General features: G+C 38.3%; 67 protein-coding genes and 2 pseudogenes. 40 read left to right on the top strand and 29 right to left on the bottom strand.

What is annotated here, in order from left to right; genetic code table 11:
* Positions 1-61: 61 nt before the first annotated feature.
* The gene (locus tag WKH56_RS21880) at positions 62-784 is read left to right on the top strand and encodes a GDSL-type esterase/lipase family protein (protein WP_221832589.1); all 723 of its coding nucleotides are present in this window, start codon (positions 62-64) and stop codon (positions 782-784) included.
* A gap of 28 nt (positions 785-812) precedes the next feature.
* Here the strand turns inward: WKH56_RS21880 and WKH56_RS21875 are convergent.
* Together WKH56_RS21875 and WKH56_RS21870 are read right to left on the bottom strand one after the other, a co-directional pair.
* Positions 813-1853: pseudogene (locus WKH56_RS21875) on the bottom strand (alkene reductase); the annotation flags it as partial.
* Between the two features lie 173 nt (positions 1854-2026).
* A complete protein-coding gene (locus tag WKH56_RS21870) occupies positions 2027-2146 on the bottom strand; it encodes a DUF4023 domain-containing protein (protein WP_080754499.1) in 120 nt (39 codons plus the stop codon).
* Between the two features lie 206 nt (positions 2147-2352).
* Here WKH56_RS21870 and WKH56_RS21865 point away from each other — a divergent pair, with 206 nt between their 5' ends.
* Positions 2353-2670: a hypothetical protein gene (locus WKH56_RS21865; protein WP_028414413.1), complete on the top strand. Its 318-nt coding sequence runs from the start codon at positions 2353-2355 to the stop codon at positions 2668-2670.
* A gap of 295 nt (positions 2671-2965) precedes the next feature.
* On the opposite strand, the gene WKH56_RS21860 is transcribed toward WKH56_RS21865, so the two are convergent.
* Entirely contained in the window at positions 2966-4153 is a 1188-nt protein-coding gene (locus WKH56_RS21860) for a macrolide family glycosyltransferase (RefSeq protein WP_310883936.1), read from the bottom strand.
* A 219-nt stretch (positions 4154-4372) separates the two neighbouring features.
* Here WKH56_RS21860 and WKH56_RS21855 point away from each other — a divergent pair, with 219 nt between their 5' ends.
* On the top strand, positions 4373-5089 hold the full coding sequence (locus WKH56_RS21855) for a CPBP family intramembrane glutamic endopeptidase (RefSeq protein WP_033580570.1): 717 nt from the start codon (positions 4373-4375) through the stop codon (positions 5087-5089).
* 149 nt (positions 5090-5238) lie between these two features.
* Here the strand turns inward: WKH56_RS21855 and WKH56_RS21850 are convergent, their stop codons facing one another.
* Positions 5239-6348 carry a GerAB/ArcD/ProY family transporter gene (locus tag WKH56_RS21850; protein ID WP_048018956.1) on the bottom strand — a complete coding sequence of 370 codons (1110 nt, stop codon included), beginning with the start codon at positions 6346-6348 and terminating at the stop codon, positions 5239-5241.
* Positions 6349-6363: 15 nt separating this feature from the next.
* Positions 6364-6597 (bottom strand): hypothetical protein, encoded by a 234-nt coding sequence (locus WKH56_RS21845; protein WP_048018957.1) that lies wholly within the window; start codon positions 6595-6597, stop codon positions 6364-6366.
* Positions 6598-6819: 222 nt separating this feature from the next.
* Here WKH56_RS21845 and WKH56_RS21840 point away from each other — a divergent pair, with 222 nt between their 5' ends.
* From WKH56_RS21840 to WKH56_RS21825, 4 genes are all read left to right on the top strand, one after another.
* Positions 6820-7092 (top strand): hypothetical protein, encoded by a 273-nt coding sequence (locus WKH56_RS21840; RefSeq protein ID WP_028414407.1) that lies wholly within the window; start codon positions 6820-6822, stop codon positions 7090-7092.
* An 84-nt stretch (positions 7093-7176) separates the two neighbouring features.
* The gene (locus tag WKH56_RS21835; RefSeq protein ID WP_014459359.1) at positions 7177-7368 is read left to right on the top strand and encodes a hypothetical protein; all 192 of its coding nucleotides are present in this window, start codon (positions 7177-7179) and stop codon (positions 7366-7368) included.
* A gap of 42 nt (positions 7369-7410) precedes the next feature.
* Entirely contained in the window at positions 7411-7782 is a 372-nt protein-coding gene (locus WKH56_RS21830; RefSeq protein ID WP_013083874.1) for a hypothetical protein, read from the top strand.
* A gap of 44 nt (positions 7783-7826) precedes the next feature.
* Positions 7827-8360: a GNAT family N-acetyltransferase gene (locus WKH56_RS21825; RefSeq protein WP_048018958.1), complete on the top strand. Its 534-nt coding sequence runs from the start codon at positions 7827-7829 to the stop codon at positions 8358-8360.
* 128 nt (positions 8361-8488) lie between these two features.
* On the opposite strand, the gene WKH56_RS21820 is transcribed toward WKH56_RS21825, so the two are convergent.
* Complete coding sequence (locus tag WKH56_RS21820) at positions 8489-9238, bottom strand: MerR family transcriptional regulator (protein WP_048018959.1); 750 nt, start codon at positions 9236-9238, stop codon at positions 8489-8491.
* Between the two features lie 158 nt (positions 9239-9396).
* On the opposite strand from WKH56_RS21820, the gene WKH56_RS21815 reads away from it, so the two are divergent.
* Both WKH56_RS21815 and WKH56_RS21810 read left to right on the top strand, forming a co-directional pair.
* On the top strand, positions 9397-9849 hold the full coding sequence (locus tag WKH56_RS21815) for a MarR family winged helix-turn-helix transcriptional regulator (RefSeq protein ID WP_048018960.1): 453 nt from the start codon (positions 9397-9399) through the stop codon (positions 9847-9849).
* A gap of 22 nt (positions 9850-9871) precedes the next feature.
* On the top strand, positions 9872-11479 hold the full coding sequence (locus WKH56_RS21810) for an MDR family MFS transporter (RefSeq protein ID WP_221832593.1): 1608 nt from the start codon (positions 9872-9874) through the stop codon (positions 11477-11479).
* A gap of 35 nt (positions 11480-11514) precedes the next feature.
* On the opposite strand, the gene WKH56_RS21805 is transcribed toward WKH56_RS21810, so the two are convergent.
* Together WKH56_RS21805 and WKH56_RS21800 are read right to left on the bottom strand one after the other, a co-directional pair.
* Complete coding sequence (locus WKH56_RS21805; protein ID WP_310883935.1) at positions 11515-11667, bottom strand: hypothetical protein; 153 nt, start codon at positions 11665-11667, stop codon at positions 11515-11517.
* 25 nt (positions 11668-11692) lie between these two features.
* On the bottom strand, positions 11693-11875 hold the full coding sequence (locus WKH56_RS21800; RefSeq protein ID WP_013083869.1) for a YolD-like family protein: 183 nt from the start codon (positions 11873-11875) through the stop codon (positions 11693-11695).
* A gap of 613 nt (positions 11876-12488) precedes the next feature.
* Here WKH56_RS21800 and WKH56_RS21795 point away from each other — a divergent pair.
* Together WKH56_RS21795 and cysI are read left to right on the top strand one after the other, a co-directional pair.
* Complete coding sequence (locus WKH56_RS21795) at positions 12489-14297, top strand: assimilatory sulfite reductase (NADPH) flavoprotein subunit (RefSeq protein ID WP_047750521.1); 1809 nt, start codon at positions 12489-12491, stop codon at positions 14295-14297.
* 22 nt (positions 14298-14319) lie between these two features.
* Positions 14320-16041 carry an assimilatory sulfite reductase (NADPH) hemoprotein subunit gene (gene cysI / locus WKH56_RS21790; protein ID WP_048018962.1) on the top strand — a complete coding sequence of 574 codons (1722 nt, stop codon included), beginning with the start codon at positions 14320-14322 and terminating at the stop codon, positions 16039-16041.
* Between the two features lie 49 nt (positions 16042-16090).
* Here cysI and WKH56_RS21785 read toward each other — a convergent pair whose 3' ends face one another.
* Positions 16091-16357, bottom strand: coding sequence for a hypothetical protein (locus WKH56_RS21785; RefSeq protein ID WP_033580575.1), 267 nt, complete (start codon positions 16355-16357; stop codon positions 16091-16093).
* A gap of 198 nt (positions 16358-16555) precedes the next feature.
* Here WKH56_RS21785 and WKH56_RS21780 point away from each other — a divergent pair, with 198 nt between their 5' ends.
* Entirely contained in the window at positions 16556-17305 is a 750-nt protein-coding gene (locus tag WKH56_RS21780; RefSeq protein WP_034270246.1) for an SDR family NAD(P)-dependent oxidoreductase, read from the top strand.
* 38 nt (positions 17306-17343) lie between these two features.
* Here the strand turns inward: WKH56_RS21780 and WKH56_RS21775 are convergent, their stop codons facing one another.
* Both WKH56_RS21775 and WKH56_RS21770 read right to left on the bottom strand, forming a co-directional pair.
* Complete coding sequence (locus WKH56_RS21775) at positions 17344-17877, bottom strand: GNAT family N-acetyltransferase (RefSeq protein WP_221832596.1); 534 nt, start codon at positions 17875-17877, stop codon at positions 17344-17346.
* A 236-nt stretch (positions 17878-18113) separates the two neighbouring features.
* Complete coding sequence (locus WKH56_RS21770; protein ID WP_045293334.1) at positions 18114-19118, bottom strand: DUF3231 family protein; 1005 nt, start codon at positions 19116-19118, stop codon at positions 18114-18116.
* 317 nt (positions 19119-19435) lie between these two features.
* Here WKH56_RS21770 and WKH56_RS21765 point away from each other — a divergent pair, with 317 nt between their 5' ends.
* The 6 genes from WKH56_RS21765 to WKH56_RS21740 all read left to right on the top strand — a co-directional run bounded on the left by WKH56_RS21765 (position 19436) and on the right by WKH56_RS21740 (position 23924).
* Positions 19436-20230: an AAC(3) family N-acetyltransferase gene (locus WKH56_RS21765; RefSeq protein WP_221832600.1), complete on the top strand. Its 795-nt coding sequence runs from the start codon at positions 19436-19438 to the stop codon at positions 20228-20230.
* Between the two features lie 270 nt (positions 20231-20500).
* Positions 20501-21733 carry an NADP-dependent malic enzyme gene (ystJ, locus tag WKH56_RS21760; protein WP_033580580.1) on the top strand — a complete coding sequence of 411 codons (1233 nt, stop codon included), beginning with the start codon at positions 20501-20503 and terminating at the stop codon, positions 21731-21733.
* A gap of 169 nt (positions 21734-21902) precedes the next feature.
* On the top strand, positions 21903-22208 hold the full coding sequence (locus WKH56_RS21755) for an antibiotic biosynthesis monooxygenase family protein (protein ID WP_013057785.1): 306 nt from the start codon (positions 21903-21905) through the stop codon (positions 22206-22208).
* Complete coding sequence (locus tag WKH56_RS21750; RefSeq protein ID WP_025751140.1) at positions 22205-22570, top strand: hypothetical protein; 366 nt, start codon at positions 22205-22207, stop codon at positions 22568-22570. Before WKH56_RS21755 ends, WKH56_RS21750 begins: the two co-directional genes overlap by 4 nt.
* Positions 22571-22760: 190 nt before the next feature.
* Positions 22761-23405, top strand: coding sequence for a hypothetical protein (locus WKH56_RS21745; protein ID WP_033580581.1), 645 nt, complete (start codon positions 22761-22763; stop codon positions 23403-23405).
* A 99-nt stretch (positions 23406-23504) separates the two neighbouring features.
* Entirely contained in the window at positions 23505-23924 is a 420-nt protein-coding gene (locus tag WKH56_RS21740; RefSeq protein ID WP_028414393.1) for an Rrf2 family transcriptional regulator, read from the top strand.
* A 30-nt stretch (positions 23925-23954) separates the two neighbouring features.
* On the opposite strand, the gene WKH56_RS21735 is transcribed toward WKH56_RS21740, so the two are convergent.
* From WKH56_RS21735 to WKH56_RS21715, 5 genes are all read right to left on the bottom strand, one after another.
* Positions 23955-25577, bottom strand: a complete 1623-nt coding sequence (locus WKH56_RS21735; RefSeq protein WP_168760991.1) for an APC family permease — start codon at positions 25575-25577, stop codon at positions 23955-23957.
* Positions 25578-25978: 401 nt separating this feature from the next.
* Complete coding sequence (locus tag WKH56_RS21730) at positions 25979-26434, bottom strand: hypothetical protein (RefSeq protein WP_028414391.1); 456 nt, start codon at positions 26432-26434, stop codon at positions 25979-25981.
* A gap of 238 nt (positions 26435-26672) precedes the next feature.
* Positions 26673-27125 (bottom strand): DMT family transporter, encoded by a 453-nt coding sequence (locus WKH56_RS21725; protein WP_013057779.1) that lies wholly within the window; start codon positions 27123-27125, stop codon positions 26673-26675.
* 12 nt (positions 27126-27137) lie between these two features.
* Complete coding sequence (locus WKH56_RS21720; RefSeq protein WP_028409192.1) at positions 27138-27566, bottom strand: DMT family transporter; 429 nt, start codon at positions 27564-27566, stop codon at positions 27138-27140.
* 70 nt (positions 27567-27636) lie between these two features.
* Positions 27637-27951 carry an ArsR/SmtB family transcription factor gene (locus WKH56_RS21715; RefSeq protein ID WP_013083854.1) on the bottom strand — a complete coding sequence of 105 codons (315 nt, stop codon included), beginning with the start codon at positions 27949-27951 and terminating at the stop codon, positions 27637-27639.
* Positions 27952-28246: 295 nt separating this feature from the next.
* Between WKH56_RS21715 and WKH56_RS21710 the strand changes: the two genes are divergently transcribed.
* The 3 genes from WKH56_RS21710 (at position 28247) to WKH56_RS21700 (ending at position 30733) form a co-directional block, all read left to right on the top strand.
* Complete coding sequence (locus WKH56_RS21710) at positions 28247-29737, top strand: MFS transporter (RefSeq protein ID WP_310883933.1); 1491 nt, start codon at positions 28247-28249, stop codon at positions 29735-29737.
* A gap of 286 nt (positions 29738-30023) precedes the next feature.
* A complete protein-coding gene (locus WKH56_RS21705) occupies positions 30024-30194 on the top strand; it encodes a hypothetical protein (protein ID WP_013083852.1) in 171 nt (56 codons plus the stop codon).
* Between the two features lie 146 nt (positions 30195-30340).
* Positions 30341-30733, top strand: a complete 393-nt coding sequence (locus WKH56_RS21700; RefSeq protein WP_310883932.1) for a hypothetical protein — start codon at positions 30341-30343, stop codon at positions 30731-30733.
* 23 nt (positions 30734-30756) lie between these two features.
* On the opposite strand, the gene WKH56_RS21695 is transcribed toward WKH56_RS21700, so the two are convergent.
* Complete coding sequence (locus WKH56_RS21695) at positions 30757-31113, bottom strand: helix-turn-helix domain-containing protein (RefSeq protein ID WP_028414387.1); 357 nt, start codon at positions 31111-31113, stop codon at positions 30757-30759.
* A gap of 267 nt (positions 31114-31380) precedes the next feature.
* Here WKH56_RS21695 and WKH56_RS21690 point away from each other — a divergent pair, with 267 nt between their 5' ends.
* Positions 31381-32364, top strand: a complete 984-nt coding sequence (locus tag WKH56_RS21690) for an asparaginase (RefSeq protein ID WP_033580584.1) — start codon at positions 31381-31383, stop codon at positions 32362-32364.
* A gap of 20 nt (positions 32365-32384) precedes the next feature.
* A complete protein-coding gene (gene aspA / locus WKH56_RS21685) occupies positions 32385-33815 on the top strand; it encodes an aspartate ammonia-lyase (RefSeq protein ID WP_014459383.1) in 1431 nt (476 codons plus the stop codon).
* Positions 33816-33847: 32 nt separating this feature from the next.
* Here the strand turns inward: aspA and WKH56_RS21680 are convergent, their stop codons facing one another.
* Positions 33848-34273, bottom strand: coding sequence for an HIT family protein (locus WKH56_RS21680; protein ID WP_034270219.1), 426 nt, complete (start codon positions 34271-34273; stop codon positions 33848-33850).
* Between the two features lie 271 nt (positions 34274-34544).
* On the opposite strand from WKH56_RS21680, the gene WKH56_RS21675 reads away from it, so the two are divergent.
* The 4 genes from WKH56_RS21675 (at position 34545) to WKH56_RS21660 (ending at position 36731) form a co-directional block, all read left to right on the top strand.
* Positions 34545-34967, top strand: coding sequence for a MerR family transcriptional regulator (locus WKH56_RS21675; protein WP_034270210.1), 423 nt, complete (start codon positions 34545-34547; stop codon positions 34965-34967).
* 427 nt (positions 34968-35394) lie between these two features.
* Positions 35395-35976, top strand: a complete 582-nt coding sequence (gene clpP, locus WKH56_RS21670) for an ATP-dependent Clp endopeptidase proteolytic subunit ClpP (protein WP_028414383.1) — start codon at positions 35395-35397, stop codon at positions 35974-35976.
* 12 nt (positions 35977-35988) lie between these two features.
* A complete protein-coding gene (locus WKH56_RS21665; protein WP_165573521.1) occupies positions 35989-36153 on the top strand; it encodes a hypothetical protein in 165 nt (54 codons plus the stop codon).
* 161 nt (positions 36154-36314) lie between these two features.
* On the top strand, positions 36315-36731 hold the full coding sequence (locus WKH56_RS21660) for a YhfM domain-containing protein (protein WP_028414382.1): 417 nt from the start codon (positions 36315-36317) through the stop codon (positions 36729-36731).
* Positions 36732-37011: 280 nt separating this feature from the next.
* Here WKH56_RS21660 and WKH56_RS21655 read toward each other — a convergent pair whose 3' ends face one another.
* A complete protein-coding gene (locus WKH56_RS21655) occupies positions 37012-37281 on the bottom strand; it encodes a GlsB/YeaQ/YmgE family stress response membrane protein (protein WP_043981471.1) in 270 nt (89 codons plus the stop codon).
* Positions 37282-37631: 350 nt separating this feature from the next.
* Between WKH56_RS21655 and WKH56_RS21650 the strand changes: the two genes are divergently transcribed.
* Complete coding sequence (locus tag WKH56_RS21650; RefSeq protein ID WP_047750531.1) at positions 37632-38447, top strand: STAS domain-containing protein; 816 nt, start codon at positions 37632-37634, stop codon at positions 38445-38447.
* Between the two features lie 43 nt (positions 38448-38490).
* Here the strand turns inward: WKH56_RS21650 and WKH56_RS21645 are convergent, their stop codons facing one another.
* Both WKH56_RS21645 and WKH56_RS21640 read right to left on the bottom strand, forming a co-directional pair.
* Entirely contained in the window at positions 38491-38676 is a 186-nt protein-coding gene (locus WKH56_RS21645; RefSeq protein WP_028414380.1) for an aspartyl-phosphate phosphatase Spo0E family protein, read from the bottom strand.
* A 157-nt stretch (positions 38677-38833) separates the two neighbouring features.
* Entirely contained in the window at positions 38834-39097 is a 264-nt protein-coding gene (locus WKH56_RS21640) for a GlsB/YeaQ/YmgE family stress response membrane protein (RefSeq protein WP_013083841.1), read from the bottom strand.
* A gap of 198 nt (positions 39098-39295) precedes the next feature.
* Here WKH56_RS21640 and WKH56_RS21635 point away from each other — a divergent pair, with 198 nt between their 5' ends.
* The 3 genes from WKH56_RS21635 (at position 39296) to WKH56_RS21625 (ending at position 41300) form a co-directional block, all read left to right on the top strand.
* Positions 39296-40060, top strand: coding sequence for a GNAT family N-acetyltransferase (locus tag WKH56_RS21635; RefSeq protein WP_063247313.1), 765 nt, complete (start codon positions 39296-39298; stop codon positions 40058-40060).
* 142 nt (positions 40061-40202) lie between these two features.
* Positions 40203-40679: a hypothetical protein gene (locus tag WKH56_RS21630; RefSeq protein WP_221832622.1), complete on the top strand. Its 477-nt coding sequence runs from the start codon at positions 40203-40205 to the stop codon at positions 40677-40679.
* A gap of 138 nt (positions 40680-40817) precedes the next feature.
* On the top strand, positions 40818-41300 hold the full coding sequence (locus tag WKH56_RS21625; RefSeq protein ID WP_048018974.1) for a hypothetical protein: 483 nt from the start codon (positions 40818-40820) through the stop codon (positions 41298-41300).
* Between the two features lie 36 nt (positions 41301-41336).
* Here the strand turns inward: WKH56_RS21625 and WKH56_RS21620 are convergent, their stop codons facing one another.
* Together WKH56_RS21620 and ytvA are read right to left on the bottom strand one after the other, a co-directional pair.
* Positions 41337-42170, bottom strand: a complete 834-nt coding sequence (locus WKH56_RS21620; protein ID WP_048018975.1) for an STAS domain-containing protein — start codon at positions 42168-42170, stop codon at positions 41337-41339.
* A gap of 238 nt (positions 42171-42408) precedes the next feature.
* Positions 42409-43191 (bottom strand): YtvA family blue-light photoreceptor, encoded by a 783-nt coding sequence (gene ytvA / locus WKH56_RS21615; protein ID WP_048018976.1) that lies wholly within the window; start codon positions 43189-43191, stop codon positions 42409-42411.
* Between the two features lie 153 nt (positions 43192-43344).
* Between ytvA and WKH56_RS21610 the strand changes: the two genes are divergently transcribed.
* From WKH56_RS21610 to WKH56_RS21595, 4 genes and pseudogenes are all read left to right on the top strand, one after another.
* A complete protein-coding gene (locus WKH56_RS21610) occupies positions 43345-43608 on the top strand; it encodes a hypothetical protein (RefSeq protein ID WP_080754501.1) in 264 nt (87 codons plus the stop codon).
* A 352-nt stretch (positions 43609-43960) separates the two neighbouring features.
* Positions 43961-44626 carry a cobalamin B12-binding domain-containing protein gene (locus WKH56_RS21605; protein WP_048018977.1) on the top strand — a complete coding sequence of 222 codons (666 nt, stop codon included), beginning with the start codon at positions 43961-43963 and terminating at the stop codon, positions 44624-44626.
* The gene (locus WKH56_RS21600) at positions 44613-45437 is read left to right on the top strand and encodes an STAS domain-containing protein (RefSeq protein ID WP_029714452.1); all 825 of its coding nucleotides are present in this window, start codon (positions 44613-44615) and stop codon (positions 45435-45437) included. Before WKH56_RS21605 ends, WKH56_RS21600 begins: the two co-directional genes overlap by 14 nt.
* A gap of 138 nt (positions 45438-45575) precedes the next feature.
* Positions 45576-45956, top strand: a pseudogene (locus tag WKH56_RS21595) (EamA family transporter); the annotation flags it as partial.
* 113 nt (positions 45957-46069) lie between these two features.
* Here WKH56_RS21595 and WKH56_RS21590 read toward each other — a convergent pair.
* Positions 46070-46984 (bottom strand): LysR family transcriptional regulator, encoded by a 915-nt coding sequence (locus WKH56_RS21590; RefSeq protein ID WP_013083830.1) that lies wholly within the window; start codon positions 46982-46984, stop codon positions 46070-46072.
* 409 nt (positions 46985-47393) lie between these two features.
* Between WKH56_RS21590 and WKH56_RS21585 the strand changes: the two genes are divergently transcribed.
* Positions 47394-48497: a citrate synthase/methylcitrate synthase gene (locus WKH56_RS21585; protein ID WP_255901469.1), complete on the top strand. Its 1104-nt coding sequence runs from the start codon at positions 47394-47396 to the stop codon at positions 48495-48497.
* Between the two features lie 54 nt (positions 48498-48551).
* On the opposite strand, the gene WKH56_RS21580 is transcribed toward WKH56_RS21585, so the two are convergent.
* Entirely contained in the window at positions 48552-49016 is a 465-nt protein-coding gene (locus tag WKH56_RS21580; RefSeq protein WP_223260182.1) for a DUF4306 domain-containing protein, read from the bottom strand.
* A 188-nt stretch (positions 49017-49204) separates the two neighbouring features.
* On the opposite strand from WKH56_RS21580, the gene WKH56_RS21575 reads away from it, so the two are divergent.
* Positions 49205-50089 (top strand): diacylglycerol/lipid kinase family protein, encoded by an 885-nt coding sequence (locus WKH56_RS21575; RefSeq protein ID WP_048018979.1) that lies wholly within the window; start codon positions 49205-49207, stop codon positions 50087-50089.
* Positions 50090-50118: 29 nt separating this feature from the next.
* On the opposite strand, the gene WKH56_RS21570 is transcribed toward WKH56_RS21575, so the two are convergent.
* Positions 50119-50682 carry a YitT family protein gene (locus WKH56_RS21570; RefSeq protein ID WP_033580595.1) on the bottom strand — a complete coding sequence of 188 codons (564 nt, stop codon included), beginning with the start codon at positions 50680-50682 and terminating at the stop codon, positions 50119-50121.
* Between the two features lie 154 nt (positions 50683-50836).
* Positions 50837-51019 (bottom strand): hypothetical protein, encoded by a 183-nt coding sequence (locus WKH56_RS21565; RefSeq protein ID WP_155404585.1) that lies wholly within the window; start codon positions 51017-51019, stop codon positions 50837-50839.
* A 23-nt stretch (positions 51020-51042) separates the two neighbouring features.
* On the opposite strand from WKH56_RS21565, the gene WKH56_RS21560 reads away from it, so the two are divergent.
* Both WKH56_RS21560 and WKH56_RS21555 read left to right on the top strand, forming a co-directional pair.
* Complete coding sequence (locus WKH56_RS21560) at positions 51043-52212, top strand: MFS transporter (protein ID WP_310883931.1); 1170 nt, start codon at positions 51043-51045, stop codon at positions 52210-52212.
* 185 nt (positions 52213-52397) lie between these two features.
* The gene (locus WKH56_RS21555; protein WP_033580597.1) at positions 52398-52844 is read left to right on the top strand and encodes a GNAT family N-acetyltransferase; all 447 of its coding nucleotides are present in this window, start codon (positions 52398-52400) and stop codon (positions 52842-52844) included.
* 328 nt (positions 52845-53172) lie between these two features.
* Here the strand turns inward: WKH56_RS21555 and WKH56_RS21550 are convergent, their stop codons facing one another.
* A complete protein-coding gene (locus WKH56_RS21550) occupies positions 53173-53529 on the bottom strand; it encodes a hypothetical protein (protein WP_033580598.1) in 357 nt (118 codons plus the stop codon).
* A 66-nt stretch (positions 53530-53595) separates the two neighbouring features.
* Positions 53596-54462, bottom strand: a complete 867-nt coding sequence (locus WKH56_RS21545; RefSeq protein ID WP_033580599.1) for a YitT family protein — start codon at positions 54460-54462, stop codon at positions 53596-53598.
* 162 nt (positions 54463-54624) lie between these two features.
* Between WKH56_RS21545 and cobT the strand changes: the two genes are divergently transcribed.
* Positions 54625-55662, top strand: a complete 1038-nt coding sequence (cobT, locus tag WKH56_RS21540) for a nicotinate-nucleotide--dimethylbenzimidazole phosphoribosyltransferase (RefSeq protein ID WP_033580600.1) — start codon at positions 54625-54627, stop codon at positions 55660-55662.
* Positions 55663-55777: the final 115 nt, after the last annotated feature.

Genomic DNA, 55777 nt, shown 5'->3' with positions numbered 1-55777 from the left:
GCTTTACTATATCATCGTAGAGTTATCTAAAAACCATACAAAGTACAGGAGTGTCGTTTTCGTGAGTTCAACAAAGAAAGCTGTATTTATCAGTTCCATTATTTTAAATGTCCTTTTCATAGGTGTTTTTGCTTTTTATGCAACAAGCAGCAGCGCGATGAAAAATCCGCTGTCATCTAAGGGTTCGTCTAAGCAAAGCTATAGAGACAATCCTTATTACATTGAACGGACTACTTTGTTCAAGCAATTAAGTATTCCTAAAGAGTCCATCGTATTTCTCGGTGATAGCATTACCCAGCGCTCTGAGTGGAGCGAACTTTTTCATAATAAGCAGATTGTCAATCGAGGCGTAGCCGATGATACAACTGAAGGGGTATTGCATCGTTTAAAAAGCATTACAGATGCTAAGCCAAAAAAGATTTTCTTAATGATTGGCATTAACGATTTAAATGAGCAAAAATCTGTAAAACAAACCAAAGCCAATTACGCTGAAATTCTTGAGCGTATTCATAAAGAATCACCGAATACAAAAGTTTATATTCAAAGTGTACTGCCCGTGAACAATAAAAAATGCGGCGACGCAGTGGACAATAAAGATGTGATAGCATTAAATAACTATTTAGAGCGTCTAGCTAAGAAACACAGTGATTCTTACATTGACCTGTATTCGAAAGTATCCAAAAACAATCAGTTAAAAAGTAGTTTCACGGTGGACGGTCTTCATTTAAAAGGCCAAGGCTATGCTGTTTGGAAACAAGAAGTTCAGTCATACGTAAACCAATAAAAAAGGCGCTCCGGAAGGAGCGCTTTTTTTAGATAAGCTCTGGTAAATGTTTTTTAGCATCGTATTCGACAAGAGCATCATCGTTTTTAATGCGGTGTAAATAATCAGGATTTGAAATTAGCGGGCGGCCAATAGCAGCTACGTCGATCCAGCCGGCTTGAAGCGCTTTTTCAGCTGATTCAGGCGTTAAATCACCCACGCCGATAATTGGTCCATCCCAGTACTTACGCGTGATTTCATAAAGGTTTTGGCCGTTTTGGACATCTTCGTAAAAATCAAGCATAGACGGGTGAATAATCTCAATGCCTGTTTCTTTAAAAGCTTTTGTATACGTTTGAATGGCTTTTTCGGTATCATCCCAGCGATAGTCTGGTTTATCAAGCTTATGAGGAGAGAAGCGAATCACAACGCGTTCTTTTCCGATAGCGTCAATAACAGCAGAAATCACTTCTTTCATAAACGTTAATCGCTGTGCAAGGTCGCCTCCGTATTCATCGGTGCGTTTGTTAGACCAGTCTGAATTAAATTGATCAATTAAATAGCCGTGAGCACCGTGAATTTCAACGCCGTCAAAGCCTGCTTCAATGGCATTTTTAGCTGCTTGAGCGTACTGTCCTACAACTTCTTTAATATCTTCTTTTGACATTTCTTCAGGCTCTTCGTACGGCTTGCGGAAACGAGGCACTTGACCTTGTGCTGCAATAGCAGAAGGGGCCTGAGGTTTATGCCCATTGATTAACCCGGAATGACTCAAGCGGCCAACGTGCCAAATTTGAGCGATAATCGTGCCGCCTTCTTCATGAACAGCTTCTGTTACAGGCTTCCATGAATCAATTTGTTCTTGTGTATAGATACCGGGAACGCCAGGATTTCCTTTTGCGCGTTCGCTGATAACAATTCCTTCACTAATAATTAAGCCAATACCATCCTTTGCGCGGCGGCGGTAGTAGTCTACAACGTCTTGACCGACTACGCCTGTCTCTGGATCAGCAAAGCATCGTGTCATCGGTGCCATTGCTGTACGAGTGTGTAAATCAAATGCTTCAATGTTTGTTGGTTGGAATAATTTTTCAAATTTACTCATTTTATGTTCAGCTCCTTAAGAGGAAAGTATAGCTGCGAACGTTTTTGCAGCGGATTCAGTTTATTGTAACAGGGGATTTGTTTTATCTTCAAACATTTCGACTTCCAAAAAATGATCACAAAAAAAGCCGGCTGTTTTGACAGCCAGCTTTTACAATATTAATGCTGTTTGTTAGGAAGTTTTTTCTCCGGGTGGCCAGTAGCTTGACCCTGCTTATTTTTACGCTGCTTTTCTTGATTGTCGTTCAGCTTTTGAACAAATTGATTTGTGTTTTCCATTATCCATACCTCCTTTATGAGCTTTCCCTGTTACTATAACCCATTGCACTCAAAAACATGACGCCAATCCGCTAAAAGCAGCTCCGTATATACACCGGTATATAGAAATTAACAGGAAAATCGTGTATACTGTTGTAAAAATAACGTTAATGTTTCGTGAGTTTATAATTTCTTATTCATTCATGAACAAGAAAAGGTGTTACGCAATGAGTGATTTTTTTAGCGGGAAAGAAATGTCGTTTATTTTAATTTTGACATTCAGCGTGTACATATTTGTCTGGAATGTGCCCCTTCAGGCGACCAATGCCATGATGATTTACTTTATCCTGCTGTTTTTGTATACAGTCAGTAAGCTGCTTTTTTCTCCTCAGTTCCGACAATTTCCGCTTGTTAAGGTGCTATTGGCCATTTTATTTGTTCTTATGCTAGCTGAAATAATCGTTGCTTACAGCACTCATAGCATAAAGATTACAGATTTACATCATATTTTCGATTATTTCAGTCATATGGATTTGTATTCATAATTTTTTTGAATAGCTTTGTTAACATGCTTTCGCAAACTATGGGTCTCTTATTTTTGAACATACAAGACGGTGAAAAAGCAGGGCATATTGTATATAAAGCTTAAGAAACGCCTCTATTCTTCATCTTTTTCTCTTTTAAAGGAGTAGGAGGTCTTTGTTCATGACCGTGCTCTTTCAAAAATTAACTATCGTTCATTGTACGCTTAGTAAGATGAGTATACTAATCATTGGCGTATATACCGTTTGTACATGGCTGTTTTAATGCGAAAAAGGTGCACATCAGTGCACCTTTTCTTTATGAATGTTGCTTCACTACGTGATTGATAATTTGCTCGGCTGCTGCAGCCGGTCCAGATGCCTGCTGGAAACTTGCGTTGATTTCTTTAATTCCTTTTTTATAGGAGTCGTCGCGGACAACTTCGTCAACGGCACTTCTTAAAAGAGAGGCGTTTACCGTTTCTTTTGCTAAGCGATACCCGGCGTTTAGTTCCACGAGCCTTTGAGCAACGATCGGCTGATCTTTGCCATGAGGTAAAACGACTAACGGTACGTTAAAATGAATAGCTTCGTTTACGCTGTTCATGCCTCCGTGCGTGATAAAAACGTCCGCTTCTTTTAACACGTCAAGCTGAGGAACATAGGGCAAAATAATAAAATGCTCTGGCGCTTTTTTAATTCTTTTAAAATCGGCCCGGTCTCCTGCTGCAATCACAACTTTTCCATCAAAATCGCTAAATGCGTCGATGCAAAGGTTGAAAAAGCCTTCTACGTCATGAAGTACCGTTCCCATTGAAATATAAAGAACTTTTTCGTCTTTCAGCTTTTCTAACTTAAAATCATGAGAGCGGTGACGCTTTGGAAAGCTTGGCCCAATAAATAAACACGAGTCATCAAAATGTTCATGAAGAGGCTGGAAAAAGCGGCTTGTGTACACGACCGTTAATTCGCCTTCATTGTTCATAAATTGAAGCAGATTTTTAGGTTCTACGCCAAACTGATTTTTAAGCAGGCTGAGCCCGTACTGAGCTTGTTCATCCGGCTTAAATGGAACGCCTGAATCAGGATGAAGAGGCATCATTGCTAAGCGGTCTTTCGGCATTAAAAAAGAAGCAGATGATACAATGCCAGGGATCCGCAAATAATCACGCACTAATTCGCCTGCTCCAAACTTGTCGTAAAACACAAAATCAAATTCAATTTTTTTTGATAATATATGAACAAGCTTCAGCGTATCTAAAGACGTTTGGATGTGGATGTTTAAAAAAGCGTTGATTCCTTGAGGAGTTTCAGGCTTGATGGATACACCGCTTAATAAGTCTGGGTGAATGTGTACGATAGCCCCGGCGTTTTCAAGGCGCTCTTTAAAACGCTCGGCCGTAATGTAATGAACTGTATCACCTCGGTCTGAAAAAGCTTTTACCATTCCAAGCGTTGGGTTTACGTGACCTTCAGCGGGAAAGTTGATCATTAAAATGTTTGCCATTTTTTCACTTCACTTTCGGTAAGATTTCTTCAAGCGTAATCAAATATAAGGAAGTTGACAACTAATTTGGTTAGCGCATTTATTTTTTGAAGCCCTGCCTTTGTGTATAAAATGTGAAAAAATATAACTTTTTTCCTAAAAAATAACATAATTAAACTGAGTTTATGATAGAATTTTGAGAGCACTAGAGAGAAAGAATCATTTTTGGAGGTTGCTATTTTGAGTACGTTATCAACAAATTCAGAACCGGTTTTAAAGCCTAAAAAGAAAAAAGAGTTTACTTACTTCACATTGCTTCTATTTATCGTGTTGGGCTTTGGACTGCAAATCATAGCCGGAATTGGAGTAGCTATTTACGATGAAGTTATGGGTTCAAATATGACAGGAATTTTATTAGAAGGCCCATATGCTCTGCTTGTAGACGCGGCATTTTTTCTAGGGGTTGCGGTGCTTTATAGACCTGTGCGCAGATTTTTAAAACCTATGTGGAACGTCTCGGTATTAAAAGAAGGGAAAACGTATGTATATATTGTGGTAGGCTTTTTAATTGTAGCCGCGGTGCAGTACGTGATGCTTTCATTTTTAAACGTAGAAAGCGCAGATCAGCAGCAAAAAGATTTAAATCAAGGCAGTTTTAATCAAACGCAGCTTTCAAGCTGGATATTTTTTATAAGTGTAGCAGTTATCACGCCTATTAAAGAAGAGCTGCTTTATAGAGGTGTTTTATGTGGTTTCTTAACCAAACGCCATCACGTGCTTGTGGGCATTTTCGTTTCCGCTCTTGTATTCGGTCTTTTACATATTGGCTTTCCGATTACAGCTACCGTCATGGGACTTGTTTTCGCCATTATTTATTATCGAACAAAATCTATTTTCCCATCTATGATTTTACATATGCTGTGGAATGGATTAGTGAGTATAACCGTGTTCTTTTAAAAGAGGGTAAAACAAAGTAGTTTCGTTGAGGGAAAATCCGAACAATTCATCGTTCGGATTTTTTTATTGGTAGGATGAATCTAAGTTTCATGCATGTAGCTTCCTTCTAGCTGTTGATTGGATGGATTTCGTTATGTCTCAATTTCTTTTTATTTCGATAAAGACGCCGAATGCTTTACGCGAATTTTCCCAACTATTAATAACCCAAGAGGGTAAAATAGTCCAAATAACAGACTGTACGGAATCCACGTATCTCTGTCCCACGTTTGTTCATAGGGAATGCTTGGATACACGATAAGTGAAAATGTAACGGCAATAATGCCTAGCGGAAGAGTTAAAATTCGGTAGTTTTTTAATTCAAGAATTTGAGCGAGTCCGGAAACGGTCGCATAATAGTAGAGAGACGTTTTGAAATAAAGAGATAAAAACCACATAATGGCCATGATTACTTCAATATTTTTCAGAAAATCGGCAACTTCGATACGCCTTGCAAGCTCATAGCTCGGATATAAAGCGATACGTGTATACGTATTTCCAAGTACAAGAATGCCAAGTAATAAAATAATAATCATAATGCCTCCGCCGATTAAGCTTCCTGTAAAAAAAGCGCGGTTTCGCTGATCAGGTTCCCCTACGTGAGCAGGGAAAACGGTCAGCAATACAATAAAAGTGAGAGACGTAATACTTGTAAAGACCAGAATAGATCTAATAATAGGCTTAACGCCTACCTCTAACAAAGGCTGCAAATTCTCATAATGAATTTGAGGGAAGATCGAAAAAACTAAGATTAAAAACGGAATAACAAACCAAGGAAAGAGAATTTCAGCACAGCGGGCAATCGTTTCAATGCCAAGACGAACGCCGACAATCACAATTCCCATAAACAAAATATGAACAGCAAGCATAGGCGTTTGAATAATAATGCGAGTCGTTAGAAATGAGCCCACGTAAAACAAAACTTGACTGCAAAAAAGAAGAGTAGAAGCGACAAATAAAAGAGAGAAAAACTTTCCTAGCCACTTGCCTAAAATGGCTTCGTTTAGTTCTACAAGGGTTTTATTCGGATAAAGGCTAGAAAGTTTGATATACATCCATACAAGAAAAACGCCTACACCTACGCCCAAAATGGCTGGAATCCATGCCTCTTGTTTAGAATCAGCCGTTAAGCTTCCAGGTACGACTAAAATAGTGTCGCCTAAACTATAAAAAATCACGAGTATTCGAAACTGTGCTGCGGATAATTTTATCTGACTATGCACGTTGTTCACTTCCTTTTACTTCAACAGACTGAACAAAAAATCACTAAAAGGTTTTAATAAAAAAGCAATGCCGTCTCCAGGGTTAGGGATTTCCACACCGCCATATTTTAAACTAACAATTAAAATACTTACTATGAACAAACTCCAAAAAATTCGCTTTTCTCTTTGACTGTTCACTTTTTTTAAATAAGGTATTTCTACTAAACAAACAGCTGCACAAAGTAAAAAAATCCCTAAAAATATAAGCATGTATCAACCTCAATTAGTAACCCTTCAAAAATAATGAAGGGATGTTAAAGACGCCTGTGTTTCAAAAATAGTATCACCCAAAATGGCTTCATTTATGAAAAGTAAGACTAAAGGCAGTGCAAAACCGTGTTATAATGACCAAGTTGAGCGTTATAATAGAGAAAAAACAGCATGATTACAAACAAGTAGATACATAACAAGGTAAGGATGGGAGAGAGATAGATGGCAGACGAATTCAAAAAAATGCTAGATGACAAAGAAAAGGTACAGCTTATGATCGCCGCCGTTGTCATGCTCGGAGGCCTGGTCGTTTTGTTAAAAAGCGTTGCAACGGGTCAGGCAATGGGCCAAAAATGGCTAGAAAGTAAAGGGAATGTAGACACAGATCTGTATGTTGAAACGGTAAAAAGCTACATACACCTGTATCAAATTGTGGGTGGCGTGATGTTTGGAGGAGGCCTTCTCACGTTACTTCGTGCTAAACTAAAGAAATAAAGCGGCAGCAAAATAAAAGATCATAGTCCAAAAGAAGTGTCATATCTTTTTAATAACTTAAAAAATAGTGAAAAGGAGTTATGTATGAATAATGAAGAAAATACACCGGCTTATCATCTGTTTATGATGATAGGAGCGCTTGCTATGCTGATTTTTGGTGTTGTCGGTTTCTTTATTCAGTATCCTGCTACGTTAAGTTTTGTGATGTGCATTGGCGGAAGCATCATATTTTTGCTGCATTTATTTGAATATATGAAACCTAAAAATGAACTATAGCATCTTCAAACGAGGAAATCTAGAAGCAAAGGAAGATGAGAAATGCAGAAACATCGTACGTACGAAACGCTAGTTGATCTTTATCAAAAAAGCGCAAAAATTCATTATGAAATCGATTATCGAGATAAAAAATCTGTAAAAAAAGGAAACCGAGCTGCAGAAGATATGAAAAAAATTGCGCAGCTCATTCATTTATACTATCCAGGCATGCTCTTTGAATTTTCAACACTGCTGACGAATCCTACTTATCGAATTGACCTATGGGCTGCACATCATATTTTAGAAATTATGAGCTATTCACCAATGCTTGAGGACAACGCGCTTTCCGTCATTGAACGCTACGCCGACGAAAATGATTTTACGGCTTTAGGGAATCGCATGTGGTTAGGTCAGTGGAGAGAAAAACAGCGCTAAAACCCATATAGGCAAACAAGAATAACTAAAAGGAAGATAGATATATGAGTTTACGTACATTAAAGAATGGTATAGGCGTCACCATTCGAGAAGCAGAATCAAAAGACGCAGAGAAAATGATTGCTTTTTACAATCGAGTGGGAGGAGAAAGTGATTTTCTTTCATTTGGAGAAGGGGAGTTTCTTAGACCAGTTTCAGAGTATGAAGTGTTTTTAGCTTCTGTAAAACAAGAGCAAAACTCTCTTATAGTCGTGACTGAAAAAGAAGAGAAAATCATTAGTATTGCATCCATCACCTCGTCTCAAAACCCGCGTAATAAGCATGTGGGTACCCTTGGTATCGTGGTAGAGAATGCTTATAGCGGGCTAGGGCTAGGAAGACAGCTAATGATTGAGCTGATTGAATGGGCACGTATGAATAAACAAACAAAAAAAATCGAACTTGTGACGCGAGAAGATAATCAAAGAGCTATTTCTTTATACAAACAGCTAGGGTTTCAAACAGAAGGATTAAAAGAAAAAGACACCTATATAAATGGCGTCTACTATAATACAATGCTTATGGGTCTTCACTTATAAAAAGAGGCTGAGACAAAAGTATGTTAAGTGAATGAAAATCCGAACGATTCATCGTTCGGATTTTTTCATTGTGGTGATGAACGTAGGCTTCATATAATTGATGTAGTTATATCTCAATCTCTTTTGATTTATTGTTTTCTAGCATCAGCAAATGTACTCATCGCCTCGTTCATGAATTTCGCTAATCCTTTTCCGTAGCGATCGATGTTGGCTGTAAACCGCTCATCTTGTACATACATCTCTCCAAGACCTTTAAAGGCTTCTAATGAATACGTTCCAAAGTTCTTATTTAAAAATTGATACCATTGCTCAATGGCTTTTTGAGCTTCTGTAGAGGATGGTGACAGATCACGCAGAGAAGCTAAGTGAGTGTAGATACTTTCCCATTCGTTTGACATGCGCTGCTGTTCTTCATGTGAAAAGCTTTGTACTTTTTCATTCGCTTCATCTACTCGCTGATTTCCCCAGCGCTTCCGGGCTTCTTCTTCGTATGGGTTATGCGAAAAATCCAGCCCTTTAAACCGCTCTTTTTCGTTCATTTCAATCGCTCCTTTTTCATATTGAATCGTTTTATTAATGGTTGCAATCATTTGATCGAGCCGACTGCGTTTTTCAATCAGCATGTTTTTTTGCAGTATCAACGCTTCTGTGCGATTAAATGTTGGGTCTGTTATAATCTCCTGAATTTGTTTTAAAGGGAAGCCAAGTTCTTTAAAAAATAATATTTGCTGAAGCATATCAAGATTAGCCGGTGAATAAAGCCGGTAGCCGGATTCACTGACAGCATCAGGTTTTAATAGCCCGATTTCATCATAGTGATGCAGCGTGCGGACGCTGATTCCTACTAAGTCAGCCACTTCTTTTACTTTTCTGTTCATTCTTTCATCTCCCTTCTGAAATCTACTATAAAATATAACGCAGCGTAAGGGTCAATACTAAAAAAGAAATAATTGACTTTTAGTTTATATGCATTTATATTTAATTAGCATTAACTATTTATAACATGAAATAAATAAGCAAGCCTGGAGGAATAGATGTGACAAAAAGCAATCAGTATCTTGGGGAGATTCGTTCATCGCTTCAAGTGCTATTTGAAAAAATGCAGCCCGAAATGATGGAGAGCCTAAATGAGCATGAGATGACTCCTACGCAATTATTTGTTCTTTCTTATTTAAAGAAAGTAGGGAGCAGTAAGGTTTCTCAAATTGCAGAGCTAATGGATGTAAAACCGAGCGCCGTGACTCTTTTAGTGGATCGTCTTGAACAGCACAATTTTGTGATAAGAGAACACAATAAAGAAGACAGAAGAGTTGTTGACATTACCTTAACGGAGTTTGGGCATCGCAAACTTGAAGACGTGCTAAATGGTCGAAAAGCCATTATGGACCGCTACCTTTTGCATCTAACAGAAGAAGAGCTTTCCATGATGGCTTCTATTACGAAAAAGCTTGCAACATCAGCTGCTTCTTATAAAGATAAGCAGCAGTAACAAAAAAGAGGAGAGACACACGATGGAAAATCAAAAAAATTCAAAGCGCACGCTTTTATTAATTGGGTTAATTATTGCGATGTTCTTTTCTGCACTTGATGGAACCATTGTCGGAACAGCTATGCCAAGAATCGTAGGAGACCTTGGTGGTTTAAGCATGATGACATGGCTGACAACAGCCTATTTATTAACGTCAACAACGGTTGTTCCGATTGCAGGAAAGCTCGCTGATTTAGTAGGACGCAGAGTAATTTATGTTACAGGACTTATTATTTTTATGGCGGCTTCTGCTTTATGCGGGATGGCAAATAATATGACAGAGCTTATTTTATTCCGTGCATTACAAGGAATTGGCGGCGGCGTTATGATGCCGATGGCAATGATTGTAATCGGTGATTTATTTACAGGAAAAGCACGAGCAAAGTTTCAAGGAGTATTCGGAGGAATTTATGGTCTTGCTTCTGTCATCGGTCCGCAAATTGGCGGATGGATTGTTGATTCATTGAACTGGAAATGGGTGTTTTACATTAACTTGCCGGTAGGGATACTCGCTACCGTTTTTATTGCGCTCGGACTTCAAGGAAAAAAACATACAGGACCTGTTAAATTCGATGTAGCTGGTATGTTCACAATGGTTATCGGAGTAGTAAGCTTGCTTCTTGCCCTGAGCTTTGGAGGAAAAGATTACGACTGGAACTCTTGGCAGATTATTAGTTTGTTTGCACTTGCTGTTGCTGGGATTATAAGCTTTATTATTGTGGAAACGAAAGCTAAAGAACCAATTCTTCCGATGTATTTATTTAAGAACCGAACGTTTACGCTTTTAAATATCATTGGCTTTTTTATGAGCATTGGTATGTTCGGAGCTATTACATTTGTTCCGTTCTTTATGCAAGGAATCGTTGGAGTCAGCGCCTCAGAATCAGGTACCATTATGACACCAATGATGATTTCAATGATTGTAACGAGTATTATTGGAGGTCAGCTTGTTTATAAAGTTGGAATCAAGCCTCAAATCGTTACGGGTATGCTCATTATGGCAGGAGGGTTCTTCTTGTTAACAACATTAGACCTTCATACTAGCAAGCTTGTTGCTACTTCTTATATGGCCGTAATCGGTTTAGGAATGGGTCTTGTAATGCCAATTTTAACGCTTGCTCTTCAAGAAAGCTTTTCAAAAGAAGAGCTCGGTGTTGTTACATCATCAAGTCAATTTTTCCGTTCAATTGGAGGAACGTTCGGTATTACCATTTTAGGAGCGATAATGAACGCCAAATCAGGTACGCTTCTTACTGACAAACTCGTTCCATATTTAAACTCATTGCCTGCTCAAGCAAGCGCTTTTGCCGACGGGTTCAAAAAAGCGATTGATACGAATCCTGAAAGTGTGCTGCAGATGCTGTTTAGTCCTGAGGCGCTAAAGAGTATTCCAGCTGCGCTTTCAGACAGCATTGTGCCTATTTTGAAGACCTCGCTAATGAGCGCATTGCACAGCGTCTTTTTCATGGGCTTAGCTTTTATTATTTTAGGAGCGGTATGCACATTGTTCTTAAGACAGATCAAGCTTTCAAATAAAAAAGCCGAAGAAAAACCAGAAGAAGGCATTGCTGAAGTAGAGCCATCACATTAAAAAAAGCGCACAAATTTGTGCGCTTTTTTTCTATATTAACTAGTTGTTTCATTAGGCTTGCGAAGAAAAGGGGATTGTTTAGACGTGTCATACGAAATTTGATTAAGCAAATACGATAAATATAAGTTCAGTTCAAACCGATCTTCCGACACAAAATCTGTAAGCGCTTGCTTATTATCTTTCCACATAGTAATTCCTCCTTAATTTTACATACTAATGAATGGATTTAATATCAGAAAGCAAAAGGGAAACAACGGCTTCATTTTCGTCTTTTACGGATAGAATTTGCTGATGGAGATTTAAGTTGTGCACGCGGCCTTTGCACGTTTGCAACGTTCCATCTTTATAGTAAGAAACAGTTATCGTCCCACTTTTCGTTAATTCTCGTAAAAACATTCAAGAAGCCTCCTTAAAAAAGATTACCTGATTTAAAAGCCAGTCCTTTCATTTGAGATGAGCAAAAGGGAATGGTATGTACTGCAAGCTTCCCTTTATATTCTTCACCGTGTATGAATGGATAAAAGGTTGCTAGCTCACCTATAAACTGTCCTAAATTTCAGAATATACTGTCTTTTGCGTATAGTGTTTTTTAAAAGGATTGATGTTACATTTATTATGTAACATTCTGATGAGAAAGAAAACCGTTTCTACAAAACTTCTCTAAAAATTACAAAATATTCATATTCGTGTGAAGGATGTAGAATGAGCAGATATGGAAGTAACTGCATTTGTAAAAAACGTAACGACAGCTTCAATTATTAATGATCTTAATACTAGTTATCAATTATATGTATTTTACTAATTTATTCTTCTCCGATAAAATGCAGGTAGACGAATTTGATAAGAATTTTCTAATGATTTATATAATTAAATTTGATATAATCTATAGGAATAATAATGTATGAAGGGAAACATCATTGATTAATTAGACACAGGTATTACATGTTGTTGAAGATGATTCGTAAAAGCATACATATTTAAATTATATATTTTTGTGAGGTGGACAGTGTTGCAACTTAAGGTAGTAAACAGCCCTTTTAATCAAGAACAAGCAGATTTGCTTAATCGCCTTCTGCCGACATTAACAGAAGCACAAAAAATGTGGTTGAGTGGTTATTTAACAGCATCTCAATCTACGTCTGCCGAAGGAACGCCAGACGTTTCTACAGCAGCGCCTGCTCAGGCGGAGCAGACGATTTCAAAAGACGTAACGATTCTTTACGGATCACAGACAGGAAATGCTCAAGGTCTTGCTGAAAATACAGGCAAAACGCTTGAAGCAAAAGGTTTTAATGTAACTGTATCTTCTATGAATGATTTCAAACCAAATAATTTAAAGAAACTTGAAAATTTATTAATTGTTGTAAGTACACATGGAGAAGGAGAGCCGCCTGATAACGCGCTATCTTTCCACGAATTTCTTCACGGCCGTCGAGCGCCAAAGCTTGAGAATTTCCGTTTTTCTGTCTTGTCGCTTGGAGACAGCTCATACGAATTTTTCTGTCAAACAGGGAAAGAATTTGATGTGCGCTTAGCAGAACTTGGCGGTGAAAGACTGTATCCGCGCGTTGACTGTGATTTAGATTTTGAAGAGCCCGCAAATAAATGGCTTAAAGGTGTTATTGACGGATTAAGCGAAGCGAAAGGACACAGCGCTTCGGCAGCTGTTCCGGCGGAAGCTCCTGCAGGAACTTCCCCGTACTCAAGAACAAATCCTTTTAAAGCAGAAGTGCTTGAGAACTTAAACTTGAACGGCCGCGGATCAAATAAAGAAACGCGACACTTAGAACTATCTCTAGAAGGTTCAGGTTTGACGTATGAACCAGGAGACAGTTTAGGTATTTATCCTGAAAATGATCCTGAGCTTGTTGATCTTCTTCTTAACGAATTCAAGTGGGATGCGAGTGAAAGTGTAACGGTTAATAAAGAAGGAGAAACGCGTCCTCTTAGAGAAGCGCTACTCTCTAATTTTGAAATTACCGTGTTAACAAAGCCGCTTTTAAAGCAAGCAGCTGAGCTTACTGGAAATGATAAATTAAAAGCGCTTGTAGAAAATCGCGAGGAATTAAAAGCATACACACAAGGCCGTGATGTAATTGACTTAGTTCGTGACTTCGGCCCATGGAACGTATCAGCACAAGAGTTTGTAGCTATTTTACGCAAAATGCCAGCGCGCCTTTATTCAATTGCAAGCAGCTTGTCAGCAAATCCTGACGAAGTTCATCTAACAATTGGAGCGGTACGTTACGAAGCGCATGGACGCGAGCGTAAAGGTGTTTGTTCAGTCCTATGTTCAGAACGTTTGCAGCCAGGTGATACGATTCCTGTATACCTTCAAAGCAATAAAAACTTTAAGCTTCCTCAAAACCAAGAAACGCCGATTATTATGGTGGGACCTGGTACAGGTGTGGCTCCGTTCCGCTCATTTATGCAAGAGCGTGAAGAAACAGGAGCAAAAGGTAAGTCATGGATGTTCTTTGGAGATCAGCACTTTGTAACAGACTTCCTTTACCAAACAGAGTGGCAAAAGTGGTTAAAAGACGGCGTGCTAACGAAAATGGACGTGGCGTTTTCACGCGATACTGAAGAAAAAGTATACGTACAAAACCGTATGCTTGAACATAGTAAAGAATTATTCCAGTGGTTAGAAGAAGGCGCATCTTTTTATGTGTGCGGAGATAAAACAAATATGGCACGCGACGTGCACAACACGCTAGTTGAAATTGTTGAAACAGAAGGCAAGATGAGCCGCGAAGAGGCGGAAGCTTACCTTGCTGAAATGAAGAAACAAAAACGTTATCAGCGTGATGTATACTGAGGATTGAAAGGAGATTTTCAACATGGTAAACAAAATTTTAAAAGCGCCCGAAGGTCCTCCAAGTGACGTTGAGCGCATAAAAGATGAAAGTAATTATTTACGCGGTACATTAGGAGAAACAATGCTAGACCGCATCAGCTCAGGTATTTCTGAAGACGATAATCGTTTGATGAAGTTCCACGGAAGCTACTTACAAGATGATCGAGATCTTCGTAATGAACGTCAAAAACAAAAGCTAGAGCCAGCTTACCAATTCATGCTTCGCGTTCGTACGCCAGGCGGTGTTTCAACACCAGAACAGTGGCTAGTGATGGATGATTTAGCACAAAAATACGGAAATGGAACGTTAAAGCTGACAACTCGTCAGGCGTTCCAAATGCACGGAATTTTAAAGTGGAACATGAAGAAAACGATTCAAGAAATTCATGCTTCTTTATTAGACACAATTGCAGCTTGCGGAGATGTAAACCGTAACGTAATGTGCAATCCGAATCCATATCAGTCAGAAGTGCACGCTGAAGTATTCGAATGGTCAAAAAAATTAAGTGATTATTTATTGCCTCGTACAAGAGCGTACCACGAACTTTGGCTAGATGAAGAGAAAGTCATTAGCACACCGGAAGTGGAAGAAGAAGTGGAACCAATGTACGGTCCGCTCTATTTGCCAAGAAAGTTCAAAATTGGCGTAGCTGTGCCACCTTCTAACGATATTGACGTGTATTCACAAGACCTTGGCTTTATTGCCATTTTAGAAGACGAGAAGCTTGTTGGATTTAACGTAGCAATCGGCGGCGGTATGGGTATGACGCACGGGGATAAAGCAACTTACCCTCAGCTTGCAAAAGTGATTGGCTTCTGCCGACCTGACCAAATTCTAGAAGTAGCGGAAAAAGTCATTACGATTCAACGTGATTATGGAAACCGCTCTGTGCGTAAAAACGCGCGTTTTAAATACACGGTTGATCGTCTTGGATTAGAAACGGTAAAAGAAGAGCTTGAAAACCGTCTGGGCTGGAGCTTAGACGAAGCAAAATCTTATCACTTTGATCATAACGGAGACCGCTACGGCTGGGAAAAAGGTGTGAAAGGAAAATGGCACTTTACTCTTTTTGTTCAAGGTGGACGTATTGCTGACTTTGAAGACTATAAGCTTATGACGGGTCTTCGTGAAATTGCAAAAGTTCATAGCGGTGATTTCCGTTTAACGGCTAATCAAAATTTAATTATCGCGAACGTATCCACTCAAAAGAAAAAGCAAATTAGTGACTTGATTGAACAGTATGGATTAACAGACGGCAAGCATTATTCGGCTCTTCGCCGCAGCTCATTAGCTTGCGTATCGCTTCCGACTTGCGGGCTTGCGATGGCAGAAGCTGAGCGTTATCTTCCAGTTCTTGTTGAGAAGATTGAAGCAATTGTAGATGAAAACGGCCTTCGCGATAAAGAAATCACGATTCGTATGACGGGCTGTCCTAACGGCTGTGCGCGTCCTGCTTTAGGTGAAATTGCTTTTATTGGTAAAGCGCCGGGTAAATACAATATGTACCTTGGAGCAGCATTTGACGGCAGCCGTTTAAGCAAAATGTACCGTGAAAATATCAGTGAAGAAGAAATTTTAAATGAACTGCGCGTCTTACTTCCTCGCTATGCAAAAGAAAGAGAAGAAGGCGAGCACTTTGGTGACTTTGTCATCCGCGCTGGAGTAATTGAAGCTGTAACAGACGGCACGAATTTCCACGCATAATACGTATGAAGGGACTTTTCTAACTTACAGAAAAGTCCCTTTTTCTATTTTAGTATTCTCTAACAAATACAGCTACTCCAAATACCCCTAATCTTTCAGCAGTAATTTGTTCAAAGCCGTTGTCAAGTAAACAATGAGCTGCAGTGCGGTAGCGCTGACCTTGAGCTAACAAACGTCCGCAAGGATTTGCGCGGCCAATTACCGTTGCTTCTACGATGGTACGAGGAGCTTGTCTATCCAAAGGATTTCGCTCCCACAGAATTGTCACCACATCCGGAGGACGCGGAATAGATACATTACCCGTGTGTTCATGCATAGCCATCACCTCCTTACCCTATAGTAAATGCAAAAAACGCCAAACTGCTTGTACACATGCTGATTTTTATTAAAAAAGGCGTTCAACTATGCCCCAGTTAACCACTTTTATGGAAATGAAGGAATCAATAGAAACAGCTGATAGAAAAAAGAATGCTATAATGTAAAAGAAAGGAATTTTCACCAAGGAGGGAGAAACATGCAGCAAAAACGAGTAGCGGTTATTACAGGGGGAGCAAGCGGGATTGGCAAAGAAACTGCCTTAAAGTTCGCGCAAAAAGGAGACGCAGTGGTCATTGCTGATTATGATGAAGGAAAAGGAAAAGAGACTCTTCAAAAAATTGAAGAAGCTGGAGGCCACGCTTTATTTGTGCAAACGGACGTCACCAAGTTTGAAGAAGTGGAAGCACTGATTGAGAAAACGGTGAATACATTTGGACGAATTGATGTGATGTTTAACAATGCAGGGATTGGACGTCCTACATCTATTTTAGATCAAGACTTAGAAGAATATCACCGTATTATTAATGTGAATCAGCACGGCGTTACATATGGGATTATGGCAGCAGGCAGGAAAATGAGAGAGTTAGGTATTAAAGGCGTCATTATCAATACGGCCTCTATTTTTAGCTTCTTAGCCTCACCCGGAACGTATGCTTATCATGCAACAAAAGGAGCTGTTGTGATGATGACAAAATCAGCTGCGCTAGATCTCGCTAAATACGGTATTCGCGTCGTCGCCGTTGCGCCAGGATTTGTTGATACGCCTATTATTCAAGGCTATAAGGACAACGGTATGATTGAAGGAATGAAAGCAAAAACGATGAGCAGAAAGCTCACTAATCCAAAACAAATTGCAGATATGGTTTATTTGCTGTCCTTAGAAGAAGCGGGAGCTGTAAACGGCAGTGTCATCATGGCTGATGATGGGTATGCGGCGTTTAAATAAAACGAAAAAGGATTCTTTTCTTAAAAAGAATCCTTTTTTTATGATGTAGGAGGCAGGGAGCTATAAACAAACGTATCGTGAGCTTTTCCGTTTTGATACATATAGTTTTTTAACACTCCTTCTTGTTGAAACCCGAGCTTTTCAAGCACGTGCTGTGATGCTTTGTTTTCAAGAAACACAACAGCTCCAATCCGCACTAGCTGAAGGGTAGCAAATCCATAAGCCATAACAGCCGAAGCAGCTTCCGAAGCATAGCCGTGACTCCAGTGCTGAGGGTGTAGCTCATAGCCAATTTCCGCGCGCTTATGCTTTTGGTTCCACTGATTCAATCCAACTGTCCCGATTAGTTCCCCCGTATCGAGCCGTTCGATTCCCCATCGCAAACCTTTTTGATTTCTGTAGTTTTCAGCAAAAATATCAATCAGCACCAAAGCTTCTTGGAAAGTTGTGAATTTTTCTTGCCCGTAATATTTGATAACTTCTTCCTGAGAAAAGCAGTCAAAGATAGTATCTGCATCCGCTTCTGTTATTTCACGCAGTTTAGTGCGAGGTGTAGAAAGAATAGGAAACATATTTTTCTCCTTTCTATTTTATATAGAAAGATTTCGGCAGCTTGGAAAAAATCCCTTTTATTTTATTTTTCTGTTATAAATTAAGTAGAGATATGAGCTAAATGACTAGGAAAAAGATAGGAACAGCTTCTAAATAACGCAAACAATTTTTATGTAAGGGTAGCAAAAACAGTATACTAAAAAAACAAATAGGACTAGCTGCACGTTTAGCAGCTAGCTTTCCTGTAGCAAAGAACCTATTTTTTGGTTAACTGATTGCGATCTTCAATTTGAGGAGGCTCTTCAAGCCATCCGTTTTGAATCATAATTTTTCCGCCTTCTTTTGCCAAACTGTAAATGTCTTTTGCAAGCTGTAGCATCTTTAATGGCAAATCACTTCTTAAACTAAAGGCTCCTCCTAAGGCGTTACTCCCCAGACCGAACGTACTCAAAAGACTCGTATTGTACATCATCAGCTTATCTGAAAAAGGAGGAACGGTTGAATTCGTCGCTTTTCCAGCATGAGTAGCCGGAGGTTCTATGTAGCTATGGCGTAAAATATCACCTAATTCTGTTTCAATTTTCTTCGAAAGCTTCATACCCCTGACAAAATGCTGCTGTGCCTCTTTGTTGTTGGCCACTTGAGCAAAACCAATCATCAGCTGCATTCCTACAAGATTTGTATCAACAGCATGTTGAATAAGTGACACTTCAATGGTATTCAACGATCTTTTTTCGCTAAACCAGCTCAATCCGCCTATATAATTTTGCGCATGGACAAAATGAACTTCCTTCGGCATAGAAACGTATGGGGGTTTTGCGATGACACCCGTTTCTAACAATACTTGTGTGGATTGATTGTATATGTCCTGTGCTTCTGCTGTTGCATCTACAAAGAAATTCCGTATATCTTCTCGGTAAGACATGGTCGAATGCAAAGCAAACAGTCCTGTTTCAATTTGAGACATTAAGCGTATATACATAACTTCAAACATATGGTCGTATAGCTTAGGAACTCCTACATTCACGTCATCTTTCGTAAAACCAATTGGGATAACAGCGCCTTCGTTCTCAAATATTTCTTTTATTTGCGCTACACTTTTTAAAGATCGGCTGTAATATAGCTCAAAAAGTTCTTTGTAATCCTGTTTATCTTCCAGAAAATATTCTAAGAACCTCAAAATCATCGTTTTTTCCTGATAAGTCATCCATAAGTTAGCAAGCTCTGAGGACGTGAGCGGCGGAAGTTTTGATGTGCTCATTGTACACATTCCTCCTGAAAATAGTGATAGGTAAATATGTATAGCTTCCTTAGTATTGCTTTTATTTATAGGAATATTCTTCTTTTTAATTTATTGAAAGACCTCAGTAGCGGTTATTATAGTAGGATAATTGAAGGGAATAAACCTTACCAATAAGTCAGTTGTATGATAACTGATATGAATAAAACTAAGTTTTTCTATTACTTTAAATAATTTGACAATTGTTGTTATTCTTACTATTATGGAAACATAAGTTTTACATATATTGCTAGAGTTCAGCAACACATTCTAGTAGCACTATAAGTAAGGAGCTTACGATGAAGCACATTGTCCAAGCAACAGATCATCCTAGAACGAAAGACACGTTAAAAGAAGATTTACGCAGGTTAGGCATCACACAAGGGATGACTATCATGGTTCATTCTTCACTATCTTCATTAGGGTGGGTAAACGGAGGTTCAGTAGCCGTTGTTCAAGCTTTAATGGAGACTGTGACAGAGGAAGGAACGATCGTGATGCCGTCACAGTCGGTCGATCTTTCGGATCCATCAGAATGGGGCAATCCGGCTGTGCCAAAAGAGTGGTGGGAAACTATTCGGGAAACGATGCCCCCGTATGATCCAGTGTACACACCAACAAGCGGGATGGGACAAATTGTGGAAACTTTTCGAACATATCCTGGCGTAAGAAGAAGCAGCCATCCAATGTATTCATTCGCCGCTTGGGGAAAGGACAGCGAAGACATCTTAAGAGATCATCCCCTTGAATTTAGTTTAGGCGAAAATTCTCCTCTTGAAAGGCTTTACAAAAAACATGCCTTTGTTTTATTATTAGGTGTCGGGTTTGGGAATAATACTTCTTTTCATCTAGCAGAATATCGAATTCCATATCGAAACGTGATTCAAAAAGGATCTCCAGTTATGGATTCAGGAAAGCGAGTATGGAGGACGTATAAAGAATTAGAGTTTCGAGAAGGACTGTTTGAAGAGATAGGTGAAGCGTTTATTGAAGCAAAAGGAATAAAAGTTGAAAAAATTGGTTCAGCACGTGCATACTTCTTTTCAATGCCTAAAGCCGTCGATTTTGCTGACACGTATTTGAAAGCGCTATAGTGAGCAGTTGTATGTTTTCTAAGTTGTCTGTATATCAGACAACTTGAAGTGAGACAAACAAGAGTTTCCGACACGTCTATACTTTATATTAACAAAGCGCAGCAGTCGTTTAAGCAAGATAGTTTACTTTTTATGTTTCTTGTTTCATAATGGCACTTGTCTGTGAATTTATTCAGTCAGGTTGTCTTACAATTATGGAGATAAAAAGCAAGTGTTAAATAAATTCATTAAAAAATTTAAATGTATAGAAAAAAAGGAGAGAATACAATTATGTCACTACGTGATCAAGCACTACATATGCATCAAGAAAAACAAGGTAAGTTAGAAGTTAAATCAAAAGTTGAAGTTCAAAACGCTCAAGATTTAAGCTTAGCTTACTCTCCGGGAGTAGCAGAACCTTGTAAAGAAATTCATGAACATCCAGAAACGGTGTATGATTACACAATGAAAGGAAACATGGTCGGCGTTGTGACAAATGGTACTGCTGTTCTTGGTCTTGGAAACATCGGACCTGCGGCTTCACTTCCCGTTATGGAAGGAAAAGCAATTTTATTTAAAAGCTTTGCAGGCGTAGATGCATTCCCAATTACACTTGATACAACAGATACAGATAAAATTGTTGAAACTGTGAAATTAATGGCTCATACATTCGGAGGCATTAACTTAGAAGATATCGCAGCTCCACAGTGCTTTGAAATTGAAGAGCGCCTGAAAAAAGAAGTAGATATTCCTGTGTTCCATGATGATCAGCACGGTACAGCGATCGTAACAGTAGCAGGACTTGTAAATGCATTAAAAATTGTAAACAAATCAATGGAAGACTTAAAAATTGTCTTAAACGGAGCAGGAGCTGCCGGCATTGCTATTACAAAACTTCTTTATTCTTACGGCGTACGTGACATGATTATGTGTGATACAAGAGGTGCTATTTATGAAGGACGCCCTCAAGGTATGAACAAAGTAAAAGCGGAAGTGGCTTCTTATACAAACGTAAACAAAGAAAGCGGTACGCTAAGCGATGTAATTAAAGGAGCGGATGTATTTATCGGCGTATCTGCAGCAGATGCATTATCTCAAGAGATGGTTAAATCAATGAATGAAGATGCAATTATCTTTGCGATGGCAAATCCTAATCCCGAAATCAAGCCAGACGCTGCAAAAGAAGCAGGAGCGGCTGTTATTGGAACAGGTCGTTCAGACTTCCCTAACCAAGTAAATAACGTTCTTGCATTCCCTGGAATTTTCCGCGGTGCGTTAGACGTTCGCGCTACTCATATTAACGAAGAAATGAAAAAAGCTGCTGTTGAAGCAATTGCAGCCCTTATTACGGAAGAAGAGCTAAACGCAGATTACGTGATACCTGGACCATTTGATCCTCGCGTAGCGCCAGCTGTAGCAGAGTCTGTAGCAAAAGCAGCAATGGATTCAGGCGTTGCCCGTATTACAATTGATCCAGCACGTGTAAAAACACATACAGAACAATTAACAAAAATCGAAAACTAATATAATAACAGATAGAAAATCCCTTTGAAACAGTGTTTCAAAGGGATTTTTATGTTAAAAACCTGCTGTAACCCCAGTGAAATCTAAACGTAACACCATTTCATCTCCCGTATGATGTACAATAGAGAGAAAAGAACCCAGGTTTTGTATCATAAAGGGAGGAACCAAGATGTACACCGTATTTTCAACATTTAATGTACCGGATGAAAAAGCTGAAGAAGTAATTGGAATTTATAAAAATCGTTCAAAATCAGTCGACGAGGCTCCAGGATTTGTAGATTTTCTGCTTCTTCAAAACGATAAGCGAGCAGGGGAACTCACCGTTCAGCTTACATTTGATACGAAAGAGAATTATTTAAGCTGGGTACGAAGCGAAGATTTCAAGCGTATTCATGATTTAGAGAAAAAGTACCCTGATCAAGAACTGGCAGCTGTCATCCCAAAAGTTTCTCAGTACAAAGTGGTGGCACGATGAGTTCACTTCCCGTTAATAAGATCGTCGAAAGAGTAACGGAGAAAATCTACGAGTTAGAACCTTCTTTGCTCGAAAAATTCGGAGAGCGCGGCAAAGAAAGATGCCATGAAGATAATCATTATCATATGAAGTATTTAGAGACAACATATAAGTTAGACAATCTGCAAATTTTTACGGACTATGCCTTATGGTTAAACAATTTACTCACAAGCCGAGGCATGAAAACACAGCATATTATTGATAATTTTAATTTTATACAAGAAGCGCTGTTTGAACTAGATAATTACGGTGATAAACAAGTACAGGCGTATGTGACTTACTTAGAAGAAGCGAATCATATATTGAAGCAACAGCAGCTTTAAAAAGAAGCTAGGACAAAAGTGTTTTAGTTGAAAGAAAATCCGAACGGGTTTGATTCTTGATAAAGAATTCAACCCGTTCGGATTTTTTCATTGGTAGGATGAGCGTAGGTTTCCTGGATGTCGTTATGTTTCACTTTTTTGTTTTACATATGTATAAAGGTGGAAATAAAAAAGAAAAAGGAGAATACATATGCAAAAACAGCTAACAAAAGGAATCCTGTCCTTAGTCACTCTATGTATGATTGGAAGTGCGGCAGCTTGTTCAGGTGAACCAGCTAACAAGACAAAATCAGACAATCATAAAGCAGAGGAAAAACCAATTGAAGATCGTCAAGAATTGACAAAGCTACAGCAGTATTCCAATGACCCAGACATTAAAAAGGGGAAAGAAGAAGATTTTGACTTGATTGGTACGTTAAAAAAAGACGCTGAAAAAGAAATGACGCTGAGTATTGATGATCAACTTGTTAAAGTACCAAAGAGCTCTGGGATGGAAGTGGAAGGCTCACAGCTAAAAGATATGCTTAATAAAGAAGTAGAAGCTGAGATTGACGCAGCTACACAAGAAGCAATTAGTATTGAATTAACTCCAAAAGCAAAAGCAGATAAAGATGGCGTGTACGAACAAGATGGAAACGAACGTAAAGTTGTGGGTATTTTTATAGAAGAAAGTAACAAACATATAACGGTAAAAGTTCCGAACGGCAAAAAAACGTATCAAAAAAGCACTGACTTTGAAAAAGAAGAAAAAGGCAGTTTAAAAGAAAAGACGGTATACCTTGAAATCAACTCAGCTAACGAAGTAGAAAGTATAGAAAAAGAAGACCGTGAATAAATAAAGCTACAGTTCTTCTTTCCTTCCTTGCTCTCTTGACTTTTTGAACTGTGTCACTTAACGTTACAGTAGAGAAAGAAAAAAGGTGGTTTATGGAAGATGAACAGTGAATTTACCATTGCCGTGCACAGCTTAGTGTTCCTAGCAAATTTACCAGATCACCGAGCAAGCAGTGAATCGATTGCTTATAATATCTGTACCAATCCTGCACGGGTTCGGAAAACAATGAGTACACTCAGAAAAAACAACTTGGTTCGGACAAAAGAAGGGCTAGGCGGCGGTTATACTTTAGGCTGCAGCCCTGCTGAAATAAGTCTTGGGTTGATTTACCGAGTTATATCGACAGGAACGTTGAAGCCTCACTGGTGCAGCGGCGACCCTGACGCTGACTGTATTGTGAAATCAAACATTCAAACAGTGATGGACGACATTTTTACAGAGAGTGAGCAAAGCGTAATCAGGCATTTAGACCAAATTACGATCGAAGACGTGCTGAAAAAAGTTAGAACTGCTCACTAAGAAGCACCTTGCTTATGCAAGGTGCTTTTGTTATGACTCTTTAGAAGCGGCTGTTTCATTCACTGCTGCTTTTAAAGAGTCATTTACTTTTCTTCCATTCTCTAAATACTCAGTTTTGAAGCCGCTTTTTAAAGCCCATGTGTAGAAGAGAAGAGAAACAACAACAATAATTCCCATATCCCATCCGTATTTAATAACATTAAGGCCGCCAAACTTTTCGCTTCCAAGCCAGGAAATAGTCATCATACAAAGTAAGTATACAACCATCCATACGCCGCCTTTGAAGTTCTGTCGAAAACCTTTCCATTTAGCCTTTGCTTGATAATAAAAATAAATAGGAAGGCCGATTAAAATAATAAACAAAACTTGTCCAGTTAGCGGCCAGCGCGCCCAATATAAGGTTAAAGAGGCAAAAATAAAACCAAGCGGCGCAATGATGCTTAATCCCTTTAAACGAAGGGGACGATATAAATCGCTGCCAGTTCGTCTTAGCGTCATAACCGTAACAGGACCTGTAATGTAAGAGATAAGCGTAGCGACTGAAATAATTTCAGCAAGCACGCCCCAGCCCCGAAATAAAAACAAAAAGACAAGAGCAACAGCTAAGTTAAAAAACATGGCTTGACGCGGAACACCATAAATCGGATGAAGGCGTCCTAGGACACTTGGCAAATATTTATTTTGTTCCATACCATAAATCATTCGAGCAGTAGTAGCTGTATACGTAATACCTGTTCCAGATGGTGAAACAAACGCATCTGCATACAGGACAATGACAAGCCAGTTAATGTTAAGGGCAATGGCTAAATCTGCAAACGGAGAGTTAAAGTTTAAATGACTCCATCCCTTCGCAATATCAGAAGGATTTACTGCCCCGATAAATGCAATTTGTAGAAGCAAATAAATGACTGTAGCAACTAAAATTGAGCCTACTACCGCAATCGGAATAGAGCGGCCCGGATTTTTCGCTTCTCCCGCCATATTAATAGGGCTTTGAAAACCGTTAAAAGCAAACACAATCCCAGACGTAGCAACTGCTGTAAGCACGCTAGCCCAGCCGTTTGGTGCGATGCTGCTTCCAGAAGTGAAGTTCTCGCCGTGAAAGCCTACAAATAAAAGTGCTCCGATTGTAAGTCCTGGTATAACAATTTTAAAAATAGTAATTAACGAGTTGGCTTTGGAAAATAGTCCAACTGTCCAATAATTCAGTAAAAAGTAAATAATCAATAGCACAGTAGCGATAGCTAATCCTTCGCCAGTTAACGTTCCTTTTTCTACGAGGTGGCTTGTCCACTGTGCCCACTTCCAAGGCCACGAACTCATATACTGTACAGAAGCTACTGCTTCGACTGGAATAACGGATACAATCGCAATCCAGTTTGCCCAAGCAGCAATAAAACCAATAAACGAACCGTGTGAGTACTGCGTATACTTGACCATCCCGCCGGCTTCGGGAAACATGGATCCTAATTCACTGTAAGAAAGTGCAATAAATAAAATAACGACCATTCCAATGACCCATGATAAAATAGCTGCCGGCCCTGCAATTTGAGCTGCTCGCCACGCTCCAAATAACCAGCCGGAACCAATAATTGATCCAAGTCCCGTCATGGTTAACGCGAATGTTCCCATTCTTCGATGTAAATTGTTCATCTGACTAACACCTTTCATGTAAAATAAGTCTTTCGTTTAAACGTTGTTGCTTTATTATTATTATTCTGAAATCTTTCGCTGTCAACTTTTGTCGTTACATGCAGTTCTTACTACCTATTAATTTCCAGTTATGCAGGACAGCTATCCTCAACCTTTCTGTCATAGCAATTAAAGCGCTTTACTTTCTTTTTCATCCTACAGGAAACCCTACAGAAATAGATAAAAACCGACAAAAAGTTATCAAGTTCGTATCTTATGCACTAGCAATATGAAAAAATTAGGGGATAAGTGGTAGTTATATTCCCTAAAATTGTGAAGAGAAAACACACTTCATAATAAAGCCCCTTTTGAATAGCGGAATAAATACCTTCAAAAGGGGTAAGAATTGGCTTTTTGAGCCTTTATCTTTCTTGATGTTTATACTCGAGTAATTTTACGACGTTTTCTACATCATTTTCAGCAGAAAGGTCGTTGATATTCACTTTGTAAATAAGCGTATCCGTTGCAAAGAATTCATCTTCTCCCTCAGGTTTTACTTTCAAGTTTAAGATTTTTACCCGCACAATATGAGTGAACTTACCGCCTTTACCTGGCTGTATTTCACCCATTTGTATTCCGATATCATCTTTTTTAATCGGGCGAACTTTTACTTTTTTATGCTGTTTACCGTACACCTTCTCATAATGAGAAGTAATATCTTGATGTACCCAAGGTTCAAGAGATTGATAAATAAAATCTTTTACAACAGGCTGACTTACGTGTGATTCTATATTTTCTTCTGGTATATTTTCTTCTGCGGAAATGGAAAGCGTAAAACAAAAAAAGACAAAGGCTGCTAAAAACAAAAATTTTCCCACGAAAAAACCCACCTTACCTGTTCGTTTATGTAGCTGATTTTCTAGATCTGCATCTTTATCTTTTGAACAAAGGCATGAAGGTATGCACAGTTTTTTGTGAAATTCACCTGATTAAAAACCAATTTCGTTTAAATAAAATATGTTCTAAATAATTGATTGAAAATTCAAACGCGGTTTACGTACAAAAATAGCCAAGTGCGCCTTTACATAGGGACACTTGGCTATTTTCCTGAATATTTTATGCTGCTGTTTTCTTATTGCCCTTGAAAATAAAATAAAGAGCTAATAACATAAATGCTACACCAATCCAGCGGGATAGATCAAAGGGTACTTCTTTGCTTCCAAACCAGCCAAAATGGTCGATAATCATACTTGCAAATAACTGACCGATAACAGTTGAAATATTAGCTGCTGTTACGCCAATTTTAGGAACGGCTAAAACGGTTAGAAACAAATAAGATGCTCCGAATAAAGCGCAAGTAAGCTGCCATTTAGGGACATCAAAAACAGAGAGAATGTTTCCTTGTCCAAAGAAGACCACGACAATCGTTAAAATCATGGCACCTGTTGCAAAGGTTAAAAAAGCTGTTTCAAACGTACCTGTTTTTTTACTTAAAGTACCGTTAATAGAAGATTGAGCGCTTAGCGTTAATCCTCCTATTAAGGTAAGTATTACCATTAATAAACTCATCGTAAAACCCTCCTAGAAAATAAGTACAAGCGCAATTCCCATACATACAATAGCCATTACGCGTTCTTTGTTAATTTTAATTTTGCTGCTGCCAAGCCAACCAAAATGCTCAATGATCATGCTTGTAATCATTTGGCCCACAATAACCGCAACCATTGAAACACCAATTCCGATAAAGGGGATACTAATCACTAGAATCGTTAAATAAACCGTACCTAATAATCCACCGGTTAAATTCCACTTAGGCGCTTTTAAGACGTAAGGTAGATCTCCCTTTCCAGCAAATAAAGTGGTCAGACCTAAAATGAGCGTTCCCATGATAAAAATATAATAACTGCTTTCAAGTTTTCCAACTGTTTTTCCGAGTTCTCCGGCAATGGCGCCTTCCATACTTAAAGCAGCGCCGCCTAAAACCGCAACTAAATAAACCAACAACTTCACGTTTATCACTCCAATATTTCTTTATATTTGTATATCTAGAAAAATAGATATAATGAGTGAAAAAAACTCGTTAAAGTTTTTTTCGTAAGAATGAAGAAAGCTCTTGAAGCGTTTCTTCATTTCGGCGATAGTATGTCCATTGACCGTGCCGAATTGACTCTAACAAACCTGCTTTTTGCATCATGGAAAGATAGCTGGATACTGTTGACTGAGACAGCTGAGCTTTTTCCTGAATATCTCCCACGCAAACACCGCCTCTGCTGCTGACCTCCTTAGGCAAATGTGCTTGTTTGTCTTTAAAATGCTTTTCAGGTTCTTTTAACCACTCTAATATATTTAATCGAGTTTCATTAGATAATGCTTTAAAGATATCAATAGGTTTCATACTTATTATTTTATTCGTCACAGCTCAGATGTCAAATGTTCAAGTTTGCATTTTATAGCTAAATAACTAGCAATGGGTTGAATTATAACAGCTGTGAACAAAAAGTCAACTTATAATAGGGTATAAAGAAGAACGTTTTACCCAGCTATTTTTCTACTTATATAAGTAGAAAGCATCTTATTTTTTTGAGCAGAACAGATGACATATTCCTTATTTTTCAAGGAGTAGTTTAGTAAAATAGAAAAAAGTGAATAACAAAAGAAGCTAGTCTATTTACTCAGGGGGAGGGCTGCATATGCAAGGGAAAACAAAACAAGTGCGCTTTCGTAATATGGTAGCGTATGGATTTGGGGATTTGTTTGGCGGAGGATCCTTTTTTATTATCGGCACATTATTTATGGTTTTTTTAACGGATGTAGTCGGGCTTTCTCCTGTAGAAGCAGGAACGATTGTAGCTCTTGGAAAAGTGTGGGATGCTTTATTAGATCCAACCATTGGGTACATATCTGATCATCTTCAGACAAAAAAAGGACGAAGAAGAGTCTTTTTTCTTTTTGGAATCATTCCAGTTGCCATCACGTTCAGTATGCTGTGGATTCCTATTGAAGGCTCACATATGTTTAAATACACCTATTTTATTTTAGCCTATCTTTTATTTAATACCGCGTTTGGTATGGTCATGGTTCCTTACAATACGCTAGCAGCAGAAATGACGACAGATTATAGTACTCGTTCGAAAATGACGGGAATACGCATGGTCTTTTCACAAGGCGCTTCATTTTTAGGTGCTTTTTTCCCGAAACGAATCATTGATGCATTTCCAGGCGGACAAGGATATTTAATCATGGGCATTATCTTTGGACTTCTTTTTGCTCTTCCATGGATTTTTGTTTACAAGGGAACATGGGATAGCGGAGAAGTAGTGGAACGAAAAAAGAAAAACGGATTTTGGTTAGAATTTAAGCAGCTGTTTATCAGTTTTGGAAGTGCCTTTAAAAACAAGTCGTTTAACGTGTACCTTGCCATGTATTTAGCATCTTACATTGCAATGGATGTATTTAATGCTCTTTTCTTTTATTTTATTGCCTATTACATGCTGCGCGAAGCGATTTATGCAGATACCCTGAGCTTTGTGCAAATTACACAAGTGCTATTTATTCCTCTTGTTACGTACATAGCCATTAAGTTAGGAAATAAATTAACCTATAACTTCAGCATGGTCATTTGGGGAACGGGCATTATTTTATTCAGTTTCCTAACAACAGATAGCTCGTTAGTTCTTATTTACTTAGCGGCATTTTTTTTAGGAAGCGGTCATTCGGGAGCGATCATGATTCCATGGAATGTACTGCCGTTTGTATCAGATGTAGATGAGATGATTACGACAAAAAGACGAGAAGGCGTGTATGCAGGGCTGATGTCATTTATTCGAAAATCGTCTCAGGCGCTTGCGATTTTTCTTGTTGGTATTGCCTTAAAGAATATTGGCTATGTACCAAATGCCGAGCAGTCAGCGTCTACGCTAGCCGGCTTACAAAAGCTGTTCATGATTGTACCTGCTATTTTAATTCTCATGGGAATTATAGCAACCATATGGTTTAAAATAAGTCCGAAAAATCACAAAATTTTATTAGCTGAAATTGAAAGAAGAAAAAAGGGGGGCCCGGCGACCGCCGTTACTCCTGAAGCGAAAGCGGTTTGTGAAAGTTTAACGGGCTATAAATACGAACAGCTTTGGAAAGACGTAACCATTTCAAAAGAAATTCGAGATAAAACGGTTGTTTAGCCTTTAGATTCACGAAAAAAAGTAAAATTTTTAGCGCGGGGATTCGCTAATTATATCCAATAAGAAACTTCCTCTGACGTATTGCCTTTTAACAACAATAGAAATTCTCCTGCCTATCGACTCATTTTTTAGGTGAATTTTAGAAAGGAAGAATTTCTTGCCATTAAAGATGTGCAATTTGGCACGTCTTGATAGGGTGGATTGTACGATTTATAATGAAACTATAAACTAACCACAGGCGCTTTCAAGGCGCAGGTATAAATTAGAAAAAAGGAAGGTACAGTTTATGCCAATTCGATATGTTTGTCCACAATGCCAAGGAGCCGGTAAGAAATTTGGATTGATAAAGTGCAAAGTGTGCAACGGCGAAGGAAACATCATCATGTCTTCTAATGAGCCAGATCCAACTAAAAATAAAAAATTAAAATCATCTTCTAAACAAGATAAAGCAATGTAGGCTATTGCTAATAAAGGTATGTATGAACCCCGCTTTTCTACAAAAAAGCGGGGTTTTCTGCTAGACAGACGAACGCTTTTCTTATGATACAATAAAATAAAAGTCGCTAAAATAATAGATAGGGAACCGAAAGAAGAGGGAAATAGATGGAATACACCGCAAAACAATTTACGCCGCAGTTAGAAAAGCATATACATAAGGTTGAAAGGTCTATGCAAGAACTTCTCAAATCCATATATGAACAATATAAAGAAGCTTTTGAAAAAAAGGGGATGGAGATCTCTGTAGATGTGATCCGTGAAGGGGAAAATCCTTTTCACCCTGGTTATCACGCCACTATTCAAGTGGGTATTTTAGAAAAAGATGAGTTTTTAGATGGTCTTTTTATTCCTATCTGGCACTGTGTACGCACATTTTTGGGCATTCGTTCTTCGAAGAAGCTCCCAGGCAGCAAGATAACCGGAGAGCTGATGGAAGAAACAGAAGAGGAAATAATAAAAGAAGTAGTAGCCTATTTAGACATGCAGCTAGAAGATTAGAAGCAACCTGCTTCTAATCTTCTTTAAATTGAAGAAGGTGCAGTTTCTTTTTCAATTTGTCTTTTAGCACGAATAAAGGCCGTCAGCTGCTGAATTTCTTCTTGAGATAGTTCCGCACCGTCGACCGTAATTCTATGAGTCTGAGGCGATGTTAATTCGATGGGTGCATCTGAAGGAGAATGAGGTTCCTTTTCCTTACCTAGCAAATAGTCTGTTGATGTATCAAATAGTTCTGCGATTGTAACGAGTGCTTCAAGAGAAGGACGACGATAGCCAGATTCGTATCCTGCGTAGGTGCTTTTAGCAATTTCAAGCTGGTCAGCTGTATATTGAAGAGACCATTTTTTTTCTTTCCTGAGTTGAGCTAATCTGCTTAACATTCATGACGCTCCTTTGTAGGTGTAGTATGTAAAAAACCGAGGCATTCAGCTCGCGCGCAGATCTTTGGAATCAAACCGTGAGCCAATTTACATTTTTATTCATTATATCATTGCCGTAGAGAAAAGTGTACGCGAAACGAATAATTTTTCTCTTGATTTATTGAATTTGGGTTACTATAATTACAGGTGAAGTACGCGAAATGAATATAATTTATTTGATAGATTGTCAGGTTTTTTTACAGAAATTAAGCAAAGGGGATGTCGGTTTTGAAAAAACTATTATTGTTATCAACTGGCGGAACGGTCGCTTCACTTGAAGGTGAAAATGGACTTGTTCCTGGAATGGAGCCAGATCAATTACTAAGCTACATACCTGATTTAAATGAACATTGTCAAATTGACAGCAAATCTCTTATGAATCTTGATAGTACAAATATGCAGCCTGAATGTTGGATAGAGATGGCAAAAGCGATTGAAGAGCATTATAATGAATACGATGGTTTTGTTATTACCCATGGAACAGATACAATGGCCTACACATCGGCAGCTCTTTCTTACATGCTTCAGCATTCTAAAAAACCAATTGCGATTACAGGATCTCAAATTCCTATTTCATTTAGTAAAACGGACGCGAAGCGCAATATTGCAGATGCGATTCGCTTTGCATGTGAGGAAACAGGCGGAGTCTATGTAGTCTTTGACGGTCGTGTGATTCAAGGCACAAGAGCAATTAAGCTTCGTACAAAAAGTTATGATGCATTTGAAAGCATTAACTATCCATACGTGGCGTCTATCCATGATAATACGGTGGAATATACAAAATCGGTTGGCTCTAGTAAAGAAGAGTTGACGGTTAATACATCTCTTTGTACGGATGTGGCAGTTGTCAAACTGTTTCCCGGCATTAAGCCTGAATTTTTCGATGGATTAAAAGATGTATATCAAGGCGTTGTTGTTGAAAGCTATGGAAGTGGAGGAATTCCATTTCAAGTTCGCAATATTTTAGCCAAGCTTATTGAATTGACAAATCACGGTGTATCCGTTGTCATTACTACTCAGTGCCTTGAAGAAGGAGAAGACATGGGCATTTATGAAGTAGGCCGAATGATTAATCATGACAGCGTCGTTCGCTCAAAAAACATGAACACAGAAGCCATTGTTCCTAAATTAATGTGGGTGCTCGGACAAACCAAAGACCCTCACCAAGTGAAAAAGATGATGGAAACGTCGATTGCAGAAGATATTAATTAAAAAAGAAAGCAGGTACAGCTATGAAACAAGAAACAGCAGGATATCGTACAGAAGCTGATTTTCTAGGAGAAAAACAAATTCCAGCAGACGTATACTACGGTGTACAAACCGCACGTGCCGTAGAAAATTTCCCGATTACGGGTTATAAAGTACATGAAGAAATGATTAAAGCGCTTGCTATCGTAAAAAAAGCGGCAGCGCTTGCAAATATGGACACGAAGCGCTTGTATGAAGGTATTGGAAATGCGATTGTGCAAGCAGCTGATGAAATCTTAGCAGGTCAGTGGCATGAATACTTTATTGTGGATCCTATTCAAGGCGGAGCAGGAACGTCAATGAATATGAATGCTAATGAAGTGATTGCAAACCGTGCCCTTGAAATTATGGGAGACAATAAAGGCGAATACGGTAAATTAAGTCCTAACAGCCATGTGAATATGTCTCAGTCAACAAATGATGTATTTCCAACGGCTATCCATATTTCAACGCTGAACTTATTAAATAAACTTCTTGTTACAATGAATGATATGCATGATGTATTTAAACGAAAAGCGCAAGAATTTGATCATGTGATTAAAATGGGCCGTACGCATCTTCAAGATGCTGTACCCGTTCGTCTTGGTCAAGAGTTTGAAGCATACAGCCGCGTGTTAGCGCGCGACATTAAGCGTATCAGCGCAACGCGTGACCACTTGCATGAAGTAAATATGGGGGCGACAGCTGTTGGAACAGGTTTAAATGCAGATCCTCGCTATATTGAAAATGTAGTCAAACACTTAGCTGATATCAGCGGTCTGCCGCTTGTGCATGCAGAGCATTTAGTGGACGCTACTCAAAATACAGATGCTTATACAGAAGTATCTGCAGCGCTTAAAATCTGTATGACGAATATGTCTAAAATTGCCAATGACCTGCGTTTAATGGCATCAGGTCCTCGTGCAGGTCTAGGAGAAATCAGCCTTCCTGCTCGTCAGCCTGGTTCTTCAATCATGCCAGGAAAAGTAAACCCGGTTATGGCTGAATTAATCAATCAAATTGCGTTTCAAGTAATGGGAAATGACCAAACGATCTCTCTTGCTTCAGAAGCAGGTCAGATGGAGCTTAACGTTATGGAACCTGTGCTTGTATTTAACTTGCTTCAATCAATCAGCATCATGAACAACGGTTTCAGAAGCTTTACGGATCACTGTTTAGCAGGTATTGAAGCAAACGAAACGCGCATGAAAGAATATGTAGAAAAAAGCGTAGGGATTATTACAGCTGTTAACCCTCACTTAGGCTATGAAGTCGTATCGCGTATTGCGCGTGAAGCGATTTTAACAGGAAAACCAATTCGTGAGCTTTGCCTTCAATACGATGTGTTAACAGAAGAGGAATTAGATCTCATTTTAAATCCATTTGAAATGACGAACCCTGGTATTGCAGGAAGTTCATTATTTGATCGTCAATAAAGAGAACGGCTTCCATAAGGAGGCCGTTTTTTTTATAAAGACATTTGCTGAATGACGCGGCGCATTTTCTGAGCTGTTGCAGCCAAGACGTCATCATTTTCAGCATATTCGGGAATTTGCGTATAAAAATCTCCGAAACACTCCTCTTTATATCTCGGAACGATGTGCATGTGAAAATGAGTTAACTCGTTAAACATACCCCCGTTTTGAGAGAGAGTAACTCCGTCTGGAATAAAAAGCGTCTTAACTGCTTTTGTCATTAGCTTCGCTGCATTCATCACGGCCAATATGTGTTCAGTATCGAATTCGTCGATTTCCACTATATGTGCTTTAGGAAGAATTAAGAGGTGTCCTTCGTTAAACGGCTTGTGGTCTAGCAGGCATGTCACAAACGAATCTTCAAATATCATATGCGATTTCTCCTGGTTATTTGCTAATCGACACCCTAAGCAATCTATACTTGATTCCCCATCATATGTTCTCTCCTTTTTTAAGATAACTAAAGTGTAGCATGAGAAGTATGAGCAGGAATAGATTGAAATATACACAGTTGTTTTTTCGCTTAGTAAAGAGAGCCCGGGTATATGACCTGGGCTCTTTGGTTCGTTCTTTTTATTTATAGGCTTTGCTTCTTTATCTAAAATTTACCATGGTTTTAATTGTAAAATAAATATCTTTACAGTATAATGACAGTGTAACAGTTAACTGTAACTGAAAAGGGGGGATTGTTTGAAAACATATACAGGCAAGCAAATTACGGAATTATTAAACAATGAAGGTGCGGACTTGAACCTGCGTACGGTGCGGTATTACACGCAAATAGAAATTGTTCCTCCGCTGGAGCTAGTGGGAAATAAGCGCGTCTATACAGATCAGCATGTTCATTACTTTCGAGCCGCTTTAACATTATCAAAAGCAGGGGAGTCACTAGCTTCCATTCAAGAAACGCTGCGTTCAATGAGTGTGGAAGAAGTGAAAAGTATAGGTGCGCAGCTCCCTCTTTACCAAAGCAAACAAATTCAAAATCAAGAAATGCATCAAGTCAATGAAGATGTGTTTGTCGCTATGAATCGGAATTTATCAGCAGACGTACGGCAAAAAGTAATTGAGTCTGTTACTCAGATTTTAAAGGATCATTCATCGCATGATTAAATTAGCCATAGCAAAATCAGTAATGGAAAAAGAAGAAGGAATGAACCACCTATGTATTACATTTGAACGATCGCAAATAAAAGTTAAAAACATCACGATTGATATTCAGCTGCCCGAAGGTTTGTTCAAAACAAGAAACTTAAATGGGTACTGTGAAAACCCACAAGGACAAATCGAAGTAAAACATATTGACGATGAACCTTTATTAATAGAGCTCTACACGGAAGAGACCGTTTTATATCCACAGGCAGAGATTGCAGTTGCGGTGACTTACCGAGATGAACACTTGCATATACAGCAAGAAAGACATTCTCTAATGATTAAATTTACCGATGAAGATTTGATAGGGGATTCATTTTTAAATCAAGAAGTCAGTGCAAAAGTAAAAAAATTTGCTCGTATTAATTCAGTGGAAAGAGGCGGTCACATGAACTTAACTCCCTATGTAGTAGAACAAACAAGTAAAGGAGAGCGTGCCTATGACATTTATTCAAGGCTGTTGCTCGACCGAGTGATTATGCTCACAGGTGAAGTTACGGATGAGGTGGCTACTAGCATTATCGCTCAGCTTTTATTTTTAGATGCAGAAAACCCAGAAAAAGATATTAGCATTTATATTAATTCACCAGGAGGGTCCATTACAGCGGGCATGGCTATTTTTGATACGATGCAGCTTATACGTGCAGATGTAAGTACATTGTGTATAGGGCTAGCAGCATCTATGGGTTCAGTTTTACTAGCGGGCGGTCAAAAAGGGAAACGTTTTGCTCTTCCTAACAGCGAAGTGATGATTCATCAGCCGCTAGGAGGAGCAAAAGGACAAGCAGCTGAAATTGAAATTCGAGCGAAGCGTATTTTGCGCTTAAAAGACCACCTGAATGAACTTCTGTCTGAACGAACAGGACAATCGCTGTCAACGATTAATAAAGACACTGATCGAGATACATTCTTTACAGCGGATGAAGCAAAAGAATATGGCTTGATTGATCAAATTTTAGTTCATCAATAAGGAGGATACCATGTGGAAAAGTCAAATCGTTATTCAGTAGAATATGAATGGGGAAACGTGATTTATTACCAAGAAGTAGAAGCAATGACGATACACGAAGCAAAAGAATACGTTCAACATACAAAAGTAAACGCCGCTATTCGCGCTGTTCATGTCATAGAAGATGTCGAATCGTAACGAAAAACTGGATCCTTTCGGGGATTCAGTTTTTTTGAGCAAATGAAGCAGGGATTTATAGGAAGAAAAGAGAATGCAAAAAGAGATTTAAAAACGAGCAGCTGGTAGCATCATTCAGCAAGAACATCTCATTTCAATTACAAAAAGAAAGGTAGATGTAAATGAAAAAAGTATGGTCTGGATTAGTAGTTCTCATTGCTATTTGTTGGGTGATAACAGGATGTCAGCAAAGCAGTGCTTCAAGCGGTACTGTTGAACAAAAGCTCGTAATCGAAAAATACATAGCCGATAATCAATATGGCCATGCGGTTAAAATGAAAGACCAAAATCAAGTGCAGAAAGTGCAGCAGTGGTTAAAAGATGTATCCTGGAGAGAAGAAAAAGCTGAAATGATTCGAAAACCTAACTACATTCTTCACTTTGAACCGGTAGAAACCAAAAAGGATATAAAGGTACAATCTTATCGGATGTGGGTCAACTTAGACAACGAAACCGTTGAATTAGCTACAGATACACACTACGCACAGTTAAAGGGCAAACAAGCAAGATCATTTATTGAATTAGTAGAGCCGAAATAGAAAGCAGCTATAAAACAATGTCTAATAAAAGCTAAAACTGCACCAGTTCATATTGAAGCTGTCTTCACCGATATGCTTGAAGATCTCGAAGGGACAGAGCTACTCATTACTAACGCGCTTGATATGAGGGTGTAGAAATATTAAATGTCAGAGGTGACAAGCAGCAATTATTAAATGTAGCCATAAAGAATTACACTTACAGGTAGGTCTATTATTAAAACATTTTGCTATAAGAAGTAAGGGAAAAAGAGAAATCAAGACGCTGATTTCTCTTTTTTATTTAGGCGTGTCGATGATTATTATTTCCGCGCATTTTGCGTAAAACAAAACTCACAATTAAAACTAAAATAACAGCACCAATAATTGCAGGGACAATTGCGAATCCGCCGATCTCTGGACCGAAATCTCCAAAAATTAGAGAGCCTAACCATGCTCCAATGAACCCAGCGATGATGTTTCCGATAATTCCACCTGGAACATCTCGTCCTGTTAACACACCGGCAAGCCAGCCGATAAGTCCTCCAACAATAAGCATCCAAATAAATGACATATACCTAACCTCCTTTTTATAGGGAATTCCTTTTCAGTCTTTCCTAAAACACATTTTGTCATGCGACATGCTTGCTGCAAACCCTTTTACATTTTTTCATCTATTTATCATATATGCTAAGATAGCCCAACATTAAATTGAAGAGTTATGTATGAGAATTCACCGTGAAAGTAACGATAAAATAAAGGAAAGAAGTTCAGCTTATGTACGTTTTAGACTCAATTTAGCTCATTCTATTCGCAAAAGGGGACATCCGGTTCATTTTTAAAAGCTTTTTCCTTTAGTTTTACTTTTTTTAACGGTATATGTGATATCATTTTAAGTAAACAAATTCTTAACGGGAGAACAATATGGAGTCATTATTATTAGATAAAAAGCTTAAACACATTACGAATTTAATTCTAGAAAAAAAAGAAGAGTTCTCAAAACAAAAACAAGATGAAGACAAAGATATTCAACAACAGTTAGAACCGTGGCGCGTTCATTTAATTAAAATATACGCTGATTCTGTATCAACAAATGATACAAAAAACTTTGAAGTGCTTGAGGAATGGGGAAGAGAAGTAGCGAATTTACTCGTTACCCTTCAGCTTCCGTTAGATGTAGCATTAGAAGAAATTAGCTATTACCGAAATATTATCGGAGAAATTATTAAAGAAGAAGCAAAAGCTGAAACGTTTACGTTTGATGCCTTCTATCAAGTTATTTCTCGTTTCAACGTAGTAGTGGATAAGGCCGTGCACTGGGTTAGTAAATCGTATATGACCGACTTTGCAAACAAAATCCAATCCGCGCGCTATGCAATTGATGAACTATCAATTCCTGTAGTACGCATTACGAAAGAAATTGGCGTGATTCCTCTTGTTGGGGATTTAGATACAAATCGTGCTCAAATTTTAATGGAAAATGCGCTACAGCACGGCAGTGACTATAAGCTAAATTGGTTGATTATTGATTTGTACGCCGTTCCAATTATTGATACGATGGTAGCGGACCAAATTTTTAAAGTAATTGGTGCTTTAAAATTATTAGGCATTCAAGTAGTTTTAAGCGGTATCCGTGCTGAAATTGCTCAGACGATGGTGAACTTAGGGTTAGATTTGGCTGATATTACAACTTTCAGTAGCCTTCACCAAGCAGTGGAATATGTTAATCAAGCGGACTAATATAAAACAAAAGCCCATGATATGGTTACATACTCATGGGCTTCTATTGATAGAAGAAAATTTGAAGTTTATTTAATAAAGCATCTAATGATTGACTAACTTGAAGTGTGTTAGGACTTGTCATTCCTTCACGGACAGCCGTTTGAATCATTAACGTTCGTGTCTGTTCGATTTCTTCTATTAGTATTTGGTACATAGATTTGTCTTTTTGATGGGTTGAAAGCAGCATGTTGATTCCTCTTTTTTTATAGTGATTATGGTTAAATTAACATTAATAGGTTTATTTTTCAATATTATGAAATTAAAAATAGTAAATTTTAAGAATTTTTCATATAAAAAAAGAACCTCTTTTTCAACAGAGGTTCTTTTTCTAATATAATAATTCATTATGCATGTTTATGACTACCACGCATTTTTCTCATGATGAAACTTACGATTAACACTAAAATGATTGATCCGATAATAGCAGGAATAATAGCAAATCCACCTACAACTGGTCCGAAGCTTCCAAAGATAGCTGAACCTAACCAAGAACCGATGAAACCGGCAATAATGTTACCAATAATACCTCCTGGAACGTCTCTTCCCGTAATTAATCCGGCAAGCCACCCAATAATACCACCTACAATAAGTGCCCATAAAAATGACATAAATATCATCCTCCTTTTTAATGATGTATTGCTTATATAGGTTAGTACCCCACTTAAAAGAAAACTATTCATAGAATAACAAAAAAAATAAAAAAAACTTGGAAAAGGACTTAAGAACTGGGATAGAGTCATAGAAAATAGACTAACTAGTATATAATAGAAAAAGGAACATAGTTTAGAAGAGAAAGGAGACATGAAGTGAAAATAAAAAATCAAAGCGATATAGTAGAACAACACTTGATTCAGCACTGGATGTATTTTCAGCATACGAAGAAATCTGTGAAGGTGGATACACCAGAAATGAAATGGATTTCTGCATCTCCTTATAATCGCGGCATATATGCAGGAACCCGTCATATTGAGACTGCGTTAGGGATGTGCTCTTCGGAAGGGGAAGAACCTCTATGGATTGTTGGTCCATCTTCATATGATAACCTTGGGCCAGTTCTTCATAAAAATGGATTTGTTCCTTATGAAAAATGGATCGGAATGATTCAGCACATTCAAGAAAAAGAATACGTACACACAGGAGTAGAAGGGTTTCAATGTAAGCGAGTGCACACAGAAGCTGAATTGAAAGAATGGATAACGGTATACATAGACGGCTATCAAAAACCAAAAGAATATCAAGCTGACTTTCTTGAAAGGTTTAGGGAGCTTATGCAGCACACTGACCAATATCACTTATATTTGGGTCTTTATCACAACCGGCCAGCTGTAGCTGGGTCTCTCTTTTTTTATGACGGTACAGCGGGTTTGTACTGTATCACTACAGCTAGACATATGAGGAGAAAAGGCCTGGCTACCGCCTATTTGAAGGAAGTTCTTACTGAAGCAAAAAAACAGGCAGATACGTGTATTTTGCATGCTACAAGTGCAGGAAAGCCAGCCTATGAAAAACTTGGTTTTACAGCGGTTAACGAATTTGATGTATACAGATGGAGAAATAGAGATGGAAAATAATGTGCTGAAGCTTGTGAAACAAGAGACAAAATTCGACAAAATTTTAAAAAAGTGTAGCTTCCACTTCGTTTTTGGTGTATCCTAGGAAAAAGCAGCAGCATGAGCTAGTGTTGTACATAGAACACAGATAAAAGGAGTCATTATGAAACATTTTTTTAAAACGAGCACGTTTTGGATAGGTTTAGTTGTCGGAATCGCGCTCACATTTGGGGGATATTTTACTGTTACTAGTATTTATGATTATTATTTAGGACGAGAACAGCTGAAAGTATTGACTGCCTCTCAGAAAAACCTTCAAACTGCTTTTAAAGAGTATAATCAGCTTATGGCCGAAAAAAAACCCAAAAAGCAATTTATCAATGAACTCGATGATATTTCAAATACGATAAACTATGAATATAATGAATTAGCTTCCCTTGATCCTACGATGAAAACGATGTATAAGCATACGGGCGTCATCGATGATATGGAACTGATGATTGATAATATCGATAGCATTTATGAATTAACGATGAATGATCACAAAGACGCAACAAAACCGCTTCAAACCTACGTATCTGATTTAATGGAATATGTAGAAAAAGATATGAAAAAAGAAATAAGCATGCTAAGTAAATAGAAAAAAACAGCTGTCTAAACAAATAGGCAGCTGTTTTTTTGTTGATTATAAAAGGAATCTTTTGGTTGCAGGCGAAAGAGTATACTATGCACCCACTCACTTACGTGCACCACGTTCACAAAAAAGGGAGGACATAGTATGAAAAAAGTGGTGGTTATCCTATTTAGTTTATTTTCATTAACCGCATGTCAGGTTCCTACAGCTGAAACGCTTGAAGATCCTTATCCACCCGCTATAAAAATAATAGCCGAAGGTAAAGAAGCCATCATCAAGCCTTTATTTTTTTGCTGGACCGAATGTGAAGCTGATTTTGGCGAACGAAAAAATTTTAGACAAATTGTTATGAAAGATAGTATTCCCGTCTCTCAAGATGGTCAAGTGTCCATTGAAATAGATGGTAAAGAACCTAATGCGCTTTATTACAAACAAATTCGCAATCAGTCTATTTATGAAAACACAGTAGAAAAAAAAGACATCGAAAAAACATCTGCTATTACAGTAGCTTCTGCCTCTCACAGTAACAGTGATCGGTATATACTCGTAGCGGACTGGAAAGATAACAACGGTGAAAAGTTAATCGGGCGCGTCTACTATACTCCAGTAAAATTTGAAACGCCATAGATATGGCTCTCTATGCTGTAATAGAGAGCCATATGTTTAACTAATAGAATTAAGCGCCTGTGCAAGAGAAGAAGTAGTCTTGACCTGTTCAAATGAAAGCCCTAAGCGAATTGCAGTTTGAGAAATTTCCGGTCGAATTCCAGATAAAATTGTTTGCACCCCGATTAAACGAAGAGCTTTTACCAAATTAAAAATCTCTTGTGCCATCATCGTGTCAATCGTAGCTACACCGAGCAGGTCAATACATAAATGTTCAACGTCTTTTTCTGAGCATTGCTGAAGCGTGTTTTCTAAAATAAACTGACTTTTAACCGTTCCAATATCTCCTACCAGAGGCAGAAGGGCAACTTTGTTTTGCAGCATGATCACAGGAGAACTTAATTCATTAATTAACTCTTTCTGAGCGTTCAACTGTTCTTGCGTATTCTTATGATATTCTTGAATAAAGATATAAATAGATAGATCAAATGCTTTAACAATAATGTCATACCACATAAATATCTTATCCACGCTTACCTCTTCTGAATGCAAAGAGACAAACTTCTTTAAGTAATTAACGACAATTTTTTGTGAATTAAAGTATTCTCGAATAACAAAGTGAAGAGGCGTACTTAAATGCTTTGGATCACGCGCAAGTTCGACGGACCACTGCTGGAAATCGGAAAAAAAATATTCCTCATCTTTTATAAATACGTCAAATAAATGCTGGAAATAATCTTGATTTTGCTGCTTCAGTTCTTTCACAATTACTGGATTTTTACTCGAATACACGGAGAACTCGTTTTCATCGTCGAGCTGATTGTACCAGTCTTCAGTTAATTGAAGAGAATGTTCTTTTAAAAAATGATATAGGTCCTGATTTCTATGCATGAAGACTCTCCTTACATATGTATAGTCTAATTATTTTATAAATAAAGGCATAAAAGCATCCCCTGATCTAGAGTGAGGATGCTTATAAATAAATCCATTATGAAGCGCATTTATTTTCCTATACGCCTTGTTTTCCCTAACTGTATAATTCCAAACCCAATTTATTAAAAAATAAACATTTTTTAACTAGCCTATTCATACATTTTACCTATTTTTCATAAAGAACCACTTCTTGTGCTTATAGCTTTAGCTTCGGTAAGGCATCTTTAATGCTTTGATAGACTAAAATAAAGGACATATCATCTTCTATAGTGCTCATATGTATGGCCATGTTAGGAGAAATTCCTGTTAAAACGAGCTGAGTTCCCATTAGCTTCAGCCAATTGTAAATATTAAGAATATCACGGCCGAATGAATCGTTAAATCCAGCTAACCCTGAGACGTCTAAGATTAAGTAACGATCTTTGCTGCTTGTGTTACGCGAGGTGAAGCTATTAAATAGCATTTCTATACGCCGCTCATTTAAAGTTCCGATTAATGGCAGAACAGAGATTCCTTCTTCTATTGGCACAATAGGAGTGGATAGTCTTTCCACTTCTTCTAAAGCTTGCTGAAGCTGTTCCTGGGCTGTAATCTCTATTGTTACGTCTTTTTGAACACCAATAAAGTAGTATTTATCTTCTTCCTCTACATATGTCGGGTCAATCGTTAGCTGATTATGAAAGAAAGAGCCGTCTTTTCGGTAATTCACAAGCGTAACAGAAACTGACTGATTGCGGCTTATAGCGCTGCGAATTTCATCAACGTGGTGCGGGCTTGTAAGAGGCCCTTGTAGAAAACGGCAATTTTCCCCTAATACTTCTTCTTCCTTATAGCCGGTCATAAGGGAAAACCCTTGGTTGAGGTAAATAATTGGATTATCAGGTAAAGAAGGATCCGTCACGATAATACCAGATTGCGAACTATGAAGGGCTTTATTTAAAATGGACCATTTTGAATCTTGAGCTTCAGGTGTAGTCAATGCATTCCCTCATTCCTTGGAATTTTTATAAAAATATTGTGACATAAACACGTTTAAAAAACAATTTTCGACGCGTTTGCTTCTAGAGAAAGAATGAAGATAAGGAAAAATATGTTATAATAGTTTTGGGGGGCAAAGGGAGTGTGAACAAATGTGATAACTATCAATTTATTTAACGTTAGTTTCTTTGTGATGGCGCTAGTAGGCTTTATTCTCATTTTTTGTTTGCGTATAAAGTTCAAGCGACCACTGTCATTCTTTAAATGGTCTTTTTTGTTCGGAACGGTGCTGCTGTCGCTAAGCGTATACTTGTTTATGGCGACCAGCCAATATATTCATTTGATATGCAATACAATCGGCTCAGTTATGACAGCGCTCTATCTTATCAGTATTATAGTGGGAGCAGAAGAGTCATAAATACATATGTTTGAAAGTCTATTAAAAGTGGAAAATAAGTAGCGATGCTTAAAAGAGAAAGAAACGAACTTACATTCTGTGAGCCGAAATAATGAAAACTGGAAAAATACCTCGGTAAAAAATGCCGAGGTATTTTTCATAAATAAAAGGGAAAGGAGAATATTTAGAGAAATACTAGTCATACTTTACTGAGTGTAGTAAAATAAAAAGTTATTATTCTATTTTTAGGTTGTTGCTATTGGCAACATGTGTTAGTCTAAAAGTGGTATACATTTTAGGCGATCTTGAAAAAGAGAGACGAGAAGCTTTTATTCAAGTTTCTTAAAAGCTTGACGTTTACTGAGGTGAAACAATGAAATCTCAAGTACAAAAATTTGTAGGCTATTTATTAGCTGGTGATCAAGACAGCGCTTGGGAAGTTGTGCTGGAAGAAATCCAACAGGGAAAGAACAGCCTAGATATTTATGAAAATTTAATTACAACCGCAATGCGAGTAACTGGAGATATGTGGGAAGAAAATATCATTTCTGTAGCTGATGAGCATGTTGCAACTACGACGTGTGATTATGTGCTAACTCGCTATCGCTTTTATAAAAAAATTCAGGGACACGCTTCAGACACCGCTCCAAGGGCACTGCTTCTATGCTTGGAACAAGAACAGCACTTCATTGGTTTAAAGATGGTGGCTTTATTGTTTGAGGAACATGGTTGGAATACTCGCTTTTTAGGGGCCAATCTACCTCTGGAATACGCTGAGAAAATGGCTATAGAATGGAAGCCGCACATGGTAGGATTATCTGTCAGCATTCCTTATCATATTGAGAGGCTTGCTGAATATACCAAAACTTTGGACAAATTAGAACCAAGACCAACAGTAATGGTAGGAGGGCGCTTAGTTTCTCAAATTGATTTCCGTTCTTACTGTTCTGAGCATACACGCCTAATTCCGGATCTTTACCAACTAAATAACTGGTTAATCAGTTATCACAAAGGAGTGGAAGTTAATGTCGATGCTTGAATATGTTCCAATTCCTTACTTTCTAGTGGATACTGAATTTAATATTTTGGAATGGTCGCAACAATCAGGTCATTTATTTAAGCCTTCAGCTAATTTTTTAGATCTTGTAGATGTATTTAGTCAAGAAAAGGCGAGAAAGTTTTTAAGCTTGCGCCAAAAAGATTCTCGAGAATTGTCTGTAGACGAACCCCATGATGAGCAAACGCTTGTCCAAAGCCGAGGCCAGGCTATTCAGAAAGTAGAGCTTGTGATGCAAACCAATGATTCGCCGTATTCACTGTTTGAATGCTTAATTCAATGGGATAGTGATATAGGTCATTTAGTTTGTATTCGCCAAGATGAACGTATACAAGAGCTAACAAATCTTGTTCAAGACCATCGGAAACGATTAGCAGATACAGATTTTGAACTGCTTGAACAAAAAGAACGTCTCGAAAAATCATTACAAAAAATTAAGCAATTGTCCGCTTCTTTTATTAAATTATCCTCTAAAGTAGGGCTTATACCTCTTTTTGGAGACTTAGACACAGCTCTTGTAGCTGAAAATACGTCCATTTTGCAAAACTTTGCACATGAAGGAAATTACACCACACTTCTATTTGACTTTGGGGGCCTAGATATATTAACAACCGAAGGAATTCAAGCTTTTGCAGGCTTTATGCAGTCCTTCTATCTTATGGGGATCACATGCTATATTATTGGCATGAAACCGCACCATACGGCTGCTTTGAAAAATAGAACGTTTGGTGAACAAATTATTTATATGAATAACCTGAGTGAAATTATTGCTGTGAATAAAAATGTGAGTTAAAAGGGTGGAGGAGAAGAAAGAATAACTTTCTTCTCCTCTTTCTGTATACACTTCTCTTCTTATAATTAAACATCTATTAAAGAATCTTTTTATATTTCAGCTGAAAGAATGACGTTAAGACGTTGAAGCCCTGTGTCGTTTTTAATTAACGGTCTTCAAATGTTTTACGGGGGAATATTTCTACTCGTGCTATCTTTATGTACAGAGCAGATTCATGTTTCGACTATTATGCCTCGAAACGCAGTATGGTCTATTGTATATTTAATTTTTGTTGGTTCAATTGCTGGACACGGCTTATATTATTGGCTAATCGCCCAAACAAATCCGGTTTTTCCATCTACTTGGTTGTATGTATCTCCTTTAATCGCCGTGTTAATCGGCTATGTAGTCTTAAATGAAGCTATCACGCCTTCTATTATTGGCGGAGGTCTTCTTATTTTAATAGGAGTATTTATGGCCAATCGTGAAGCTTTGGGAGTATATTTTAAAAAAGGTGTGCTATTCAAAAAGCAGCTGTAAAACAAGTCTCCATTCGCTGACTTGTTTTTAGTTGATCGCAAGACAAAAAAGATTGAAGAAAGATATAAAAGATGACTAAAAGCCTCTTCCTAATGAAAGAAGAGGCTTTTTTGTTAAGAGTTTGCTGACATCGTATGAGACGGCAAAATGATGTCTTGGTCTACTAGGAAGGATAAAAGTTCTCGTGTAGCATATGACATATAGCGATCTTTTTTCAAAATGATGCCGAGCTCCCACATTGGAGTAGGTGCGGCAATTGGAATACTTTTAATAAAAGGATTATTGATTTTTGGAAACACGGACTTTGGTAAAATGGCAATACCTAATTCAGAAGCGACTAGTTCAATAATCAAATCCCATTGAGAACTTTCGTACGCTATTTTTGGATGAAAACCCGCTTGAATGCACTCATGAATAATGCGATCATGAAGAGAGAAATCTTTGCTGAACAGGACAAACGGCTCTTCTCTAAGCTCGCTCAAAGCAACGATTGATTTAGCTGCCAGCGGATGCTCATGATGAATGTATAAATTAAACTCTTCTTCAATAAACGGATAGACGTGAAAAAGAGGGTTTTGAATAGGCAATACGATAATACCAAGGTCTACTTGTTCGTTTTCTACAAGTTCGACAATTCGCTTTGCGCCAAGCTCCACAAGCTCCAATTTCACCTGAGGATGTTTTGATGTAAAGTTTTTTGCGATCATTGGAAAAACAACAGTCCCTACTAAAGGAGGAATCCCTACTTTAATATCTCCTGTAGGGAGATTTCGTAAATCATCTAACAGAGCATGCAGCTCGTGAAGAGTGGATACCAGCTTTTGGCTTTGCCCATATACAATCTGTCCTGCATCGGTTAATGTCAGCTTTCGAGTAGAGCGATCAAAAAGGTCTACGCCGAGTTCTTCTTCTAGTTTTTTTACAATTTTACTTAATGCTGGCTGAGACAAGTGAATTGCAGCTGCTGCTTTCGTGAAACTTTTTTGATTAACTACTTCCATGAAATGTTGCAGTTCTCGAATATCCATAAATTCTCCTCACTAGTATTCTTAGTTTTCATACTATTTATTCTATTTATCTATTTTACTTATGATTCAAATAAATGTAAACTCTTACATAAGGAAGTGAATAGTGATTCATCCAAAAATAGCACATCAAATTCCTCTAAATACGTTAGAAACCCGCATATTTGTAAGCGTTAACAAAAAAGTACCCTCGAAGAAAATCCTAAAAAAATATTTTTTTCTCCCGTAAAACAAAGCCGCGAGCGCAGAAATAACACGTGTTGAAATGTTCATTTTGTATACTGTTCTGACAATTAAGAAAGAGGAATAAAATGGTATAGTGCACCACTAAGGTGAGTCTATTCATTCTGCAAACGAGCCGTACATAAAAAAAAGGGCCGGTTTGTTAAAAATAATTGGGGGAGTGGTTGAGATGACATATGTTAAAGGACTAGAAGGAATCGTTGCAGCTGAAACAAAAGTAGGGCATGTTGATGGAGAGAAAGGTCAGCTGATTTATCGCGGATATTGGGCAAAAGATTTGGCGATCAATTATTCTTTTGAAGAAGTTTCTTATTTAATTTGGAACGGCACGCTGCCAAATCATGATGAGTTAAAAGCATTTAAACAAAAAATGGTGACTCATCGTACGCTTCCGGCTAATATTGTTGCGTTAATGGACTGTTTGCCAAAAGATACAGAAGTGATGAGCGCGCTTCGCACGTGTATCTCAGCTTTAGGAGACCCTTCATACAGCTGGCCTCCGACAAAAGAGCAGGCGCTTGCCATTACAGCAGTCACACCTACTATTATTGCCTATTGGTATCGTAAAATGAATGATTTAGAAGTAGTAGAGCCTAACGAGCATTTGGATCATGTAGCAAACTATTTATACATGATTAACGGGGAAATTCCAGATCAAAGTTTGGTTACTGCGCTGAACGCATATTTTGTTTTGACAATTGAGCATGGAATGAACGCCTCAACCTTCTCATCACGCGTTATTTCATCTACCGAATCTGACATGGTTTCAGCTATTTGCGGAGCAATCGGCGCGATGAAAGGTCCGCTTCACGGAGGAGCTCCTTCTGGTGTTATTAACATGTTTGATGAAATTGGAAGTGAAGAGAATATTGAGCCTTGGGTTCGTAAAAAATTAGATAATAAAGAGAAAATCATGGGATTTGGTCATCGCGTTTATCGTACACATGACCCGAGAGCAGAAGCATTAAAAGAAGTATCGAAACAAATTTCAGGAGACAACGGGCTATTTGATTTAATTGTTAAAATTGAAGATAAAACAATTGAATTACTAAATGAATACAAGCCGGGAAGAGGCATTTATACCAACGTAGAATATTTCGCTGCAGCGGTTATGAAAGCGGTTGAGCTTCCGTCTGAACTATTCACTCCGACCTTCACAGCAAGCCGTGTGGTTGGTTGGACAGCTCATGTCGTAGAACAGTCAGAAAATAATCGTATTTACCGACCTCAGTCTGCTTATATCGGTTATACGCCAGTTGAGCAAAATCAATAATAAACCGGATTTCACATAAAAAACGTCGGTAGATCCGACGTTTTTTTCATATGGTTAAATATATTCTTTTTGAGAATAAAATCGCTTTAATAAATAGAATAATCCGACTGCTAGGCATAAACTTGCTGCAGCTAAGCTAGAGGTAATCATGGCGTGTTCACCTTCGGTAGGGGTATGTGAAAGTTTATAGCTGCTGTAGCATAAAAGAGCTGTGATACATAAACAGCAGGAGCTAATTAATCCATACCGCTTTTTGAAGCCAATAATAGATAGTAATACAATCAAATAAATCCCGCTCACCATCATCATAATTGGAAACTGAGGGTGGAATTTAATTGTATATAACAAATAATCGATGTGAGAATAGTGATGAACCGCCGAGGACTTTGTTAGCCCTCCGGTCAAACTAGCTGATAAAGGTCCTTCAAGCATCGAAGAGCCGTTATACCAAGTAGCGACTGAGGAAAGTAAAAAAACAAAACAACTTGCAAATAGCTGCGTCATGCATTTTATTGACACGTATAGAAAGCTCCTCTCAATAACCATCTTTTGTTAATACAAGTCCGAAAATTATTATAGCAGGTTTTGAAAGTAAAAAAAGCACTATTGGAATGGTTTCATAAAACGTTCATATTTCAAAAGGTTTGTTTTTTCAAAAGAAAGGGAAAAAAGGTGAAACGGAAGATATGAATAGAGGAGAGAGAAAGATGAAGGCAGCAGTGATTTTGAATCCAAACGCAGGAAACAAGAAATTAGTAAATGAAATTGACTTTATATGTGATCGGTTAAACACTGCATTTGAGACGGTTACGTTATATAAAACAGAGCAACCTGGAGATGGTGCCGATCTGGTAAGAAAATTGGAAGGCAAAGCGGATGTCATTATTGGAGCAGGAGGAGACGGGACGATTTATGAGTTGATCAACGCTCTTGCTCCGCTGAAGCAACGCCCTGTATTTGCTATTTTACCCGGAGGAACGTGCAACGACTTTTCGCGTGCAATCGGAATGAATCAAAATCCTTTAAAAGCAGTGGAGCAAATTATTGAAAAGCAGACGGAAGCAGTGGATGTTGGAAAACATGGCGAAGATTATTTTTTAAACTTTTGGGGAATCGGTCTCGTAGCTGATGTATCTGAAAATATTTTAGAAGAAAATAAAGAGAAATTTGGTAAGCTCTCTTACTACATGAGCGTAGGTAGAACGTTAAATCAAGCAGAGCCTTTTCAATTAAAAATGACGAGCGAAAAAGCTTCCTATGAAGGAGAAGCAGTTATGGTGTTAATTGGGAACGGTCCTTTTTTAGGAGGAACTCGCGCTATGCTAGGAAACAGCTCATTTCAAGACGGATTATTAGATGTATTCGTTATTAAAGAAATGGGAATCGAGCCGGTTATGGCATGGTTACAAACAACTCCTGATGAGGAACAGCTTGACCCTGAAAGCAACCTTATGCATTTTCGGACAAAAGAAGTCCATATTGAAACCACTCCTGAAAAAACGGTAGATTGTGATGGAGAAAAAGAAACGACAACACCTTCAACGATTACGGTTCTCCACAATCACATAAATATGATAGTAGGAAACAAATAAAAAAAACGCTGAAACTTCAAGCGTTTTTTTTATGAAGACAGCCATCGCGGAGAAGTGAAGAGCATAATCATTATGCTGCTCATCGTAATAACAAGCATGGAGTAGCAAAAAGCTGTAAATCCGATAATATGTAAGCCCACTATCATAATCGTACTGTCTAAGATAAAAATGGTTATTCCTATATTAATTTTCCATTTTTTTGATACAATAATAGCGATTAAATCTAGACCGTCCGAACTGATGCCGTAGCGAAGCATCAGTCCTATTCCCATTCCTACGAGTGTGCCTCCAAGCAATGAGCTAAAGAGCAAAGGAAGCTCCAGCGTGCCTTCGAGAATAGACAGCCATTCTGTCATAAAAAAAGAAACAAACAAACCTATACTTCCATAAAAAAAGTTTTGGCGATGACGAAAAAAAGCATATAAATAGACAGGTACGTTCAAAAAGAAAATGGACATTCCGATAGGAGTTCCAAACACATAATATACGATAAGCCCAAATCCTATAAGTCCACCGTCTAGTAAGTGATACGGAGCAATAAACCCGTTTAGCCCTAGTCCAATTAATAAGCTGCCACAGCAAATCGAAACCACTCTCGAAAAAATATTCCTCACCCTATACGTTAAATTTTAATAGGAGTACTCGTCCATCTATGTATATGGCAAGCTTAGGTGATTTAGAAGTGGAGAAGACGAAAAAAGAAAATTATGTAAAAAGTATTGATTCTATAACTCTGATATTCTATAGTTAATCTAACTTCGTTTTCACGACAATTTCTTGATTTTTTACGATACTGTTTAACTGTTTGTATTTTTTAATATATAAAAAAGTTGTGTTCTGTAAAAAGCATACGATTGTAATAAGTCGATAAAAGCAAGCCGCTATATAAAGGGGTTGATTACGTGTAGGATTCTCTTTCTTTTCAGTCATACTAAAAAGAAAGAGGGATTGTCGTGAAAAATCGTTCCGTACTTTTTTTATGGTTTGGTCAAAGCCAAGCTAATTTAGCAGATGTATTATATATTGTTGCGTTAATCAGCATTCTTTACGCTCAAAATAGTTCTCCTGTGCTGCTTTCATGCATTCCGTTTACCATTACGGCTGCTAAGTTTTTGAGCAGTTTTACGGTGCCTTTTCTTATAGATCGCTACAGAGCTAAGCGTATTCTTGTGGTGTCTCAGCTGTTAAAAACCAGTGTTTTGTCTATGTTTTTCTTGTGGCATATGTCGCTTATCAGCATGCTGTGCTGTGTGGCGCTTATTGCTTTTTTCGATGGGTGGGCAGCTCCGGTTCAAAGCTCTATGCTTCCTCATTTAGTAGATAAAGAGAAGCTGTTAAAATGGAACAGTATGTTTAATGTCACGGATCAAACGATTCAAATTGCAGCTTATCCGCTTGGAAGCTTTCTGATTATTAGCTGGGATGCTACCGGCCTTTTATGGCTGTCATTTTCGTTATTTAGTTTGTCACTCGTATTCATGCAGGCCATTCGCATGAACGTTCATTCTTCTAAAACAAAGCAAAAACAAGGGTTAAAAGAGGGATGGAAGCTAATTTGGCATTATCCGCGCCTGCGGGTTTTATTAGTCATGGAGGTTTTAGAAGGGATGGCTGCCGGCGTTTGGGCATCAGCTATTGTCTACGTGTTTGTGAAAGAAATATTAAATAAAAATGAAGCTTGGTGGGGATATATTAACAGCAGTTTTTTTGTTGGAACGGTTCTTGGTGGTTTCGTTTTGCTGAAGATTTCAGTTGAGCAAGAGAGAAGTCTTTATCATATCGTAATACTAGGCAGTCTTTTTTCAGGTTTCTTTACATTATTGTTCGGAGTGATATCTGTGCCGTTTCTTTCCCTTTTACTTAGTTTTACTATTGGCATTGCCCTTCAAATAAGCGCTACGTGTTCTTACACGCTTATACAAACGGCCGTTCCTTTAGAAAAGCTTCCTAAGGTGCTTTCCGCTACGCTGAGCGTTTCATATGTGACGTTTGGACTTTCGGTGCTGCTGCTTGGCGCTGTTGCTTCGCTAAATGTGACGGCGGCGTTTCTAACGGCAGGAGGACTGATTGTAATCAGCGGCTGCGTAGGTTTATTCTTACGAAATTATGCGCTTGCTAACTAAAAAAGGTTGCTGTTTGCAACCTTTTTTAAAACAGCGTATTTTCTCTCCTCAAACATAAGCCGTATAAGGTTGTTTGCTTTAAATATCCCCTTGTGTAAAAGTAGGGAGCTTTTCACGAAAACGAAAGGAAAAAAAGTATAGCTATCGAATTATGTTAAGAGCGTTGAGCTAAAAGGAGTGATTAAATGGTTGTCATTCGACAGGCGGTTGAAACTGATCGAGAGCGACTGGCTACGTTAATGCAAGAATATATAGTGAAATTCTGCGAGCAGCCTGACCCTTCCCGGAAAGCTTTAACTTTACATATTAAGCGTCTATTGAATAATCCTTCCTACGGTATCCAGTTTGTTGCTGAATTGGAAGGGAAACTAGTAGGTTTTGCGACGGTGTACGTATCGTGGAGCACCCATTATTTTAAAGAAACAGGCGTCTTAAAAGATTTGTACGTATCTCCTTTAAACAGAGGAAATAAAATTGGTGAACGTTTGTTTAAGATTTGCCTTGCCTATTCTCAAAAGTATGAGTTTGCAGGAATGACCGCTGAGTGCAGCAGTGAAAATAAAGTTGCTCAAAACCTTTATCAAAAAATGAACGGTAAAGAAAATGCAGGGGTTCAATACCGTTTTTTTTAAGAGAAGTACAGCTTTTACTTTTAAGACTTCTACTAAATGGCAAAAATATGTTATAGTATGAAAAGTGAAATTGATGAAAATGTCGGTGGGCTATATGTTAGATGATGGTATGAATAGTAGGGGGAAGTTGGACTAGCTGTTTGAAAGGCGGCCATCCTATTTTTAGTATAGCCGCAAGGAAGGAGCAGGACCTTGAAAAAAAATCCAATCTTAAACGCGTGGAAAATAGTAACTGCGACGAGCGGTTTTTTACTTGCGCTGTTTATCTTTAAAGTCCGAAAAGGAAGATAACCATATAAAAAAAGCTCCTCGATTGAGGAGCTTTTTATTATTTAGTAATAGGAAACGTCAAGGGAGTCACTGTTGATAAAGAATCTCGGTAAGAATGATAGGTGAAATAATGACGTGTTGGACTATAAATAGTCATGTAAAGTAAATAATCATATTTCGTTTCCATATAGAAAAAAACGCCGTCTTCGTGGAGTGCATAGAAAGAGTACGAAATCCCGAGCAGCGTTTGCTTTTGTACGCTTGCGCTTGGATTTTCTTTAATCCATTCATACAGTTCAAAAACACTCACTCCTGGTGAAGATTGCAGCGTATGTACTTTGTCATATAACTTATCAGATACATCCGAAACTGACTGTTTTAATTGGTTAAATAAGTTGGACATTTGTTCTTTCATTGTGGTGATCTCCTTTACGGGTAGTCAGCTATTAGCATGCTCAGAGAAATTCACGCTTATGTATAGTTAGTGAATGGCTGATTTGAATTTGCCGCCCTGCGCTTCTTGGGTATCCATAATGGTTGTAAATGCCTGTGGATCAATTTCAGAAATAATGGTTTTAAGCTTGGTAATTTCTAAACGCGTCACAACTACGTATATGACTTCTTTTTCTGTACCTTCAAATCCGCCTTTACCATACAGTTTCGTCACGCCGCGGCCTAGACGATGCGTAATAGCGTCTGATAGCTCTTCATAGTGATTTGACACAATAAAAGCTGCTTTTGTTTCATCAAGCCCTTGAATGATCGCATCGATTGTCTTAGACGCAATATAGTACGTAAGGATCGAGTACATGGCCTGTTCCCAACCTAGCACGAACCCTGCCCAAGCGAAAATGAAGATATTTAAAAACATCACAAATTCACCCACAGAAAACGGGATTTTTTTTGTTAATAAAATACCTAAAATCTCAGTTCCATCTAACGCTCCACCGTGACGAATGACCGTTCCTACACCTGCTCCTAAAAGGAGCCCGCCAAATACGGTAGCAAGAAGCGGTTCAGATGTTACAGCTGGAACATGGTGCAATTGAGATTCTACAATGGATAAAGCAACAACTGCAAACATAGATGAAAAGCAGAAGCTACGACCAATTTGTTTGTATCCACTATATAAAAAAGGGAGATTAAAGATGATGATAAGTAGACTGAACGGCAATTTCGTTAAGTAAACTAAAATTAGAGAAATACCGATAATACCGCCGTCAATTACGGAATTTGGGACTAAAAATAATTCGATAGAAACGGCAGCCAAGGAAGCTCCAATTAACATCATAATGTAGCGATAAATGAGCCGACCTGCCTTTTCCTTTTTGTGCTGTTTCGTTGTCATAAAATCTTTCCTTTCAACATACTGCCTATACGCAACTCTTACTAGTATAACTAAGTCTTGGGAACTCTATCCAATTATCTACTTTAAAAAAGACTAGCCAGAATAAACAAAATCCTGTTAAATTAAACGGTAGACATTTGCTGAAATAAAGGAGCTGTACATATGATAAACGTTTATATTCCACCGCTTCAAACAAGCGCTGGCGAAAAAGCGGCACGCTATATTGATACATTAACCAAACCGATAGGAAGCCTTGGAAGGCTCGAAGAAATAGCAGTTGAATTAGCGGCCATGACAGGGGAAGCTTTTCCGACAGTCACGCCGCCAGGAGTCCTCGTTTTTGCAGGCGATCATGGAATTGTAAAAGAAGGAGTTTCAGCTTATCCTCAAGACGTAACGGCACAAATGGCGCTAAATTTTTTGCAGGGAGGAGCAGCTATTAACGTGTTTAGCGGGCAAATAGATGCCCAGTTCAAACTGATTGACATCGGCATTGCTTCTGACCTTTCCCACAAGGACCTTGTACAACGCAAAGTGAAGCTGGGAACAGCAAGTTTTTATAAAGAAGACGCGATGACGCGCAGTGAGGCAGAATTGGCTGTTCAAGTCGGATATGAAGAAGCTGAAGAGCTTATTGCCCAAGGAATTAAATGTTTGATTGTGGGAGAAATGGGCATCGGAAACACTACGTCAAGCACGGCTATTTTAGCTGTATTGACAGGAGAAAAAGTCTCTAAGCTTGCAGGAATGGGCACAGGGATTTCTGACGAACAACTGCGCCACAAAGTGAAGGTAATTGAAGAAGCTCTGCAAAACAGGCACATCAACCCTCAGGATCCGATTGATATTATCAGTAAAATAGGGGGGCTTGAAATTGCAGGGATGACAGGTGCTATGCTGGCGGCAGCTGCTCACCGTATTCCTATTTTAGTAGACGGTTTTATTTGTACAGTTGCAGCTCTTCTAGCGACAGAAATCAATACACAAGCAAGAGACTATATGTTTGCTAGTCACGAATCTGTTGAACAAGGTCATGCGTGTGCAATGAAGCTTCTTGGCAAGAAACCGCTTCTCAACCTCAATCTTCGGTTAGGTGAAGGAAGTGGAGCTGCTGTTACATTTCCGCTGCTGCACTCGGCTTCGCTGATGATTGCTAATATGGCTACGTTTCAATCTGCGGGAGTGTCTGAGAAAGAATAAACTTAGAAAAAAATAAACCTAAAAAAGACATGGGAACATGATATGCTCCCCTAAAGGTAGACAGATGAAATAAAAAATCTGTTTCCTTTGGGGGAGTATTTTTATATGGCTAAAA

It is taken from the genome of Priestia sp. SB1 (genome assembly GCF_038898415.1).
The sequence above is the reverse complement of the archived record's forward strand: the minus strand, read 5'-3'. Positions and strand labels throughout refer to the sequence as shown.

Coding starts and splice junctions, on each gene's coding strand:
- WKH56_RS21870 (WP_080754499.1), bottom strand. CDS start 2,146: ATGGAAAACACAAATCAATTTGTTCAAAAGCTGAACGACAATCAAGAA.
- WKH56_RS21865 (WP_028414413.1), top strand. CDS start 2,353: ATGAGTGATTTTTTTAGCGGGAAAGAAATGTCGTTTATTTTAATTTTG.
- WKH56_RS21860 (WP_310883936.1), bottom strand. CDS start 4,153: ATGGCAAACATTTTAATGATCAACTTTCCCGCTGAAGGTCACGTAAAC.
- WKH56_RS21845 (WP_048018957.1), bottom strand. CDS start 6,597: ATGCTTATATTTTTAGGGATTTTTTTACTTTGTGCAGCTGTTTGTTTA.
- WKH56_RS21840 (WP_028414407.1), top strand. CDS start 6,820: ATGGCAGACGAATTCAAAAAAATGCTAGATGACAAAGAAAAGGTACAG.
- WKH56_RS21835 (WP_014459359.1), top strand. CDS start 7,177: ATGAATAATGAAGAAAATACACCGGCTTATCATCTGTTTATGATGATA.
- WKH56_RS21830 (WP_013083874.1), top strand. CDS start 7,411: ATGCAGAAACATCGTACGTACGAAACGCTAGTTGATCTTTATCAAAAA.
- WKH56_RS21825 (WP_048018958.1), top strand. CDS start 7,827: ATGAGTTTACGTACATTAAAGAATGGTATAGGCGTCACCATTCGAGAA.
- WKH56_RS21820 (WP_048018959.1), bottom strand. CDS start 9,238: ATGAACAGAAAAGTAAAAGAAGTGGCTGACTTAGTAGGAATCAGCGTC.
- WKH56_RS21810 (WP_221832593.1), top strand. CDS start 9,872: ATGGAAAATCAAAAAAATTCAAAGCGCACGCTTTTATTAATTGGGTTA.
- WKH56_RS21805 (WP_310883935.1), bottom strand. CDS start 11,667: ATGTGGAAAGATAATAAGCAAGCGCTTACAGATTTTGTGTCGGAAGAT.
- WKH56_RS21800 (WP_013083869.1), bottom strand. CDS start 11,875: ATGTTTTTACGAGAATTAACGAAAAGTGGGACGATAACTGTTTCTTAC.
- cysI (WP_048018962.1), top strand. CDS start 14,320: ATGGTAAACAAAATTTTAAAAGCGCCCGAAGGTCCTCCAAGTGACGTT.
- WKH56_RS21785 (WP_033580575.1), bottom strand. CDS start 16,357: ATGCATGAACACACGGGTAATGTATCTATTCCGCGTCCTCCGGATGTG.
- WKH56_RS21780 (WP_034270246.1), top strand. CDS start 16,556: ATGCAGCAAAAACGAGTAGCGGTTATTACAGGGGGAGCAAGCGGGATT.
- WKH56_RS21775 (WP_221832596.1), bottom strand. CDS start 17,877: ATGTTTCCTATTCTTTCTACACCTCGCACTAAACTGCGTGAAATAACA.
- WKH56_RS21770 (WP_045293334.1), bottom strand. CDS start 19,118: ATGAGCACATCAAAACTTCCGCCGCTCACGTCCTCAGAGCTTGCTAAC.
- WKH56_RS21765 (WP_221832600.1), top strand. CDS start 19,436: ATGAAGCACATTGTCCAAGCAACAGATCATCCTAGAACGAAAGACACG.
- ystJ (WP_033580580.1), top strand. CDS start 20,501: ATGTCACTACGTGATCAAGCACTACATATGCATCAAGAAAAACAAGGT.
- WKH56_RS21755 (WP_013057785.1), top strand. CDS start 21,903: ATGTACACCGTATTTTCAACATTTAATGTACCGGATGAAAAAGCTGAA.
- WKH56_RS21750 (WP_025751140.1), top strand. CDS start 22,205: ATGAGTTCACTTCCCGTTAATAAGATCGTCGAAAGAGTAACGGAGAAA.
- WKH56_RS21745 (WP_033580581.1), top strand. CDS start 22,761: ATGCAAAAACAGCTAACAAAAGGAATCCTGTCCTTAGTCACTCTATGT.
- WKH56_RS21740 (WP_028414393.1), top strand. CDS start 23,505: ATGAACAGTGAATTTACCATTGCCGTGCACAGCTTAGTGTTCCTAGCA.
- WKH56_RS21735 (WP_168760991.1), bottom strand. CDS start 25,577: ATGAACAATTTACATCGAAGAATGGGAACATTCGCGTTAACCATGACG.
- WKH56_RS21725 (WP_013057779.1), bottom strand. CDS start 27,125: ATGAGTTTATTAATGGTAATACTTACCTTAATAGGAGGATTAACGCTA.
- WKH56_RS21715 (WP_013083854.1), bottom strand. CDS start 27,951: ATGAAACCTATTGATATCTTTAAAGCATTATCTAATGAAACTCGATTA.
- WKH56_RS21710 (WP_310883933.1), top strand. CDS start 28,247: ATGCAAGGGAAAACAAAACAAGTGCGCTTTCGTAATATGGTAGCGTAT.
- WKH56_RS21705 (WP_013083852.1), top strand. CDS start 30,024: ATGCCAATTCGATATGTTTGTCCACAATGCCAAGGAGCCGGTAAGAAA.
- WKH56_RS21700 (WP_310883932.1), top strand. CDS start 30,341: ATGGAATACACCGCAAAACAATTTACGCCGCAGTTAGAAAAGCATATA.
- WKH56_RS21695 (WP_028414387.1), bottom strand. CDS start 31,113: ATGTTAAGCAGATTAGCTCAACTCAGGAAAGAAAAAAAATGGTCTCTT.
- aspA (WP_014459383.1), top strand. CDS start 32,385: ATGAAACAAGAAACAGCAGGATATCGTACAGAAGCTGATTTTCTAGGA.
- clpP (WP_028414383.1), top strand. CDS start 35,395: ATGAACTTAACTCCCTATGTAGTAGAACAAACAAGTAAAGGAGAGCGT.
- WKH56_RS21660 (WP_028414382.1), top strand. CDS start 36,315: ATGAAAAAAGTATGGTCTGGATTAGTAGTTCTCATTGCTATTTGTTGG.
- WKH56_RS21655 (WP_043981471.1), bottom strand. CDS start 37,281: ATGTCATTTATTTGGATGCTTATTGTTGGAGGACTTATCGGCTGGCTT.
- WKH56_RS21650 (WP_047750531.1), top strand. CDS start 37,632: ATGGAGTCATTATTATTAGATAAAAAGCTTAAACACATTACGAATTTA.
- WKH56_RS21645 (WP_028414380.1), bottom strand. CDS start 38,676: ATGCTGCTTTCAACCCATCAAAAAGACAAATCTATGTACCAAATACTA.
- WKH56_RS21640 (WP_013083841.1), bottom strand. CDS start 39,097: ATGTCATTTTTATGGGCACTTATTGTAGGTGGTATTATTGGGTGGCTT.
- WKH56_RS21630 (WP_221832622.1), top strand. CDS start 40,203: ATGAAACATTTTTTTAAAACGAGCACGTTTTGGATAGGTTTAGTTGTC.
- WKH56_RS21625 (WP_048018974.1), top strand. CDS start 40,818: ATGAAAAAAGTGGTGGTTATCCTATTTAGTTTATTTTCATTAACCGCA.
- WKH56_RS21620 (WP_048018975.1), bottom strand. CDS start 42,170: ATGCATAGAAATCAGGACCTATATCATTTTTTAAAAGAACATTCTCTT.
- WKH56_RS21605 (WP_048018977.1), top strand. CDS start 43,961: ATGAAATCTCAAGTACAAAAATTTGTAGGCTATTTATTAGCTGGTGAT.
- WKH56_RS21600 (WP_029714452.1), top strand. CDS start 44,613: ATGTCGATGCTTGAATATGTTCCAATTCCTTACTTTCTAGTGGATACT.
- WKH56_RS21590 (WP_013083830.1), bottom strand. CDS start 46,984: ATGGATATTCGAGAACTGCAACATTTCATGGAAGTAGTTAATCAAAAA.
- WKH56_RS21585 (WP_255901469.1), top strand. CDS start 47,394: ATGACATATGTTAAAGGACTAGAAGGAATCGTTGCAGCTGAAACAAAA.
- WKH56_RS21575 (WP_048018979.1), top strand. CDS start 49,205: ATGAAGGCAGCAGTGATTTTGAATCCAAACGCAGGAAACAAGAAATTA.
- WKH56_RS21565 (WP_155404585.1), bottom strand. CDS start 51,019: ATGACTGAAAAGAAAGAGAATCCTACACGTAATCAACCCCTTTATATA.
- WKH56_RS21555 (WP_033580597.1), top strand. CDS start 52,398: ATGGTTGTCATTCGACAGGCGGTTGAAACTGATCGAGAGCGACTGGCT.
- WKH56_RS21550 (WP_033580598.1), bottom strand. CDS start 53,529: ATGAAAGAACAAATGTCCAACTTATTTAACCAATTAAAACAGTCAGTT.
- WKH56_RS21545 (WP_033580599.1), bottom strand. CDS start 54,462: ATGACAACGAAACAGCACAAAAAGGAAAAGGCAGGTCGGCTCATTTAT.
- cobT (WP_033580600.1), top strand. CDS start 54,625: ATGATAAACGTTTATATTCCACCGCTTCAAACAAGCGCTGGCGAAAAA.